The sequence below is a fragment of the Micromonospora qiuiae genome (assembly GCF_016863555.1).
In the GTDB taxonomy this organism is placed as follows: Bacteria; Actinomycetota; Actinomycetes; order Mycobacteriales; family Micromonosporaceae; genus Micromonospora; species Micromonospora qiuiae.
This window is the reverse complement of the sequence record NZ_BOPC01000068.1, coordinates 1-47,694: the sequence shown is the minus strand read 5'-3', so window position 1 is coordinate 47,694 and position 47,694 is coordinate 1. Positions and strand designations below refer to the sequence as shown.

The 47,694-nt window shown below is 71.2% G+C and carries 41 protein-coding genes and 1 riboswitch; of the genes, 23 read left to right on the top strand and 18 right to left on the bottom strand.

Translation table 11 applies throughout. The annotated features are described in order from the left end of the window. From Vqi01_RS22815 to Vqi01_RS22800, 4 genes are all read right to left on the bottom strand, one after another. A partial coding sequence (locus tag Vqi01_RS22815; protein WP_204036879.1) for an AI-2E family transporter occupies window positions 1-1,168 on the bottom strand: 1,168 nt, incomplete at its 3' end. A gap of 163 nt (window positions 1,169-1,331) precedes the next feature. After that, window positions 1,332-2,117, bottom strand: a complete 786-nt coding sequence (locus tag Vqi01_RS22810) for a hypothetical protein (RefSeq protein ID WP_204036878.1) — start codon at window positions 2,115-2,117, stop codon at window positions 1,332-1,334. A gap of 191 nt (window positions 2,118-2,308) precedes the next feature. Beyond that, a complete protein-coding gene (locus Vqi01_RS22805; RefSeq protein ID WP_204036877.1) occupies window positions 2,309-2,698 on the bottom strand; it encodes a hypothetical protein in 390 nt (129 codons plus the stop codon). A 132-nt stretch (window positions 2,699-2,830) separates the two neighbouring features. Continuing rightward, window positions 2,831-3,160 carry a helix-turn-helix transcriptional regulator gene (locus Vqi01_RS22800; protein ID WP_204036876.1) on the bottom strand — a complete coding sequence of 110 codons (330 nt, stop codon included), beginning with the start codon at window positions 3,158-3,160 and terminating at the stop codon, window positions 2,831-2,833. A 195-nt stretch (window positions 3,161-3,355) separates the two neighbouring features. Between Vqi01_RS22800 and Vqi01_RS22795 the strand changes: the two genes are divergently transcribed. Further along, window positions 3,356-4,054: a carbonic anhydrase gene (locus Vqi01_RS22795; protein WP_204036875.1), complete on the top strand. Its 699-nt coding sequence runs from the start codon at window positions 3,356-3,358 to the stop codon at window positions 4,052-4,054. Between the two features lie 85 nt (window positions 4,055-4,139). Here the strand turns inward: Vqi01_RS22795 and Vqi01_RS22790 are convergent, their stop codons facing one another. From Vqi01_RS22790 to Vqi01_RS22775, 4 genes are all read right to left on the bottom strand, one after another. Next, window positions 4,140-5,153, bottom strand: coding sequence for a coiled-coil domain-containing protein (locus Vqi01_RS22790; RefSeq protein ID WP_204036874.1), 1,014 nt, complete (start codon window positions 5,151-5,153; stop codon window positions 4,140-4,142). A 4-nt stretch (window positions 5,154-5,157) separates the two neighbouring features. Next, window positions 5,158-5,288: riboswitch (cyclic di-AMP (ydaO/yuaA leader) on the bottom strand. A gap of 166 nt (window positions 5,289-5,454) precedes the next feature. Then, on the bottom strand, window positions 5,455-6,813 hold the full coding sequence (locus Vqi01_RS22785) for a YibE/F family protein (RefSeq protein ID WP_204036873.1): 1,359 nt from the start codon (window positions 6,811-6,813) through the stop codon (window positions 5,455-5,457). A 53-nt stretch (window positions 6,814-6,866) separates the two neighbouring features. Further along, window positions 6,867-7,031 (bottom strand): hypothetical protein, encoded by a 165-nt coding sequence (locus Vqi01_RS22780; protein WP_204036872.1) that lies wholly within the window; start codon window positions 7,029-7,031, stop codon window positions 6,867-6,869. Between the two features lie 90 nt (window positions 7,032-7,121). Beyond that, window positions 7,122-7,418: a metal-sensitive transcriptional regulator gene (locus Vqi01_RS22775; protein WP_204036871.1), complete on the bottom strand. Its 297-nt coding sequence runs from the start codon at window positions 7,416-7,418 to the stop codon at window positions 7,122-7,124. A gap of 120 nt (window positions 7,419-7,538) precedes the next feature. Here Vqi01_RS22775 and Vqi01_RS22770 point away from each other — a divergent pair, with 120 nt between their 5' ends. The 3 genes from Vqi01_RS22770 to Vqi01_RS22760 all read left to right on the top strand — a co-directional run bounded on the left by Vqi01_RS22770 (window position 7,539) and on the right by Vqi01_RS22760 (window position 10,680). Then, on the top strand, window positions 7,539-7,766 hold the full coding sequence (locus tag Vqi01_RS22770; protein ID WP_204036870.1) for a heavy-metal-associated domain-containing protein: 228 nt from the start codon (window positions 7,539-7,541) through the stop codon (window positions 7,764-7,766). 14 nt (window positions 7,767-7,780) lie between these two features. Continuing rightward, window positions 7,781-10,018: a heavy metal translocating P-type ATPase gene (locus Vqi01_RS22765; RefSeq protein ID WP_204036869.1), complete on the top strand. Its 2,238-nt coding sequence runs from the start codon at window positions 7,781-7,783 to the stop codon at window positions 10,016-10,018. 80 nt (window positions 10,019-10,098) lie between these two features. Further along, complete coding sequence (locus Vqi01_RS22760; RefSeq protein ID WP_372444408.1) at window positions 10,099-10,680, top strand: sigma-70 family RNA polymerase sigma factor; 582 nt, start codon at window positions 10,099-10,101, stop codon at window positions 10,678-10,680. A gap of 13 nt (window positions 10,681-10,693) precedes the next feature. Here the strand turns inward: Vqi01_RS22760 and Vqi01_RS22755 are convergent, their stop codons facing one another. From Vqi01_RS22755 to crcB (Vqi01_RS22735), 5 genes are all read right to left on the bottom strand, one after another. Beyond that, window positions 10,694-11,476: a zf-HC2 domain-containing protein gene (locus Vqi01_RS22755; RefSeq protein ID WP_204036868.1), complete on the bottom strand. Its 783-nt coding sequence runs from the start codon at window positions 11,474-11,476 to the stop codon at window positions 10,694-10,696. Window positions 11,477-11,545: 69 nt separating this feature from the next. Beyond that, window positions 11,546-13,345, bottom strand: coding sequence for a glycoside hydrolase family 15 protein (locus Vqi01_RS22750; RefSeq protein ID WP_204036867.1), 1,800 nt, complete (start codon window positions 13,343-13,345; stop codon window positions 11,546-11,548). A gap of 47 nt (window positions 13,346-13,392) precedes the next feature. Beyond that, the gene (locus Vqi01_RS22745) at window positions 13,393-15,849 is read right to left on the bottom strand and encodes a glycoside hydrolase family 65 protein (protein WP_204036866.1); all 2,457 of its coding nucleotides are present in this window, start codon (window positions 15,847-15,849) and stop codon (window positions 13,393-13,395) included. A gap of 116 nt (window positions 15,850-15,965) precedes the next feature. Then, window positions 15,966-16,340 (bottom strand): fluoride efflux transporter CrcB, encoded by a 375-nt coding sequence (gene crcB / locus Vqi01_RS22740; protein WP_204036865.1) that lies wholly within the window; start codon window positions 16,338-16,340, stop codon window positions 15,966-15,968. Continuing rightward, complete coding sequence (gene crcB, locus Vqi01_RS22735) at window positions 16,337-16,852, bottom strand: fluoride efflux transporter CrcB (protein ID WP_239098588.1); 516 nt, start codon at window positions 16,850-16,852, stop codon at window positions 16,337-16,339. Before crcB (Vqi01_RS22735) ends, crcB (Vqi01_RS22740) begins: the two co-directional genes overlap by 4 nt. A gap of 259 nt (window positions 16,853-17,111) precedes the next feature. Between crcB (Vqi01_RS22735) and Vqi01_RS22730 the strand changes: the two genes are divergently transcribed. Next, on the top strand, window positions 17,112-18,983 hold the full coding sequence (locus Vqi01_RS22730) for an ABC transporter ATP-binding protein (RefSeq protein WP_204036884.1): 1,872 nt from the start codon (window positions 17,112-17,114) through the stop codon (window positions 18,981-18,983). Here Vqi01_RS22730 and Vqi01_RS22725 read toward each other — a convergent pair whose 3' ends face one another. Beyond that, entirely contained in the window at window positions 18,984-19,610 is a 627-nt protein-coding gene (locus Vqi01_RS22725; RefSeq protein WP_372444406.1) for a copper resistance CopC family protein, read from the bottom strand. A 324-nt stretch (window positions 19,611-19,934) separates the two neighbouring features. On the opposite strand from Vqi01_RS22725, the gene modA reads away from it, so the two are divergent. From modA to Vqi01_RS22705, 4 genes are all read left to right on the top strand, one after another. Then, window positions 19,935-20,708 (top strand): molybdate ABC transporter substrate-binding protein, encoded by a 774-nt coding sequence (modA, locus tag Vqi01_RS22720; protein ID WP_372444410.1) that lies wholly within the window; start codon window positions 19,935-19,937, stop codon window positions 20,706-20,708. A gap of 132 nt (window positions 20,709-20,840) precedes the next feature. Further along, window positions 20,841-21,602 (top strand): ABC transporter permease, encoded by a 762-nt coding sequence (locus tag Vqi01_RS22715; RefSeq protein WP_204036883.1) that lies wholly within the window; start codon window positions 20,841-20,843, stop codon window positions 21,600-21,602. After that, window positions 21,599-22,669 (top strand): ABC transporter ATP-binding protein, encoded by a 1,071-nt coding sequence (locus tag Vqi01_RS22710; RefSeq protein ID WP_204036862.1) that lies wholly within the window; start codon window positions 21,599-21,601, stop codon window positions 22,667-22,669. Before Vqi01_RS22715 ends, Vqi01_RS22710 begins: the two co-directional genes overlap by 4 nt. 10 nt (window positions 22,670-22,679) lie before the next feature. Continuing rightward, complete coding sequence (locus tag Vqi01_RS22705; protein WP_204036861.1) at window positions 22,680-23,543, top strand: helix-turn-helix domain-containing protein; 864 nt, start codon at window positions 22,680-22,682, stop codon at window positions 23,541-23,543. Here the strand turns inward: Vqi01_RS22705 and Vqi01_RS22700 are convergent. Together Vqi01_RS22700 and Vqi01_RS22695 are read right to left on the bottom strand one after the other, a co-directional pair. Beyond that, complete coding sequence (locus Vqi01_RS22700) at window positions 23,518-23,943, bottom strand: DUF2000 domain-containing protein (protein ID WP_204036860.1); 426 nt, start codon at window positions 23,941-23,943, stop codon at window positions 23,518-23,520. The two genes, Vqi01_RS22705 and Vqi01_RS22700, sit on opposite strands and share 26 nt — an antisense overlap. A gap of 62 nt (window positions 23,944-24,005) precedes the next feature. Beyond that, window positions 24,006-26,042, bottom strand: a complete 2,037-nt coding sequence (locus Vqi01_RS22695; RefSeq protein ID WP_204036859.1) for a heavy metal translocating P-type ATPase — start codon at window positions 26,040-26,042, stop codon at window positions 24,006-24,008. Between the two features lie 417 nt (window positions 26,043-26,459). On the opposite strand from Vqi01_RS22695, the gene Vqi01_RS22690 reads away from it, so the two are divergent. The 4 genes from Vqi01_RS22690 (at window position 26,460) to aceB (ending at window position 32,494) form a co-directional block, all read left to right on the top strand. Beyond that, window positions 26,460-28,997, top strand: coding sequence for a sensor histidine kinase (locus Vqi01_RS22690; RefSeq protein ID WP_204036858.1), 2,538 nt, complete (start codon window positions 26,460-26,462; stop codon window positions 28,995-28,997). A gap of 40 nt (window positions 28,998-29,037) precedes the next feature. After that, on the top strand, window positions 29,038-29,442 hold the full coding sequence (locus Vqi01_RS22685) for a roadblock/LC7 domain-containing protein (RefSeq protein WP_189042424.1): 405 nt from the start codon (window positions 29,038-29,040) through the stop codon (window positions 29,440-29,442). Next, entirely contained in the window at window positions 29,439-30,650 is a 1,212-nt protein-coding gene (locus Vqi01_RS22680) for an ABC transporter substrate-binding protein (RefSeq protein ID WP_204036856.1), read from the top strand. Before Vqi01_RS22685 ends, Vqi01_RS22680 begins: the two co-directional genes overlap by 4 nt. Before the next feature lie 257 nt (window positions 30,651-30,907). Further along, window positions 30,908-32,494, top strand: coding sequence for a malate synthase A (aceB, locus tag Vqi01_RS22675; protein ID WP_239098587.1), 1,587 nt, complete (start codon window positions 30,908-30,910; stop codon window positions 32,492-32,494). 108 nt (window positions 32,495-32,602) lie between these two features. Here the strand turns inward: aceB and Vqi01_RS22670 are convergent, their stop codons facing one another. After that, window positions 32,603-33,391 (bottom strand): IclR family transcriptional regulator, encoded by a 789-nt coding sequence (locus Vqi01_RS22670; protein WP_239098586.1) that lies wholly within the window; start codon window positions 33,389-33,391, stop codon window positions 32,603-32,605. Between the two features lie 361 nt (window positions 33,392-33,752). Between Vqi01_RS22670 and Vqi01_RS22665 the strand changes: the two genes are divergently transcribed. The 9 genes from Vqi01_RS22665 (at window position 33,753) to Vqi01_RS22620 (ending at window position 46,113) form a co-directional block, all read left to right on the top strand. Continuing rightward, window positions 33,753-35,465 carry an ABC transporter family substrate-binding protein gene (locus Vqi01_RS22665; RefSeq protein ID WP_204036853.1) on the top strand — a complete coding sequence of 571 codons (1,713 nt, stop codon included), beginning with the start codon at window positions 33,753-33,755 and terminating at the stop codon, window positions 35,463-35,465. After that, a complete protein-coding gene (locus tag Vqi01_RS22660; RefSeq protein WP_204036852.1) occupies window positions 35,455-36,951 on the top strand; it encodes an ABC transporter substrate-binding protein in 1,497 nt (498 codons plus the stop codon). The genes Vqi01_RS22665 and Vqi01_RS22660 overlap by 11 nt, the downstream gene beginning before the upstream one ends. Window positions 36,952-37,039: 88 nt before the next feature. Then, window positions 37,040-38,530, top strand: coding sequence for an ABC transporter substrate-binding protein (locus Vqi01_RS22655; RefSeq protein ID WP_204036851.1), 1,491 nt, complete (start codon window positions 37,040-37,042; stop codon window positions 38,528-38,530). Between the two features lie 27 nt (window positions 38,531-38,557). Next, the gene (locus Vqi01_RS22650) at window positions 38,558-39,547 is read left to right on the top strand and encodes an ABC transporter permease (protein ID WP_239098585.1); all 990 of its coding nucleotides are present in this window, start codon (window positions 38,558-38,560) and stop codon (window positions 39,545-39,547) included. Beyond that, window positions 39,537-41,486, top strand: coding sequence for a dipeptide/oligopeptide/nickel ABC transporter permease/ATP-binding protein (locus Vqi01_RS30950; RefSeq protein ID WP_239098584.1), 1,950 nt, complete (start codon window positions 39,537-39,539; stop codon window positions 41,484-41,486). The genes Vqi01_RS22650 and Vqi01_RS30950 overlap by 11 nt, the downstream gene beginning before the upstream one ends. A 4-nt stretch (window positions 41,487-41,490) precedes the next feature. After that, window positions 41,491-42,486: a succinylglutamate desuccinylase/aspartoacylase family protein gene (locus tag Vqi01_RS22635; RefSeq protein WP_204036850.1), complete on the top strand. Its 996-nt coding sequence runs from the start codon at window positions 41,491-41,493 to the stop codon at window positions 42,484-42,486. After that, complete coding sequence (locus Vqi01_RS22630) at window positions 42,483-43,469, top strand: ABC transporter ATP-binding protein (protein WP_204036849.1); 987 nt, start codon at window positions 42,483-42,485, stop codon at window positions 43,467-43,469. The genes Vqi01_RS22635 and Vqi01_RS22630 overlap by 4 nt, the downstream gene beginning before the upstream one ends. 56 nt (window positions 43,470-43,525) lie before the next feature. Continuing rightward, window positions 43,526-43,804, top strand: coding sequence for a hypothetical protein (locus Vqi01_RS22625; RefSeq protein WP_204036848.1), 279 nt, complete (start codon window positions 43,526-43,528; stop codon window positions 43,802-43,804). Between the two features lie 482 nt (window positions 43,805-44,286). Beyond that, window positions 44,287-46,113, top strand: a complete 1,827-nt coding sequence (locus Vqi01_RS22620; protein WP_204036847.1) for an alpha/beta hydrolase-fold protein — start codon at window positions 44,287-44,289, stop codon at window positions 46,111-46,113. 87 nt (window positions 46,114-46,200) lie between these two features. Here Vqi01_RS22620 and Vqi01_RS22615 read toward each other — a convergent pair whose 3' ends face one another. After that, entirely contained in the window at window positions 46,201-46,749 is a 549-nt protein-coding gene (locus Vqi01_RS22615) for a DUF5872 domain-containing protein (protein ID WP_204036880.1), read from the bottom strand. Window positions 46,750-47,168: 419 nt separating this feature from the next. On the opposite strand from Vqi01_RS22615, the gene Vqi01_RS22610 reads away from it, so the two are divergent. Next, window positions 47,169-47,694: endo-1,4-beta-xylanase (locus Vqi01_RS22610; protein WP_204036846.1), on the top strand; the 526-nt coding region annotated here is incomplete at its 3' end.

Sequence of the window (47,694 nt, the reverse complement as noted above, 5' to 3'; positions counted from 1 at the left end):
GTTTCTGTCCCCGCAAAGGCCGCGAAAGGGACGTATAGGCGACCAAAAGTGCAAGATCGCGTCCTGTCCGGGCCGAGGAGCGTTGGCGCTGGACGCTGTCGATGACTCGCCAGGCGACGGCGGCGATCGGGACGGCGACGAAGGCGCCCGCGATGCCGGCGATCAGGGTGCCGGCGGTCACCGCGACCAGGATCACCACCGGGTGCAGCCGTACCTGACGCTTCATGACCAGCGGCTCCAGCAGGTTGCCCTCGATCTGCTGGACGGCAATCACCGCCGCCAGGGTGAGCAGGGCGGTGGCCGGGCCGTCGGCGGCCAGTGCCACCAGCACCGCGATCGCGCCGGCCACGGTCGCGCCGATGATGGGCACGAACCCACCGATGAAGGTGATCAACACCAGTGGGAACGCCAGCGGCACACCGAGCAGCACCAGCGCCAGCCCGATCCCGATCGCGTCGATCGCCGCGATCAGCATGGTGCCCCGGCTGTACGAGCCGAGCGTCCGCCAACCGACCCGACCGGCCTCGGCGGCGATCTCCCGGTTCGGCCCGGTCATCCGGTGCAGCGTCCAGTGCCACATCGCCCGACCGTCCTTGAGCAGGAAGAACAGCAGCACCAGGGCGAGCAGGGCGGAGCCGAGCACCTCGGCGACGGTGCGCGCGCTGGCGACCGGGTCGACGTCCGGCGAGGTAGCCGCCTGGCGCAGTTGGGCGAGCAGACGGTCGAGCTGATCGTCGGTGACCGGCAGCGTCGAGGTGATCAGGTCGCGGGTGTGGCTCAGGCCCTGGCGCAGCTCGTCGCCGAGCTCGCTGAACTGGTTCGCGGTCAGGTTCCAGACCAGCACCCCGACGCCGCCGAGGATGCCGAGCAGCAGCAACACGGTGAACAGGGCGGCCAGCGCGGCGGGCAGCCGCAGCCGGCGCAACGCGAGCTGTACCGGGTCGAGCAGCGCGGTGAGGAACAGGGTGGCCGCCACCGCGATGGCCAGCGGGGTGACCAGCATGGTGATCCGCGCCAGCAGGTAGAACCCGGCCGCGATCACCACCAGGCAGGCGCTCCACACCACCGCGGAACGGACCAGCCAGGGCAGGGTCGCCCAGGTCTGTCGCGGTCCGGCACCCCGGTCCGGCCTATCCTCGGGCGTACGCCCGGCACCCGCTGCGACCACGTCGGCCCTCCTCGTGTACGACGAGGTCGGTACCCGATCGGCGGGCCACCGACACCGGTCGCAGCGGGTTCGCGGGCAGCGGCGCTGACTGGGCCGGCAGCGGTGCTCCTTCACTGGGCCGGCAGCGGCGCTCCTTGACTGGGCCGGCAGCGGCGCGAGTTGACTAGGCGGGCACCGGTGCCCGACCGACGGCGACGGTAGGGATGTCGCGGGTCTGGTCGGCGTCGCCGAGCCCGACCAGCGGCAGCAGCGACTCGCGCTCCTCGGCCGGCGGCAGCAGCGCGGCGATCATCTCCTCCCGCAGGCTGCGTGCCGCTGCGCCGGCAAGTTCCGCGGCCCGCCAGGCCGCCTGCTCCCGTTCCCGGGCCGCCCGCTGCTGTGCGAAGAGGTGGTCGCGTACCGCCCGGCGCAGCATCAGCTCCTGCTCGACCGGGTGCAGCCGGGGATCCCAACCGCGGTGCGCGAAGACGTCGCTGAGCTGCTCCACCGACAGTTCCCGCCGCCAGTACGCGTTCAGTGCCGCCCGGTGCAGCCAGCGCTCACGGTCGGCGTACTCGGCGGGGGTGCGCGGGGTCTGCGGCAGGGGCATGGCGGCGGCGTCCGACAGCCGACGGACATTGGCCTCCGCCGCCTCGTACGCCTGCCAGGCCTGCTCGGCCTCGTCCTGCGCGGCGATCCACTCGTCGCGGCGGCGGCGGGCCGTCGCATCGGCCCGGTCGGCGGCCACGGCGACCTCCTCGGCCCAGCGGTCCTGGTCCCGCTGCCGGTCGGCGTGCTCGTCGGGGGCCGGCAGCGCGGCGTCCCGGATCCGGGCACCCGCGTCGAAGCGGAGGTGACGGGGACGCAGCAGCAGGCCGGCGACGGCGAGCAGCATCACACCCAACAGGCTCAGCCAGATCGCGGCGGCCCGGGGCACGTCGAGCAGTACGGCGGAGAGGGCGGTTCGCATCATCAACACCTCACGGTCGAAGGAGGGTCGTCGACTGGGCTGGACAGGTGTCTGACGGCTGGTCCGCTGCCGAGGAATCGCGGATGCGCGCTCGTCGTCGCCGGGTCCGACTGGCGTCGGCCGATCGGGTGCCGGGAAGAACGGGCGACGGGTGGAACCGCGGCGGACGGCGGGCGGTCCGGGGCCGTCGGTCAGGCGGCGGGTGGACCGCGTCGAGTCGGCTCGCCCGCACCGGCGGCGACACGCGGGATGGCGAGGTCGGCCGGGACGGCGGAGACCGGCGCGGTCCGGGCGTCGGCGACGTCGGGTCGGGCCGGGCCGGTCACCCGCTCCTGCGCCGTGATCCGCTCCTGCCGGGTCGCTCTCGCGTCAGCCGACTGGGCGGGCTCGACAGCCGGTCGAAGCGCGACCGTTGCGGCGGCCGGCCCGGCCGGGAGATCGATGCCGGGTATCGCCTCGGTGGCGGCGGTCGCGCCGAGGGCGACCGCGAGCACGAGTGTCGCCAGTGCCAGCCGGGTCAGCTCCCGGAACGCGCGCAGCGTCGCCGGCCACATGGGACGGGCGAACGCGAGGGACGACACGAGTCCAACCTATCGCCCCCGTGCCGAGATCGCATGGCCACGACGGCGGCCCGGTCGTGAGGCGTGCCACGTCGTCGACTGTGGAGGGCAAGGACTCAGGCCGGCGGTGCAACGGTGGCCGGCGGCGGGGAGTCAGTCGAGCTCGGTCGTCGGCTCCTCGGTGAACAGGGCCAGCAGGTGACCGACCTGGCGGTCGGCCTCGGCCGGGTGACGGAACCGGCCTGCCGGATTGAGGGTGTACTCGTTGCGGCGGCCGACCCGGGTGCGTCGTAGGTAGCCCCCCGCCTCCAGGTCCGCGACGATGGCCTGCGCGGCCCGCTCGGTGACCCCCACCTCGACCGCCACGTCGCGCAGTCGGGCGGTCGGGTTGCGGGCGATGGCCAGCAGGACGTGCCCGTGATTCGTGAGAAACGTCCAGTTCCGGGTGCTTTCCCGCTCGCCTGCCGTCGCCATGTTGACCATCGTATGACCGAGCGGCCCGGGTCATCAGGGTGTGCATGATGTTCCCACCCGCCGTTGGCAAGCGTTGTGGGATACCTGAAATGCATATCACGCATATCTTGACGTAGCTTTCGCTGCGTGTGACTGTGGTGGCGGCCCGTGACCAGCGTCGGCCGGGATGACCAGGCATTACACCGGGAGAAGAGGTGAAGCCGGATGGGCCGACCCAGATTCATCGGCGGGCAGCCAGGACCGGAGCGGGAGCTCCTCACCGCCGACGTGCCGGGTGCTCCGGCGCGCGCGCTGGCCGAACTGATCGCCGGTAATCGCCGGTTCGTCACCGACGCCCTTCGGCATCCCAATCAGAACGCCAGCCACCGCTCCGCCGTCGCGGCGGAACAGCACCCCTTCGCGGTGATCGTGGGCTGCTCCGACTCCCGCCTCGCCGCCGAGATCATTTTCGACCGCGGGCTCGGTGACCTCTTCGTGGTGCGTACCGCCGGGCACACCGTCGGGCCCGAGGTGCTGGGCAGCGTCGAGTACGCGGTGACCGTGCTGCGTACGCCGCTGGTGGTGGTGCTCGGGCACGACTCGTGCGGTGCCGTGCAGGCGGCCCGCGCGTCGGTGGCGACCGGCACGCCTCCGTCGGGTCACCTGCGTGCGGTGGTGGACGCGGTGGTGCCGAGCCTGCGCTGGGCGCGCGTGGCAGGGGTGGACGATCTGGACGGGATCGTCGACATCCACATCGCGCAGACCGTGGAGGCGATGCTGAAGTCGTCCGAGGCGCTCGCCGCCGAGGTGGCCGCGGGCGGGTGCGCGGTGGTGGGGATGTCGTACCGACTGGCCGCCGGTGAGGTGCGGGCGGTGACCGCGAGACCGGCCGAGCTGGCGGGTGCGCTGGTGTCGGCGGCCTGACCGGGCCCGCCGGATCGATGTGATCGACGGCGAGGGCCGTTCCGCCGGGTGGCGGAACGGCCCTCGAATGTCGCGCCCGAGGCGCTCAGAGCAGGGACACGTGGACATGGTCGGTATGGTTCGACGGGCCGCTGTAGGACTTCCAGCCGGTCGCCGGGAACCAGATCTGCCGGTTCCAGATCACGTAGTAGATGCCCAGCCGGTCGGCGTTGCGGACCAGGAAGGCCGCCAGGTTGTTGCCGTAGATCCGGGTGTCGTTGTTGTGCCACGGGCTGAAGCCGCTGTTCTGTAGTGACCAGTCGCATGCCCGGCCCTTGGGGTGCTCGAACTTGTCACCTGGGCGCCAGCAGCCGACGAACCGGTTGAAGCCGGCCCGCTTGACCTCCTTGTACATGTGCAGCGTCCGCGGCGTGATGCAGCCCGACGTGGTCGGGTCCTTCTGGCTGCACGACTCGGGCTTCCAGCCGCCGTCCGACGCGCGGTTCGGCGCGATCCGGGCGACCGGGGAGGTGGCGGCCACCAGGCCGCCGGTGAGGCCGACGCCGCCGACCAGCCGGAGAGATTTCTCCGCCTCGCTCTTCTTGCGGGCCATGTCGTTGGCCAGCTTCTGCTGCTCGCGTACCTCGGCGTCGAGCGCGAGCTTGGCCGTCTCGGCGCGCAGCTTCACCGCGTTGACCTCGGCCAGCTTTTTGTCGTTGACCAGGTTCAACTCGTCGAGCGCGGAGGCCCGATGGATGAACGAGTCCGGGGCGTCGCTCTGCAACAGCATGGCGATCGCGCCGACTCGGCCGGTCCGGTACGACTGCGTCGCGATCTCCGCCACCTGCGGGGCGAGTTTGTCCAGGGCCGCCTGGGAGCGGCTGACCTCCACCGCGAGTTCGAGCTGCTTCTTCTTGGACTTCTCCAGCTTCGACTTGGCCTTGGAGAAGTCCCGGTTCGTCGCCTCGATCAACTCGTTGAGCATCGGCGGGTCGTCGTCGTGCTCCGCAGGCTTCGGTGGCTTGGGCGCGGCCATCGCGGGCATCGGCCCGGCGAGCACGGCGAACGCGGCGAACACGGCCACCACGGGTGTCAGCCAGCGGCGTAGGGGTGCCGTCACTGTTTTCCCTTCCATCGACCGCCGACCGGGTTAGCTGACGGGTTCGGGACGGAAGTGGCCCCTACCGCTGTCGCGGATTCACCCCACGTACCTGGTTCCCCGGTTCGCCTGGTGGCGATTGGGCGGCGGCACCGCAGGCGCTGGGGCACGCCTTCGGCGGTGACCGGCAGTGAGGTTACCCGAGAGTCGATCCGGGTCTCTACGCCCCGAACCCGGTCAGATGCGTCATTTCGTAATCGCGGTGGGTGACCAGCGACACTCGTGCAGGCCGCGTTGGCCGAGGCGATCACGTTGAGGAGTGTCACCATCTGGTGTCCGTGCTCCTGTCCGGTTCGGGCCACCCAGACGGGGCGGCGGTGGACGTGTTGCGGGTACGCGGTGTGCTGAGGGCGTGCAGCGCCTCGGCCCGATCCGTTTCCGGCCGGGAGGCCCGGGGGGTGTCGTCGTCGCGTGGGCCGTGGTCGCCACCGCCCGGCGCCCGGCGCCCGGCCGTGGTCACCAGCGCTGCCAGGGCGGTGGTGAGCGGTACGGCGGCGATCAGCCCGAGCGTGGCCACCACGCTGCGGACGATCTCCTGGGCGAGGAACTCGCTGGTCACGATCTGACCGAGGGCGCGGGAGTCGGCGGTGAGCAGAACCAGCAGTGGCAGCGACGCACCGGCGTACGCCAGGACGATGGTGTTGACCACCGAGGCGATGTGCGCCCGCCCCACCCGGGTGGCCGAGCGGTACAGCTCGCGGCGGGAGAAGTTCGGGTTGGCGTGACGCAACTCGGTGACCGCGGCGGCCTGGGTGACCGTGACGTCGTCGAGTACTCCCAGCGACCCGATGATGATGCCGGCCAGCAGCAGGCCGTGCAGGTCGACGTCGGCCCGGAACATGGACAGGGTGGTGGCGTCCTCGCTGCCGAAGCCGGTCAGGTGGGTGGCGGTGGTCGCGGCCAGGCCGAGCAGCCCGGTGAGTACCAGGCTGCCGAGGGTGCCCAGCACGGCCACCGAGGTCTGCGCGGACACGCCGTGGGTCAGGTAGAGCACCACGAACATGATCAGCGCCGCGCCGACGATGGCGACCATCAGCGGCGGGTGGCCGGCGCTGATGCCGGGGAGCACGAAGGTCAGCAGAATCGCGAAGCTGGCGGCCAGGCCGCCCAGGGCGGCCAGGCCGCGCAGCCGCCCGAAGGCGACGATGGCGGCGGCGAACAGCACCGCGAGCCACACCAGCGGCTTGCCCCGCTGGTGTTCGGCGATGTTGTACGTGCTGATCGACGGATCCCCCGGGTCGATCAACGAGACCAGGATGATCTCGTCACCGGCGCTGACCCGAGGTGCCCCGGGCCCGGCCGGGATGGGCGTCTGCACCTCCCGGCCCGCGTCGGGGCCGTCCTGTACCCGCACGGTGACCGTGCCGCACGGACCGGCCGCCGTCGTCGGGGTGCCCTCCGGGACCGCCGGGTTGGGCGGGCAGGTCTCGGTCACCACCCGGGTGACCGTGCCGTGGTAGCGGGGGGTGTCGTCGGCCGTCTCCGGCCGGGGCGCGTCCGTGGGCCAGAGCACCAGGGCGGCGATCAGGGTGGCGAGGAACAGCGGGACCACCGTCACGACGAGGATCCGCCGCACCCCGGGTGGGGTGGGCGGAGAGGAACGGGTGTGGTCGGCGCCCATCCAATGTCTCCCAACGATTCCAGGGCGGAGTACGTGCCGGCGGCCGTGTCGGTTCAGTGGGGTCGTACCACCGCCGCGACGGGTGGCGCGGATGGCCCGACAGTGGCGAGACGGCCGCGTACCGTGACATCCGGGTCGACGCTCGACGGACGCCGCAGCGCGGCGGCGGGCACCCGGCGGCGGGCGCGGGCCGTGGGGCGCGGATGTCGGCTGGCCATCGTGAGCGAATGGTAGTCAGCCCGGCATCGGAACGCAGGTCGCGAGGGTTTGTCGGCGGTTCGTGGCGGGGCCGGTGCGAGGGTGGGCCGTCAGCCGCGCTTCATCAGGCGGCCGACGGCGGCCATCATCTCGGTGGCCATTTCGTCGGCCCGCCCCTCGGCGGCGCCTTCGTGCATGCAGTGCCGGGCGTGCCCGTCGAGCAGGCCGAGGGCGACCTTGTCCAGCGCGGCCTGAACGGCGGAGATCTGGGTCAGCACGTCGATGCAGTAGCGATCGCTGTCGACCATCTTCTCGATGCCGCGCACCTGGCCCTCGACACGGCGCAGCCGGGCAAGCAGTTGCTCCTTGCTGGCGGTGTAGCCGCGGATCGGCGCAGGTGTGGTCATGCAGCCAGCATAGCGTACCCCCTCGGGGTATGTTACGGTCGTCGTGGCGGATACCCCCACCGGGTATCTGGAGCCGGTGTCGTCCGGTCCGCCCTGGCCGGGCGTGGAGAGGAGAATTCCATGGTCACCACGACGTACCAGGTGCAGGGCATGACCTGCGGGCACTGCGTCAACGCGGTCAGCGCCGAGGTGGGTGCGCTTCCCGGGGTCGACGAGGTGCAGGTCGATCTGGCCGCCGGCCGGGTCACCGTCACCAGCGAGCAGCCGCTGGACGACGACGCGGTCCGCGCGGCCGTTGACGAAGCTGGATACGAGATGGTCGGCGGCGGAGCCGACCAACGGCGGTAGGCCGAGGTGCCACGATGAACACGGCGACCAACCTGATCGAATTGTCGATCGGCGGCATGACCTGTGCCTCCTGCGCCGCCCGGATCGAGAAGAAGCTGAACCGGATGGACGGCGTGCAGGCGACCGTCAACTACGCCACCGAGAAGGCGTCCGTCTCCTACGACGCCCCGGTCACCCCCGACGACCTGGTCGCCACGGTGGAGAAGACCGGTTACCGGGCCACGCTGCCGCCGCCGCCCACCCCGGCCGCACCGGCCGCACCGGCGGTCGCCGCCGAGCCGGTGGACGAGCTGCGCTCCCTGCGTACCCGGCTCTGGGTCTCGGTGGTGCTGACCGTGCCGGTGATCGCGCTGGCGATGGTGCCGGCGTGGCAGTTCACCTACTGGCAGTGGCTGTCGCTGACCCTGGCCGCCCCGGTCGTCGTCTACGGCGGGCTGCCGTTCCACCGGGCGGCGCTGGTCAACCTGCGACACGGCGCCGCGACCATGGACACCCTGGTCTCGGTCGGCACGCTGGCCGCCTTCGGCTGGTCGCTCTGGGCGCTGTTCTTCGGCACCGCCGGCATGCCCGGAATGACCCACCCGTTCAGCCTCGACATCGGCCGTACCGACGGCGCCGGCAACATCTACCTTGAGGTGGCGGCCGGGGTGACCACCTTCATCCTCGTCGGCCGCTACTTCGAGGCGCGATCGAAGCGGACCGCCGGGGCGGCACTGCGGGCGCTGCTGGAGCTCGGTGCCAAGGACGTCTCGGTGCTGCGCGACGGGGTGGAAACCCGGATCCCGGTCGATCAGCTCGTGGCGGGGGCCCGGTTCGTGGTACGCCCCGGCGAGAAGATCGCCACCGACGGGACGGTGACGGAGGGCAGCTCGGCGGTCGACGCGAGCATGGTGACCGGCGAGTCGATGCCGGTCGAGGTCGGGGTGGGCGACTCGGTGGTCGGCGGCTGTGTCAACGCCGGTGGACGACTGGTGGTCACCGCCACCCGGGTCGGCGCCGACACCCAGCTGGCGCAGATGGCCCGGCTGGTCGAGCAGGCACAGACCGGCAAGGCCGCCGCCCAGCGGCTCGCCGACCGCATCTCGGGGATCTTCGTGCCGATCGTGATCGCGTTGGCCATCGGCACGCTGGCCTGGTGGCTGTTCAGCGGGGCCGGGCCCACCGCCGCGTTCACCGCCGCGGTGGCGGTGCTGATCATCGCGTGCCCATGCGCTCTCGGCCTGGCCACGCCGACCGCGCTGCTGGTCGGCACCGGCCGCGGAGCCCAACTCGGCGTGCTGATCAAGGGGCCGGAGGTGCTGGAATCCACCAAGCGAGTGGACACCGTCGTGCTGGACAAGACCGGCACCGTCACCACTGGCCGGATGACCCTGCTCGACGTGACGCCGGGCGAGGGCGAGCAGCGGGCGGAGGTGCGGCGGCTGGCCGCCGCGCTGGAGTCCGGCTCGGAGCACCCGGTGGCGCGGGCCATCGTGGCCGCCGAGCCCGACGGGCTGCCGCCGGTCGGCGACTTCGCCAACGTGGAAGGGCTCGGCGTGACCGGCACGGTGGAGGGCCGCCAGGTGCTGGCGGGCCGGCCCCGGTTGCTGCGCGACCGGGGGTTGGACGTACCGGACGACCTCGCGCGGGCGGCGACCGAAGCGGAGGCGGCGGGACGTACGGCGGTGCTGATCGGTTGGGACGGTCGGGCCCGTGGCGTGCTCGCCGTGGCCGACCAGGTCAAGCCGACCAGCCGGGAGGCGGTGCGGCGGCTGCGGGCGCTCGGCCTGGCCCCGGTGCTGCTCACCGGCGACAACTCGACCGTCGCCCGGACGGTGGCCGCCGAGGTGGGCATCGACGAGGTGATCGCGGAGGTGCTGCCGGCGGAGAAGGTCGAGGTGGTCGCTCGCCTCCAGGCCGAGGGCCGGACGGTGGCAATGGTCGGCGACGGGGTCAACGACGCCGCCGCGCTGGCCCGGGCCGATCTCGGTTTGGCCATGGGCACCGGCACGGACGTGGCGATCGAGGCGTCCGATCTGACCCTGGTGCGGGACGACCTGCTGGCCGCGGTGGACGCCATCCGGCTCGCCCGCCGCACCCTGGGCACCATCAAGGGCAACCTGTTCTGGGCCTTCGCCTACAACGTGGCGGCCCTGCCACTGGCCGCCGCGGGCCTGCTCAATCCGATGATCGCCGGTGCGGCGATGGCCTTCTCCTCGGTCTTCGTGGTGGCCAACAGCCTCCGGCTACGTCGGTTCCGGCCGGTCACCTGACTCACCGTGCCTGCCCACCCGGCCGGTGAGCGACCAACCGGCCGGGAACCAATCCGACCCGCCAACCGACCAATACGGCGATGACAGCCGTGACCGACGACGCCACCGGGTACGCCCTCGCCGCGGGCGGGGGCGACCACGCCGCGGCGGCGGCGTTCGTCCGCGCGACCCAGCACGACGTGCGGCGGTTTCTGGCCCACCTGCCCGGGGTGCGGGAAGTCGACGACCTGGTCCAGGAGACGTACCTGCGGGCCTGGCGGGCACTGCCGTCGTTCGCCGGCAAATCCACGGCGCGGACCTGGCTGCTCGCCATCGCCCGGCGGGTCGCAGTGGACCAGGTGCGGGCCGCCACCTGCCGCCCCCGCACGGCGAACCTGGCCGACTGGCAGGCCGCCGCGGAAGCGACGCCGGCCGGGGTGTGCGCCGCGGTGGACGAGCGGGTGGCGCTGCACGGGCTGCTCGACGGCCTCGCCCCCGAGCGCCGGGAAGCGTTCGTGAGCACCCAGTTGCTCGGCCTGTCGTACGCCGAGGCCGCGCAGGTCTGCGACGTGCCGGTCGGCACCATCCGGTCGCGGGTCGCCCGGGCCCGCGATGACCTGGTCGCGGCGATGCGGCTCGCCACCACCGACCATCGAGGCGACCGGCCCGACGCGGCCGGCTGATCCGGCGGCGACGTCAGGCGGCGCGCCGACGCTGGTTGCCGTGGCGGGGGCGGGCGTTGCCCTCGCGGGCCTCGGCTGAGTACGGCGGCACCAGACGCAGGGGAGCGGGCTCGTCGGGCTCGTCGAGTTGTAGCTGCCAGCGGGATCCCTCCGGCCGGTGCCGGTCGCTCGGGTCACCGGGCTGCCGCGAGCTGCGGGCCAGCAGAACGACGATCAGAAAACCGATCACGAGGAAGCCGTGGCTGACCAGTCGTTCCACCGCGACCTGCGAGGCGACGAGATCGTTGACCGACAGCAGCACGAGGGTCACCACGAAGGCGCTGAGCATCGGCAGCAGCCCCGACGGCGAGGTACGACGCAACGCGACGAAGAGGAACCCGGCGCCGACCGCGACGTTCCAGGCGGCGGACTCGTGCCACAGGTGCTGGCCGCTGACGTGCAGGTGCCCGGCCACATCGACGCGCCCGATCTGGGTCAGCCCGAGGACCAGCTGGACCGCGCCGAGCAAACCGAGCGCGGCGCGCAGGCCGGTGAACGTGGTGAGCCGGTCGACGAGCGGCATGCGCCACCGACGTCGGCGCGGGGGCGGCGCGGCGGCGAGGATCTTCTCGCGCAGGTCCGGCAGGTCGGTAACCACCTGGGTACGCGCCCGCCGGGTCACCGCCGCCGCCGCGTCCAGCCAGCCCCGGCAGCTGGCGCAGGTCTCCAGGTGCCCCGCGACCGTGTGCTGCTCGTCCGGCGTCGCCTCACCGTCCAACTGCGCCGACAGAATCTCCCGCCACTGCTCACAGCCCATGTACCGGTAGTCGCTCCCCGGGCCGGGGTGGTTCCCGCCAGATGTCCTGCCCGGTCGCACAAACCCTGGTCAGGAGCCGACCCGAGCCGCCCAGGCGTGCAGCGCCTCCCGGTTGCCCGCCCCGTCGAGGTTGAGTGCCGCCTCGATCAGCGCGAGGTGGGTGAACGCCTGTGGATAGTTGCCCAGGGCCGTCCCATCCGGGGCGAGCTCCTCGGCGTACAGGCCGAGCGGACCGGCGTACCGGCTGAGCTGGTCGAAGACCTCGGCGGCCTCGTCCCGCCGGCCCGCCAGCACCAGCGCCGAGACCAGTTCGAACGAGCAGATCAGGAACGCACCCTCCGTGCCGGGCAGGCCGTCGTCCGCCCGGTAACGCAGCAGCAGGCCGGGCCCGATCTCCAGTTCCTCGCGCAGCCGGTCGATGGTGGCCAGCATCCGGGGGTCGTCGCCGGGCAGGAAACCGACCAGCGGGATACGCAGCAACGAGGCGTCCAGCCTGGTCGAGTCGTACGTCATCACGAAGCTGTTCAGCTGCGGATTGAAGCCGCGCTCCAGCACCTCGGCGCGTATCGCGTCGCGGGCCGCGCGCCACCGCTCGACGTCCGCCGTACGGTCGTCGAGCAGCTTCGCCAGGCGGATGCCCCGGTCCAGGCAGACCCAGGTCATCACCTTCGCGTTGACGTAGTGCCGGCGCGGTCCCCGGACCTCCCAGGTGCCGTGGTCCGGCTCGCGCCAACGGTCGGCCATCACGTCGACATGTCTGCGCAGCAGCGTCCACTCCTCGTCGGTCAGGTCGCCGGTGAGTTCCTGGTACACCAGCGCGCCGTCCAGGATGTGCCCGTACGTGTCGAACTGCACCTGTTCGGCGGCCTCGTTGCCGATCCGCGCCGGCCGGGAGCCGGCGTACCCCTCCAGGTGGGACAGCTCCTGTTCCTCGGACGCGCGGCCGTGGATGTCGGCCAGCGGGGTGAGCAGTTCCTCGGTGCAGAGCGAGAGCAGGAAGCGCCCGTACCGCCGGCCCTCCTTCGCGTGGCCGAGACGAAAGAGCGCGAGCAACAGCAGTGCCGCGTCCCGGTGCCAGGTGTACCGGTAGTCCCAGTTGCGGACCCCGCCGATCTCCTCGGGCAGGCTGGTGGTGGCCGCGGCGATCAGCGCTCCGGTCTCGTCGAAGGAGAGCCCGCGCAGCACCAGCGCACTGTGTCGGACGGCCTCCGCGCCGAACCCGGCGTAGTCGCTGCGCGCCGACCACGCCTGCCAGGTCCGGCAGGTGCGCGCCAACAGTTCGTCCGGGTCGACCTCGACGGTGGCGTCCTCGCTGTAGCCGGCAAGCACCACCGCCGTCGCACCGGCGGCCAGTTCCCCCTCGATTCGCAGGACTCCCTCGGTCACCTCGCAGGGCAGGTCGGAGCCGATCCAGAGTGGGGCGCCGGCGGCCCGCCAGCGTCCGTCGACCTGCCTCCAGGTCACGTCCTGAGCGCCGTACCCCGGCCGGGGGGCCACCCGGGCGGCCAGCCGGACCCTGCCCTGCTCGACCCGCACCCGGCGCACCAGCAGCTTGTTCGGCCGCACCGGCTGGGCGACGCCGTCGGGCGCCACCGCCAGGAAGTCGTGCACGACCGCCGCCCCGTCCGGGGTCGTCCACCGGCTCTCCAGCACCAGGGTGTCCGGCAGGTACCGCCGGCTCGGCCCGGCGCAGCCGACCACGGACAGGTCGAAGACGCCGCCGCGGCGGCGGTCCAGCATGCGGGCGAAGACCGCGTCCCCGGCGAAGTGCGGCACACAGAACCACTCGATGGCCCCGTCGGCGGCGACCAACGCGGCGGTGTGGGTGTCGGAGAGAAAGGCGTACGAGTCGATGGGGGGATAGTTCATCGCAGCTCCGGTCGGTGGTGCGGCGGGTGCCCGGACAATGCCTGCGACTACCCCCCTGACTCGGGGATAACCCCGGCCCGCATCGGTCGGAGTTCGACGGCGACGGTGGTGCCGGCCGCCAGCACCACCGGTCGCTCGTGGACCAGCACGGTGACCGGCGGGTCCGCCCCGGGAGGTGTGGTGAAGCGGACGGTGTGGTGGTCGATCCGCAGCTCGATCAGCCGGTTCCGGTACCGGATCACGCAGTCGAGGTGGTCGAGGCAGTCGGGCAGCAACGGGTTGAGCCGCAGCACGTCGCCGCGTACCTCCAGCCCGGTGTAGCAGCGCTGAAGGATGTCCAGGGTGCCTGCGGTCGCGCCGAGGTGGATGCCTTCCCGGGTGCTGCTGTGCGCCGGGTCGGTCAGGTCGGTGCCGAGCGCGGCGAGCAACATCTCCCAGGACCGGCGGCGGTCCGTCCGGGCCAGTACCCAGGCGTGGGCCACCCGACTGAGTGTGGAGCCGTGAGTGGTGCGGGACAGGTAGTAGTCGACGATGGCCGGAATGCGTGCCGGGTCGAAGGTGTAGCCGAGCTGGCGTACCAGTGCGGTCAGCTCCTCGGCGCTGAACAGGTACAGCAGCATGAGCACGTCGGCCTGCTTGGATATCTTGTACCGGTTCGGGTCGTCGCCCTCGACCTGCAACAGCGGGCCGAGCAGACGCAGGTCGCCGTAGCGCTGCCGGTACCGGTCCCAGTCCAGCTCGGCGAGGTCCCGGTATCCCTCGAACTGCGCGGGTATCCCGTCCGGGAGGAAGGCCAGCCGCAGTCGCCGGGCGACGCGTGCCCACCGCGCGCGCTCCGCGCCGTCGACGGCGATCGCCCGCCACGGCACGGCGCCGGGATGCCGGCCGACGATCGCGTACGCCTCCTCGGCTCGGCCGAGCACCCAGGCGACCATGACGTTGACGTACGCGCAGTTGTCCAGCCCTTGGCCGGGCCGCCCCGGGTAGCCGTCGTGGTACTCGTCGGGCCCGGTCACGCCACGGATGTCGTACCGGTCGTCGGTCGGATCGTAGCTGGCCGCCGCCGCCCAGTAGCGGGCTGTGGCGACCAGCAGCTCAAGCCCGGACTCGGCGAGGAAGGACAGGTCGGCGGTGGTCTCCCAGTACCGCCACACGGAGTACGCGATGGCGAGGTTGGCGTGCGGCTGCCGACCGGTGTGATCGGGCATCCACTCGCCGTTGACCGGGTTCACCGAGCATCGCGGGCTCTCGTCCCGCCCGCTGGTGCCGCTCTGCCACGGGTAGAGGGCGCCTTCCCCACCGGTGTCGGCCGCCTGCCGTCGCGCGGCGGTCAGCCGCCGGTGCCGGTACTCGAGCAGAGCCCGGGTCAACTCGGGAAACCGCAGATTGAGGTACGGGTAGACGAACAGCTCGTCCCAGAAGATGTGCCCGTGGTAGCCCTCTCCGTGCAATCCGCGCGCCGGCACCCCGGCGTCGAGTTCGGCCGCGTACGGCGAAAGGGTCTGCAGCAGGTGGAAGGTGTGTACGCGGATCGGCAGCTGCCACGCGTGCGACTCACCCACGTCCAGCCGGAACCGCGCCCAGAGGTCCTGCCACGCGGCGGTGTGCTCGGCGAGCAGCCGGGCGAACGAACCGGCCCGGCGGACCTCGTCCCGGGCCGCGGCGAGCGGTTGGTCGACCGCGGCGTCCCGGGACGAGAAGACCGCGGCCGTCTTCTCCACCACCAGCGGCTCTCCGGCGCCCACGTCGAGTGTGACGACCTGGGCGACATCCTCCGCGCCGCCCACCTGGCGGCGGTCGGCCGCCCCGCCGCCGGTGAGCGTCGTCCGGGCGACCACCGCCACCTGGTGTGCCGCTCCGGTCGTCGTCGCCGTCAACCAGATGACGTCGGCACCGTCGGCACCGGGGGCGACGCCGGTCAGGTGCCGGCCGGAGGTCTCGGCCTCGGCGGGGCTGTTCGTGTTTCGCACGCCGCCGTCGATGCCGGAACGGATCTCCAACCGGCCCGACCAGTTCTCCGCGACGAGGGTGGTCTCCAGCGCGGCGAGGTGCGGTGCGGCCATCGATACCAGGCGCCGTTGCCGGATCCGGGTACGCCGGCCGGCCGGGTCGAGTACCAGGAGTTCGCGTAGGTACAGCCCACACCGCAGGTCCAGTGCCCGGTGTTCGTGCAGGCGCCGGCCGTGCCCCGGGGCGTACCACTGGCCGGCGGCGGGACGAAAGGTCAACGGCAGCCAGTTCGGCAGGTTGACGATGCTCTCCTCGCCGCGGGCCGGCCCGGGTTGGCGGTTGTGGAATCCGGCGAGGTAGGTGCCGGGGTAGTGGACGCCGTCGGCCACCGCCTCAGGGGCGGCCCCGCGGGACGCGAGGTATCCGTTGCCCAGGGTCAGCATCGTTTCCCGGGTGCCCTCGCCCGCCGGGTCGCCGTCGGTGTACGACAGCACCCAGGATGCCGGCAACCCGCCGGTGCACAGTACGCAGCCGGGGTCCAACTCACCCCGCACCGGGCCTCCTTACCAGGTCAGCACAGCTCCAGCGGAGGACGCCCAGCCGCTTCTCCCCGCGGCCGGGCGACGCGGGCCGCGCGTCTACCCGCCTCCAGAGCTGGCAAACCTGGTGCTCAGCCCCAGACGGCGTGGGCCAGTGCGACACCGGCGAACGCGGTGCCAAGCCCGGCACCGACGCTGGCGCCAGCGTTGATCAACGCGTAGCGACGGGCGCCGTCCTCGAAGAGCCGGACGGTTTCGTAACCGAAGGTCGAGTAGGTGGTCAGTGCCCCGCACAGGCCGGTGCCGAGCAGAGCGACCAGGGAACCGGGCACCGCGTGGCCGGCCGCGCCACCGATGAGGACGCCGAAAACGAGCGAGCCCGCGACGTTGACGGCAAAGGTGCCCCAGGGAAACGTGGAGTCGTGCCGCGCCTGTACGGCCCGGTCGACCAGATAGCGGAGCGGGGCGCCGATCGCCGCACCGAGCGCCACGAGGATCACCGTCATTCGACGTCCCCGCGCGAACCGGCGTTGCTCGGCGGCGATCCCCCGGCGATCACGCGACCGGTGGCCATGCGGGTCAGCGTCATCCCGGACCAGACCGCGGTGAGCGCGGCGACGAGGGTGCCGGCGAGGTACAGCAGTGCGGCCCGCGCCGCGCCGGCGGCCACCGCCTGCTGCACCTCGACAGCGTAGGTGGAGAAGGTGGTGTATCCGCCGAGGACGCCGACGCCGAGGAAGGGCCGAACCAGTCGTGGTGCGTGCCAGACCTCGGTGATCAGGACCATCAGCACGCCGATGAGCAGGCAGCCCGAGACGTTGACGGCGAAGGTGGCCCAGGGAAATTCGCCGGGCGCATGCGGGAAGGCCACGGCAAGCCCGTGCCGGCCCACCGCGCCGACCATGCCGCCGACGGCGATCGCGGTGAGCAGGCCGGCGCGGCCCTCCCGGAGCTCGGCGCGCTGGCGCGGAACGCCGAGGTCGACATCCGGGTCGATCGGCGGTCGCTCAGGCCGCACAGGTCCACCTCCTACCAGTGCACGGTATAGCGCCGTCGAACTCACCTGAGGTCCGTGCCCGGCGCGCCGCTTCACGTCGATCCGGCCAGGCGATTCGGCGCGCCGACAGGGGTGGACCGACGCCCGGGTCGGCAGTGACCATAGGTAGCTGTTCGACTGCGCGGAGGTGACCATGGCGGCTGTTTCCACCCGGCGTCGTATCCGACCGCGGCAAGCCGGGCCGACGGCTGCCGAATCGGTGCTGCCCGAGCTGCGGGCGATGTGGTGGGAAACGGGCGTGCGGGCCCGGGCGGAGGCGGGACTCTTCGCCGTCTTCGCTGAGCTGCCCCGGCTGGTCTGGGCGGCCCTGGGAATCAGTTGGCGGGCGGACCGGCTGCGTACCTCGGTGGTGGCCGTGGCCACGGTCGGTGCCGGTGTGATGGCCGCGTTCGGCCTGCTGGCCACCCAGCGGGTGCTGGTGGAACTGTTCGCGGGTGGGCCGACCGGGGACAAGGTGATCGCGGCCCTGCCGGCGCTCGTGGTGCTGGCCGGCGCGACCGCGATCCGCGCCGGTATGGGCATCGCCACCGGGTACGCGCTCAACGGGCTGACGCCGAGGGTGAGCCGCGAGGTCGAGCGGGGCCTGTTCGAGGTGACCACGGCGGTGCGGTTGGAGGCGTTCGACGCGGATGCCTTCGCCGACGACATGGAACGCGCATCGCGGGGCACAGACTCCGCCATCGACCTGGTGCAGGCGTCGATGAACCTGCTCGCCGGGCTGGTCGGGGTGATCGGGGTGGCCGTCGCCGTGGTGCTGATCCACCCGATGTTGCTGCTGGCGCTGCTGGTGGCGACAGTGCCGAACGCGTGGGCGTCGCTGCGGGCGGGACACCTGCGGTACCAGACCTACATCGCCGGTTCAGTACGGCGGCGCCGGCAGTGGTTGCTGCATCGGCTGATGGCTGAACGGGCCTCCGCCCCGGAGTTGCGTTCGTACGGGCTGCGCCGATTCCTGCTCGACCAGTACGACCGGGTGATGGGGGTGGAAACCGACATCCAGCTCCTGCTGGCCCGCCGGGTCACCACGACCACCACGCTGGGCGCGATGATCGGGGGAGTGGCGACCGGCGTGGTGTACGTCCTGCTCGGCCTGCTGCTGGTCGACGGGCAGATCCCGCTCGCCGCTGCCGCGACCTGTGTGATCGCGGTGCAGGCGGCGCAGCGCTCGCTCTCCACCGTCACCTTCCAGGTCGACCGCGTCTACACCGAGGGTCAGCACTTCCGCGACTACACCGGGTTCATGACCCGCGCCGCCGCCTACCTACCCGGCCAGTCGGGCGTGGGCACGCCGGACCGGCTGCGCGTACTGACCGTCGACGCGGTGAGCCTGTGCTACCCCGAGCGGGACAGCCCGGCGGTGGATCGCGTGACGCTGACCATCGAGGCGGGGCAGACGGTGGCCTTCGTCGGGGAGAACGGGTCGGGCAAGAGCAGCCTTGCCGCGATGATCGCCACCTTGCGTACGCCCAGCGAGGGGGTCATCCGGTGGAACGGCGTGCCGCTGTCGGAGTGGGACCGCGACGGGCTGGGGGCCCGCATCGCGGTGGTCACCCAGGAGTACCACAAGTGGCCGTTCACGGCGGCCACGAACATCGCCATCGGCGACATCGACGCCGAGGCCCGGCAGGACCGGATCGAGGCCGCCGCCACCCGCGCGGTCGCCCACGACATGATCCGCGAGCTGCCGTACGGCTACGAGACGCTGCTGGACCGCACCTTCGCCAACGGTCAGGATCTCTCCGGCGGCCAGTGGCAACGGATCACCGCCGCCCGCGGGTTCCTCCGCGACGCCGAACTGCTGGTGATGGACGAGCCGTCCTCCGCGCTCGACCCGCGCGCGGAGAACGCGCTGTTCCAGGCCATCCGCGACCGGCAGGGCCGGGTGACCACCATCCTCATCACCCACCGGCTGGCCAATGTCCGGCACGCGGACCGGATCTTCGTCCTGCACCACGGGCGGCTGGTCGAGGCGGGCACCCACGACGAGCTGATGACCGCTGGCGGCCGCTACGCCGAGCTGTTCACCCTCCAGGCCGCCGGTTACGCGGAGGCCGACCGGGTGCCCACCCCGCACGCCGCCCCGCCCGGTTGATCACCGAGCGCCTGGACTCGCGCTGCCGCGCCGGCGCAGGAACAGCACCGCACCGACCACCAGGGCGACCAGCGCCAGGCCACCGGCGACCAGCCCGACCAGCAGGCCGGAGCCGCCGGACGACTCATCGGCGACGGGGCTGGCGGCAGCGGCTGAGGTCGGCGCGGTGGTCGGGGCCGCGGGTGTCGTCTCCGCCGGCTCGCTCGGCTCGGCGCTAGGGGAGGGCTCGGCGATGGCGGTGGGATCGGCGACGGTGAACTTGTACGACCCCTGCACCGGGTGCCCGTCGAGGGAGACCACCCGGTACGCGACCGTGTAGACGCCGTTGGCCAGCGGTGCGTCGATGGTGATCGTGCCCTTGGTGCCGGACACGTCAGGTTCGCTGGTGGCCACCGGCTGCTTGTCGGCGTCGCTGAGCGTGATGGTGGTGAACTGAGGGTTCAGCCTTTCCATGAACTCCAGCGTGACCTTGGTCGGTGCGGTGTCGAGTTCGGCGTCCTGGGCGGGGGTCGCCTTGCGCAGGACGTTGTGCGCGTACGCGGGGGAGGCGGGCGCGATCAGCAGGGCCGCAGCGGCCAGCGCGGCGACGAGGCCGGCGGCGAACGGGCGGCGGAGGTGGCGAAGCATGGGGTCCATTCTCCTCGTCAGTCGAGCAGCTGCTGGCCGGACGATTCGGCCGGGCGATGTGATGGGCATCTACTTCCCCTCGAAGAGTGTCACGTAGATGGTCGCCCCACCCCACCCAAAAGTTCCCCACCCCCCGTAACCCCGCTCACCCCCCGCCTCCCGCTCCACGCGATCTTGCACTTTCTGTCCCCGCAAAACCTGACACAAGGCGTATAAAGGCGACCGAAAGTGCAAGATCGACGGGGCTGGGGGGTGCGGGTGCGGGTCGTAGGGTGGGGGCGAGCACCGGCATCGGGGAAGGACCAACTGATGAGAGGGGTACGGCTGCGCGCCGCCCTGGCTGCGGTCACCGCGCTCGTGGTGCTGGGCCTGAGCGGGTGCGGCGACGACTCGACCGACCGGCCCGCCGCTGACGACGGCATCGGCGGACAGCTCACTGTCTTCGCCGCCGCGTCGCTGGCCGAATCGTTCACCCGGATCGGCCAGGACTTCGAGGCGGCGCACCATGGGGTGAAGGTGATCTTCAACTTCGCCGGCAGCTCCGCCCTGGCCAACCAGATCAACGAGGGCGCCCCGGCGGACGTCTTCGCCTCCGCCGCTCCGGCCAACATGGCCGCCGTCATCGAGGCCGGCGACGGTGACGGCGAACCGGTCACCTTCGCCCGCAATCAGCTGGTCATCGCCGTACCAGGGGGCAACCCGGACGCGGTGACCGGTCTGGGCGATCTGACCAGGCCCGGCGCGAAGGTCGCGCTCTGCGCCGAGCGGGTGCCGTGCGGGGCGGCGGCACGCCGGGCGTTGGACCTCGCCGACGTGACGCTCACCCCGGTCACCCTCGAGCAGGACGTCAAGGCGGCCCTGGCAAAGGTGCGGCTGGGCGAGGTCGACGCCGCGCTGGTCTACCGCACCGACGTCCGGGCCGCCGCCGACGATGTCGACGGGATCGAGTTCCCCGAATCCGTCGGGGCGGTCAACGAGTACCCGATCGTCGTGCTGGAGGACTCGGGCAACCTGCCCACCGCGCGGGCGTTCGTCGAGTACGTCCGCTCCGACGCCGGCCGCAGCGTGCTCACCGCCGCCGGGTTCCAGGCGCCGTAGCCGGTGTCCCGCCTCGACAACGAGGTGGCGCGGCCAGCCACGCTCGCGCTACCGGCTCCCACCCGACGCGCCGACCGACGCACCGCCCGACGCACCGCCCGACGCACCGCCCGACGCGCCGGCCGGACACCGGTGGCCCTGCTGCTGCCCGCCGCGCTCGGGCTGCTCTTCCTCGTGCTGCCGCTGGTCGGACTGCTCGTCCGGGCCCCGTGGAGCACGCTGCCGCAGCGGCTCACCGAACCGGCCGTGCTCACTGCGCTGCGGCTGTCGATGCAGACCGCCACCTTGGCCACCCTGCTCTGCCTGGCCCTCGGTGTGCCCCTGGCCTGGCTGCTGGCCCGCGTCCGGTTCCCCGGCCGCCGGGTGGTGCGCGCCCTGGTCACCGTGCCGCTCGTACTGCCGCCGGTGGTCGGCGGCGTGGCCCTGCTGCTGGTCTTCGGTCGTCGCGGGCTGGTCGGCTCCTGGCTCGACGCGACGTTCGGTATCACCCTGCCGTTCACCACCACCGCGGTCGTGCTCGCCGAGGCGTTCGTCGCCATGCCGTTCCTGATCATCGCGGTGGAGGGGGCGCTCCGAGGCGCCGACACCCGATACGAGGAGGCCGCGGCCACCCTCGGTGCCGGCCGGTGGACCACCTTCACCCACGTCACGCTGCCGCTCGTGGCACCCGGAGTGGCCGCCGGAGCGGTGCTCTGCTGGGCCCGCGCGCTCGGCGAGTTCGGCGCCACCATCACCTTCGCCGGCAACTACCCCGGCCGTACGCAGACCATGCCGGTGGCCGTCTACCTCGCTCTGGAGACCGACCTGGAGGCCGCGATCGTGCTCAGCCTCATCCTGCTCACCGTCTCCGTGGTGATCCTCGCCAGCCTCCGTGACCGCTGGACCGGCGGATGAGCGCCGCCGGGCCACTCCTCGACGCCCACCTGGTGGTGGACCGGGGCAGCTTCCGCCTCGACCTGCCGCTGACCATCGATCCGGGTGAGGTCGTCGCGCTGCTCGGGCCCAACGGAGCCGGCAAGACCACCGCCCTGCGTGCGCTGGCCGGCCTGCTTCCGCTCTCGGCCGGGCACCTCACCCTCGCCGGGCGCGAGCTGGACCATCCCGACCGCCGGGCGTGGATCCCCACCGAGCATCGCCCGATCGGCGTGGTCTTCCAGGAGTACCTGCTCTTTCCGCACCTGAACGCGCTGGACAATGTGGCCTTCGGCCCGCGTCGTCGCGGCCTCGACCGGCAGCAGGCCCGGCAGCGGGCGGCCGACTGGCTGGCCCGGATGGGGCTGACCGAGCACGCCCGCCGCAAGCCCCGACAGCTCTCCGGCGGGCAGGCCCAGCGGGTCGCCCTCGCCCGCGCTCTGGCCGTCGAGCCGGCGCTGCTGCTGCTCGACGAACCGCTGGCAGCTCTCGACGCCCGCACTCGCCTGGACACTCGCGCCCAACTGCACCAGCACCTCACCGCCCATCCCGGAGCCACCCTGCTGGTCACCCACGACCCCCTCGACGCCCTGGTGCTCGCCGACCGACTTGTCATCATCGAGGACGGCCACGCGGTCCAGGCGGGCCCTGCCGCCACCATCACCGCCCAACCTCGCACCGACTACGTGGCCCGGCTGGTCGGGCTCAACCTCTACCGGGGCCGGGCCACTGGGCAGCGGGTCCGGCTCACCGACGGCTTCGGGCTCACCACCGGCGACCGGCACGACGGCGAGGTCTTCGTGGCCTTCCCTCCCTCGGCCGTGGCCCTGCATCCGCGTCAGCCCGACGGGAGTCCCCGCAACACCTGGCCGGCCACCATCGCCGGGGTGCAACGGCACGGCGACAACCTGCGGATCCAGCTCAGCGGCCCGATCGAGGTGGCCGCCGACGTCACCCCGGCCGCCGCCGCCCAGCTGCGGCTGGCTCCGGGGCAGCCGGTCTGGGCCGCGGTCAAGGCCGCCGAGACCCGCGCCTATCCCGCCGCGTAACGTCCGTCGGGTGTCCACCCGCCAGGACGTACGGGTGTGGTCGCCCCCGATCAGCGGGATAACCGAGGTGCTGCACGCCCGGTTCACCGACCACACCTACCCCATGCACACCCACGGCAGTTGGACCTTGCTCGTGGTCGACGACGGGGTCGTCCGGTACGACCTCGACCGCCACGAACACGGGGCGTTCCGGCAGGTCGTCACGCTGCTGCCGCCGGGCGTGGCGCACAACGGCTGCCCGGCCACACCGCACGGCTTCCGCAAGCGCGTCCTGTACCTCGACCCGGGGCAGCTTGGCGAACGCCTGATCGGCCGCGCCGTGGACCGGCCGGCGATGGCCGACGCGGCCCTGCGGCGGCGGATCGACCTGTTGCACGCGCGGCTGGCCGGGCCCGGTGACGAGTTCGCCGCCGAGGTGCATCTCGCCTTCGTCGCCGAGCGACTCCGCGCCCACCTCACGCCGAGCGCTGTCGACCTGCGGCCGGCGCGGGATCCCCGCATCGCCCGTCGTCTCCGCGACCTGCTGGACGAGCGTTTCGTGGCGGGGGTGAGCCTGCGGGAGGCAGCCGCTGCCCTGCACGCGCACCCGACCTACCTGGTGCGGGCCTTCTCCGTCGCCTTCGGCCTCGGGCCGCACCAGTATGTGATCTCCCGCCGCGTGGATCTGGCCCGACGGCTGCTGGCGGAGGGAATGCCGGCCCGGGAGGTGGCGGTCGCGGCCGGCTTCTACGACCAGGCACACCTGGGCCGGCACTTCAAGCGGGTCCTCGGCTTCAGCCCGGGCCGGTACCGCGCCGCCGCCCGCTCCCGATCCCGGGGTACCGCCGCAGCGGGCGCTGCTGATCCGGTCACGGGTGCATCCGGGCGCCCTTGAGTACCTTGTCCACCGCGTTTTTCGGGCCGTACACGGCCAACCCGGTCAGGTCGAGCTGGTCGCGGCCGACGGCGCGGACGGCCGCCCGGTTGTCCCGGTCGTTGCCGGTCCCGAACAGGTCGGAGGTGAAGACCGACAGGGACAGTCCACGGCTGACGGCGCGCTGGTGGGCGGCGATCAGCGTCTCCTTCGCGCCGGTGAAGACGAGCACCGGCTGCCGGAACATCGGCAGGTAGGGCGTGTCGTCGGCGTCGGCGTACGGCTCGCCGATCACCTCGGGCGCCGCCTGGCCGATGCCGCTGACCAGGAACGCCGTCATGTTGAGGCGTTGCCAGGTGGGCAGATCGTCGCGGAGCAACACCGCGATCTTGGTGTCGAAGCGTACGGGCTCGGTCTCCATGCCGTCGAGTCTGGGTGGCGTACCGCGCGGTGGTCTTGTACGAAGTTTCCCGGGCCGGACCGTCAGCCCGTCGCGCGCAGTTGGACCCGGCGCAGCAACTGGGCGTTGAGCGCCACCACGATGGTGGAGGCCGACATCAGCACTGCGGCGACCGCCGGGCTCAGCGTCACCCCGGCCCAGGCCAGCACACCGGCGGCGAGCGGCAGCGCGACCACGTTGTAGCCGGCGGCCCAGGCGAGGTTCTGGATCATCTTTCGGTACGCGGCCCGGGACAGCCGGATCACCCCGGTCACGCCGCGCGGGTCGGAGGAGGCGAGCACCACCCCGGCGGACTCGATGGCCACGTCGGTGCCCGCGCCGATCGCGATGCCGACGTTCGCGCGGGCCAGGGCGGGAGCATCGTTGACCCCGTCACCCACCATCGCCACCCGCAGCCCCCGGCGTTGCAGGTCCGCCACCGCGTCGTCCTTGTCCGCCGGCAGCACCTCGGCGAAGACCTCGTCCTCGCCGGGGCGGAACCCCAGGCCGGCGGCGACCGCCTCGGCGACCGGCCGCGCGTCTCCGGTGATCATTACGATCTTGCGTATCCCCTGCTCCCGTAGGTCGGCGATGGCCTGGCGAGCCTCCGGCCGCACCTCGTCCTCCAATGTGAGCGCACCGAGCACGTGGGCCGGACCGTCGTCCAGGCGCAGCAGGTAGAGCACCGCGGCTCCCCGTCGGGACCATTCGTCCCGCCGGCCGGCGAGGTCGTCGGGGACGGTGACATCGAACTCCCGCAGCAGCGCCGGGCCGCCGACCGCGTAGCCGGTCCCGTCGACCTCGGCGCGTACCCCACGGCCGGGCAGCGCCTGGAAGCCCCGCGCGGTTCGCCGGAGACCCTGCTCCGCGGCGGCGGCGACGATGGCCCGGGCCAGCGGGTGCTCGCTGTCGGCCTCCACTGCCGCAGCGACGGCGAGCACCTCGGCCTCGCTGCCGCTGCCGGTGGCGGCGAGGCCGGTGACGACGTGCTCGCCCCGGGTCAGGGTGCCGGTCTTGTCGAACAGGACGGTGTCCACGGTGCGCATCCGCTCCAGCGCAAGCCGATCCTTGACCAGGATGCCGCCCTTCGCGGCCACCGCCGTGGAGAGGGCGATCACCAGCGGGATGGCCAGGCCGAGCGCGTGTGGGCAGGCGATGACCAACACGGTCACGGTGCGGACGACCGCCGCGCCCAGGTTGCCGAGCACCGCCCACACCGTGAGCGTGACCACGGCGGTGACGGTGGCGATGTAGAACAACCAGGCCGCGAAGCGGTCGGCCAACAGTTGCGCGCGGCCGCTGGACTGCTGCGCCTGCGTCACCAGCCGCTGGATGCCGGCCAGTGCGGTGTCGTCGCCCACCGCATCGATCCGGACCCGCAGCGCCGCATCGGTGGCGACCGTACCGGCCACCACCCGGTCGCCGGTCGACCGGGACACCGGCCTCGACTCGCCCGTGATCATCGACTCGTCCAGCTCGGCTCGGCCGTCGACGATCCGCCCGTCCGCCGGCACCCGTCCACCCGGCCGCACCAGGACCAGGTCACCGACGTGCAGTTCGGCCACCGGCACACGCTCCGGCCGGCCCTCCGGGTCCAACCGTTCCGCGTCGTCGGGCAGGAGCGCGGCCAGCGCCGACAGGGCGCCCTGGGCCTGCCCGATCGCCTTCATCTCCTGCCAGTGCCCGAGGAGCATGATCGTGACCAGGGCGGCCAGTTCCCACCAGAAGTCCAAATCGAACGCACCGAGCGCGGTGGCCAGCGACGCCAGGTAGGCCACGCTGATCGCCATCGCGATCAGTAGCATCATGCCCGGGGCGCGATCCCGGACCTCGCGTGTCGCCCCCTGGAGAAACGGCCACCCGCCGTATCCGAACACCACCGTGCCCAGCAGCGGACCGACGAGGCCGATCCCAGGAAACTCCAGCCGGTAGCCGAACCAGTCCATCACCATGTGGCTGGTGACCACGATCGGCACGGTCAGCGCCAGGCTCAGCCAGAACTTGCGGCGGAACGCCTCCGGGTCGTGCCCCGCATGCTTGTCGTGCCCCGCATGTCCATGGTCTCCGTGCCCCCCATGCATCTCATCGCCCCCTCGGCTACATGCAGGATGTTGGTACGAGGATGCTCTCCATGGCGCGCTTTCGTGCCAATGATCTCGATGTGGTCCCGACCAGACGGCAAGGGGGAAGCAAGCATCCATATGGAACTGGATCAGGGCAGGTCGGCCATCGCCTGTCCGGATATTAATGTGTGACAATCGGCGCCGCGCGCGTCGCGATCGTGCACTCAAGTATCGTCCGACCCGTCAATCACCTTCCGGAAGGCCGATCATGATCCTTCGGGGCCTCCCCGTCATGGTAGGAATGCGCTTCGACGTGGGCATGTCGCCCACCCTCCACCATGTACCCGGCGCACGTGTCGGGTCCTGCCGCGATCAAAATCGATGACGCAAAGGGGGCGGAGTAAGCCAGTGATACGTGCGGTAGCGGCAGGTGAGGTGCGCACACACGCCGAAGCGCGCCGGGGATGGCTGGCCCGTGGAAGCATCGTCCGCCTGCTGCGACTACTGGTCGCGGTGCCGTTGGTCGCCGTTATCGCCTTCGCCGGCCTGGCCCTGCAGGGGACGGTCCGCCAGGTGATGAACGCGGGCACCGTGCACGACCTGGTCGAGCTCTCGACCCAGGCGGGTGCGCTGGCCCGTGCCCTTCAGGGCGAGCGGGTGATCGCCGCGGTCGAGCTGACCACCCGGAGTCAGGCCGCCAGCGTCAAATTCGATGAGCAGGTGGGGCGGACGGACGCCGAGATCGCCGAGTTCCAGCGGGGACGTGCGAAGGTGACGGCGGGCGTTCCCGCCCTGCAACGGATCGACGCCGGGCTGAACGCGCTGAGCACCGTACGCGAGCAGGTGCGCTCCAGCCCGCGCGCAACGCTCTCCGCGGTCGCCTTCAGCTACCGCATCCTCATCGCCGACCTGCTCGCCTTTCGCGCCTCCGTGGCCACCGACACCTCGACCGGCATCGCCGACGACGTCCGGGCCGCGGTCGCGGTGTCGGAGGCGGGCGAGGCGATCGGCCAGCTCCAGGTCATCGTGCTGCGTAGCCTCGCCGGCGGTGTGCTGACCCCGGCCGGGCAGCAGGAGACCGTCGGCGCGCAGGCCCGCTTCGCCGAGGCCAGCAACGCCTTCCTGGCCCTCGCCGAGCCCAAGTGGGTGGCGAACTGGGAGCAGATCGGCACCGACCAGCAGGTGGTCGCCGCGCAGCGGCTGCAGGACCAGGTGGGCCGGACACTGCCCGGCGATCGACTCGAGGTCGACGCGAACGAATGGGTCGAAGCCACCGACGGCTGGATCAGCCGGATGTTCCAGATCCAGGGCGAGGTGGACACCGCGGTGGCCGACCGGGTGGCGGCCGAGCGTCAAGCTCTGCTCCGCAACGCGCTCTTGCAGAGCGTGGGCATTCTCGTCGTACTGGTGCTCACCGCCGTACTCACCGGTGTGGTGGCTCGGCGGATCACCCGCCGGCTGCGCTCCCTGCGCAACACGGTGACCAAGGTGGCGTACGACCGGCTGCCTGCCGTGGTCCGTGAGCTCAACGCGGCCCCGCCCGGCAGCGTGCGGCCGGACGAGGTGGCCGACCACTCGGTGTCGGAGTTCCGGATCACCGGTAGCGACGAGATCGCCGAGGTGGCGACCGCGACCCGGGCCCTGCACCGGGAGGCGGTCCGGATCGCCGGTGAGCAGGCGGTGATGCGGGCCAACATCTCGGAGATCTTCGTTCACCTGTCCCGACGCGAGCAGCGACTGGTGGACGCGATGCTCGCCCAGGTCGACCAGGTGGAGCGCGACGAGGCCGACCCGGAGCGGCTCCAGCAGCTGTACCAACTGGACCACCTCGCCACCCGGATGGCGCGGATCAACCAGAGCCTGCTGGTGCTCGGCGGTTCCGGCATTTCCCGGGTACGCCAGGAACCGGTCCCGCTGGACCACGTGATCCAGGCCGCGCTGTCTCAGATCGAGCACTACACCCGGGTTCGGATCGGCACCGTCGACCGGGAGCTGTGCATCGCCGGCCCTGCGGTGGACGAGACCGTGCACCTGCTTGCCGAGCTGTTGGACAACGCGACCGGGTACTCCCCGCCGGAGAGCGAGGTGCTGGTCACCGGGCACGCGCTCTCCGACCGGGCCATCGTGCAGGTGGTCGACCAGGGCGTCGGGCTCTCCCCCCAGCGGTGCGACCAACTCAACGCCGCGCTCGCCAACCCGGCGTCGGTCGACGTGTCGGGAGTGCGCGCGATGGGCCTCACCGTGGTCTCCCGGCTCGCCGACCGGCACGGTATCGGGGTCGAGCTGCGCCCCGGACCGACGCGCGGCACGGTGGCTGAGATCGCGATGCCCGCAGCGATCGTCGTACGCCGACCGGTCCAGCGCCCGGAGCCGGTGGATGCCCCGGCGCGATCGTCCGCTGTCGGCGTTCAACCGCTCACGCCCACCGCGCCCCGTGCCGGCGCCCCTGTGGCCGGCGTCGGTCAGGCCATGCCCAACACGGCACGGGTTCCCGCCGGCGCCGGCGCCGGTCAGGCCATGTCCGACACCGCACGGCTTCCCGTCGTGTCCCGGCCGGCCGGTGTCGGACAGGCTGTGGCACCCGCTGCGGCACCCGTCGGCTCCGGTCCGGCGCCTTCCGCGCCCGCCCCGCTGTTCCAGCCGGGGGCTGGCACCGGTACGGCGTCGTCGTCGGACCAGCGTGCGGTGAACGGCTGGTTCAAGACCGCGATGGACGGTGACTCGGTGAAGGTCACCTGGCCGGCGGATGCCGGCGAGAAGTGGGCAGCTGCCACGATGGCACTGCCGACCCAGGCCCCACCCTCGTCCACCCAGGTCGGGTTGCCGCGTCGCGTACCGCAGTCGCACCTGATCCCCGACGCCCGGAAACCGGCTGCCGACGCGCCGCGCAAGCTCGACCCGTCCGCTGTGGCGGCGGCGATGTCGGCATATGCCAAGGGTGTCGCCGGGCGCCGGGCCCCCGCTGCATCCTGACGCCGATTGTCCCAAACCCCCCCTCACCTGGAGCGACGCCGTGACGAGCCCGAACGACCTGAGCTGGCTGCTGCAGAATTTTGTCGGCCGTACCCCTGAGGTCAGCCACGCCCTCGCCATCTCGACCGATGGGCTGGTCCTGGCGCACAACCACGGCCTGCCCCGGGACCGGGCGGATCAGCTCGCCGCCACCGGCAGCGGACTGATCGCCCTGCTCGTCGGGGCCGCCCGGTTCTTCGAGGCGGGCTCGGTGATCTCCAACGTCACGCAGATGGAGGGAGGATTCATGTTCTGCATGGCGTTCAGCGACGGGGCGTCGCTGCTCGTGCTCGCCTCACCCGCCTGCGACGTCGGCCAGGTCTCGTACGAGATGACCGATCTGGCGAACCGGATGGGTGAGGCGCTCACCCCGGCGGTGCGCTCCCAGCTGCTGGGGATGCTGTGACCGCCGCCCGCCCGTCCCGACGGGCCGTTCCGGTTGTCCGGCGTCTGGTCGCCGGCCTTCTGACCGGCGTACTGGCGTTCGGTGTCGCCGGCTGCGACGGCGGGTCAAAGCCGGAGGCGCAGACCATCCGGATCGGAATGCTCACCGTCCTGGAGGGCTCCCTCCAGGCGCCCGGCTCGGAGCTGCGCGACGGATTCCAGCTCTACCTGGACATGCGCGGTGGCCGGCTCGGCGGCCATCCGGCCGAGCTGATCGTCGGCGACGAGGGTTACGACCCCAAGGTGGCCGTCGAGTCCGCCACGAAACTGTTGGAGCAGGACAAGGTCTCGGCGATCACCGGGATGATCAACGGCGGCAGTGTCGCCGCCATCCATCCGCTCACCAACAAGCACAAGGTGCCGATCGTCGGCGGGCTGGGTCGGCCGGCGCTGACCGACGTCACGTACGTCTGGCACACCAACCTGATTTCCGTCGAGCCGGGTGTGGCCATGGCGCCCTTCGTCAAGCAGCAGGTCAAGCGGGGCTCGGTCTACGCGATCGGGCCGGACTTCCAGAGCGGCCGGGACGAGCTGCGCGGTTTTGCGGAGACCTTCACCGAGCTCGGTGGCCGGCTGGCCAACCCGACCGGCAAGCCCGTCTTCAGTCCGTTCCCGGTCACCGAGGACTTCGGGCCGTATCTGGACGAGATCGCCGAGTCCGGCGCGTCCGCGATCTACTGCTTCTTCGACGCTCAGAACGCCATCACCTTCGTCAAGCAGTACGCCAAGTCGAAGGTGTCGCACCTGCCGCTCTACGCGGCGGGCTTCGTGACCGAACCGGCGAGCCTGCCCGAGCAGGGCGACGCGGCGGAGGGCATCTACAACGGCCTGAACTACTCGCCCGACCTCGACAACGCGGCCAACCGGGAGTTCGTCGCCGCCTGGAACGCGGCGTACCCGGGCCGGGTGCCCACCTCGGTCGTGATGGCGTCGTACGACGCGGCGGCCGTGCTGGACCGGGCGATCGCCGCGGCCGGCACCAACCCGAGCCCGGAGGCGATCAACACCGCGATCGGCGGACTCGGGCAACTCACCAGCCCTCGCGGGCCGTGGCAGTTCGCGAAGACCACGCACGCGCCGATCCAGAAGTGGTATCTGCGCCAGGTCCGCCGGGACGGTCGGGCCCTGACCAACGTGGTCGTCTCGGAGTTGGCCACGCTCGGCGGCTGACCGTTCGAGGCGGATTTCCGGCCGGGCCTGGCTCTTCGTCAGGCCCGGCTCCTCGTCATGTCCAGCCGGGCCCGGACCGGCCGGCGGCAGCGTCTCATCAGGTACGACTGAGGCCGGGGAGAGCCGCCTTCTCGTGCCTTCGCACGTGGTTCCGGTAGGCCATCGCTGGTGATATGGTACCCCCCGTCTTCCGCCATGCGGAATTCGCTATTCACCATACGAAAGACAGGGGGTCGAGCGTGGCCACAGACGCCTCGGTGACGATCGTTGGACCGGCGGTAGCGGGGGGCGAAAGCGTGCTCACTCCCGACGCGCTCGCGTTCGTCGCCGACCTGCACCGCCGTTTCCATGGTGACCGGGATCGGCTGCTCACCGAGCGGGTGCGTCGGCGTACCGAGATCGCCCGGACCGGGCGTCTGGACTTCCTGCCGGAGACGGCCGATGTCCGGGCGGCTGCCTGGCAGGTGGCACCCGCCCCGGCCGACCTGCGTGACCGGCGAGTGGAGATCACCGGTCCGACCGACCGGAAGATGACGATCAACGCGCTGAACTCCGGGGCCAAGGTGTGGCTCGCCGACTTCGAGGACGCCACTGCCCCGACCTGGACGAACGTCGTCGCCGGCCAGGTCAACCTCACCGACGCCATCGAGCGGCGGATCGACTTCACCAGCCCGGAGGGCAAGCACTACCAACTCGGCGACGGGCCGTTGCCGGCGATCGTGGTCCGGCCGCGCGGCTGGCACCTCGACGAACGGCACCTGCTGGTGGACGGGGCACCGGCCGTCGCCGGGCTGGTCGACTTCGGCCTCTACTTCTTCCACAACGCCCGACGGCTGCTCGCCGCCGGCAGCGGACCGTACTTCTACCTGCCCAAGCTGGAGGGGCACCGGGAGGCGCGGCTCTGGAACGACGTGTTCCGCCACGCGCAGGAGGCGCTCGGCATCCCCACCGGCACGATCCGTGCGACCGTGCTCATCGAGACCATCACCGCCGCGTTCGAGATGGACGAGATCCTCTACGAGCTGCGCGAACACGCCTCGGGACTGAACGCCGGTCGCTGGGACTACCTGTTCAGCATCATCAAGACCTTCCGTGACGCCGGATCCGGGTTCGTGCTGCCCGACCGCAACGCGGTGACGATGACCGCCCCGATGATGCGGTCGTACACCGACCTGCTGGTCGCGACCTGCCACCGCCGGGGCGCGGTGGCGATGGGCGGGATGGCGGCCTTCATCCCGAACCGGCGGGAGCCGGACGTCACCGCGGCGGCCCTGGCCAAGGTGCGGGCGGACAAGGAGCGCGAGGCCGGCGACGGCTTCGACGGCTCCTGGGTGGCGCACCCGGACCTGGTGCCGGTCTGCCGGGAGGTGTTCGACGCGGTCCTCGGGGACCGGCCGAACCAGGTCGAGCGCCAGCGGGACGACGTGAAGGTCACCGCCGACGACCTGCTCGACATCGCAGCCACGCCGGGCGCGGTGACCGCGGCGGGGCTGCGCAACAACATCGCGGTCGGGCTGCGCTACATCGAGGCGTGGCTGCGCGGCACCGGCGCGGTGGCGATCTTCAACCTGATGGAGGACGCCGCCACGGCGGAGATCTCCCGATCCCAGATCTGGCAGTGGGTGCAGACCGGCACGGCGCTGGACAGCGGTGAGGTGGTCACGGCGGAGCGGGTCCGGGGCCTGATCGCCGAGGAGATCGACGCGCTCCGGGCCGAGCTGGGCGCGGAGCGGTTCGCCGCCAGCCGGTTCGAGGCGGCTCGCGAGGTGTTCGAGGAGGTTGCGCTGGGTGCGACCTACGTGGACTTCCTGACCCTGCCGGCGTACCGGTTGCTCGCCAGCTGATCCGATCGCCGCAACGCCGGTCGCACGGGTCGTCGGCCCGGCGGCCGGCGTTGCGATCGGTGTGGATGCCGCGGCCAGCCGGGTGTGCCGGGGCGCGTCCCGGCGTGGCTAGCGGGCCGCCCGGGGTGCCGGCAGCCCGGGGTAGGTGGCCCGGTTGGCCGCCGCGATCGCCGAGGACGACTGCTGCAGCAGCGGTACGGCCTTGGCGACCAGGTTGTCGTTGATCCGGGCGGCCGGCCCGGAGACCGACAGCGCCAGCGTGCCGGGCGGCCCGGGCACCGCCACCGCCACGCAGCGCACCCCGACCTCCTGCTCCCCGTCGTCTATCGCGTAACCGTCCCGGCGTACCGATTGCAGCTCCTGCAGCAGATCGTCCAACCCGGTGATGGTCGTCGGCGTGGTGGCGACGAACTCGGTGTTGGCGTAGACCTCGGCGATCACCTGGTCGTCGAGCTGGGCGAGCATCGCCTTGCCGACCGCCGTCCGGTACGCCTCCACCCGGCGGCCGACCTCGGTGAACATGCGCATCTGGTGTCGGGAAGGAACCTGGGCCAGATAGACGATCTGCGTCCCTTCGAGTCGGGCCGCGTTGGCGGTCTCGCCGAGGGCGTCCACCAGCGCCGTCAGGTGCGGCCGGACCATCGGGGCGATCATCGCCAGTGCCTGGTCGCCGAGGTGGATCAGCGCGCTGCCGAGCGCGTACCGCCGGTCCGGCTCCTGGCGCAGCATGCCGGCGCCGATCAGGGTCCGGAGCAGCCGGTGGATGGTGGCGATCGGCAGTCCGGTGGCAGCCGCCAGCTCGGACAGCCCACACGGCGCTCCGGTCTCGGCGATGACGTTCATGATCTGCAACGCCCGCTTGACCGACTGGACGCCGCCGCCCTCGCCATCGCTCACGCGCGCCATATCCCCTCGTTCCTGTGCGTTCTGGTCTCGCGCACGCCAATGCCGCGCGGCGCACATCGTATGCCGTACGAGGGGTCCGGCGCTGCCGCCACCCGAGCGGATTCGGCTGCCGTCGCCACAGTGCCCGGCCGGCCGACGAGAGTTCCACCGAACGAGCACTTGACGAGCGCGATGCGGATACTAATATCCGCAGTGTGGAAAGCCTCCCTTGTTGTCGGAGGCCGATCGGTCGTGCCGTGCACCACGGGGTGATCTCGGCTGGCCGACGCGCAGCACGCGCCACCAGCGCATCATCCGTCTGATGCCAGCCCCCGCGCAGCACCATGCACGTCCACGTACCGAGAGGCCCCCCGTGTCATACCGAAACCCCCACCGCCGTCTCCGGGCGGCGACAGCCGCGCTCGCCCTGCTGTCCGTTCTCGCCGCCTGCACCAGCGGGGCAGGGGGCGAGGACGTCGGTTCCGGCGTCAAGGCCGGGCAGGTCGACGCCAACCAGGCCAAGGTCGGCGACGGCGGAACGCTCGCCTACTCGATCGAGGTCGACGTCAAGAACTGGAACATCCTGCACGCCACCGGCGATGTCTTCGGCTACCGGCAGATCCTCAACCCCGTGCTCCCGCACGCGATGATCTCCCTGCCGGACTTCACCATGGCCAAGAACGACGCGCTGCTCACCGAGGCGAAGGTCATCAAGGACTCGCCGCAGACCGTTGAGTACCGGATCCGTCCGGAGGCCACCTGGTCGGACGGCACCCCGATCACCGCCGACGACTTCAAGTACACCTGGCAGGTCCAGGACCCGCAGCAGTGCCCGACCTGCGAGCCGGCCACCCAGGCCGGGTACGACCAGGTCGCCTCGGTCACCGGCAGCGACAACGGCAAGACCGTCACCGTCGAGTTCAAGAACACCTACCAGCCGTGGCGGCTGATGTTCCCGCACCTGCTCCCGGCGCACATCGCCGCTCAGCAGGGCGACCTGGCCACCTCGTTCAACGACTACTTCAGCACCACGGTGCCGACCTGGTCCGGCGGGCCGTACCTGATCGACCAGTACGTGCCGAACCAGTCGGTCGTCATGAAGAAGAACCCCAAGTGGTACGGCGACGGCCCGCACCTCGACCAGATCGTCTTCCGGATCCTCACCGACGAGCGGCAGGCCGTCACCGCGATGGCCAACAACGAGATCCAGGTCGTGGTGCCCCGCCCCACCCTCGACCTCGTCGAGCAGCTCAAGGGCATCAGCAACGTCACCACCTCGCTGGCCTCGGGGCTGGTCTACGAGCACCTGGACATCAACACCGCGCACCCGGCCCTGGCCGACGTCGCCCTGCGCCGGGCCATCTTCACCGCGGTCGACCGGCAGGCGATCATCGACAAGACCATCGGCCAGTTCGCGGCCGGCACCAAGGCGCTCGGCAACCGCAACTTCATGCCCGGCCAGAAGCTGGAGGGCGTCGACGCGTACGTCGACAACGTGACCTCGATGGGGCTCGGCGACGGCAACATCGAGGCGGCCAAGAAGATCCTCACCGACGCCGGTTACGTGATCGGTGACGGCAAGCTCACCGACCCCAAGGGCAAGGCGGTGCCGCCGCTGCGGATGCGCTACAGCAAGGGCAACCAGGTCCGGCTGGACACCTCGGTGCTGATCCAGAACCAGCTCAAGCAGCTCGGCATCACGCTCCAGCTCCAGGAGACCGACAGCCTCGGCACCACGGTCAACACCGGCGACTTCGACCTGATCGTGTTCGGCACCAACCTGGACGTGATCCCGACCGCCACCGCCCAGTCGGTGTTCGGCTCGAAGGGCACCCACACCGGCTACCAGGACCAGGAGATCGACAGCTGGGTCAGCGAGGCCGCTCGCACCCTGGACCCGCAGGAGGTGATCGATCTGCTGAACAAGGTCGACACCCGGATCAGCGAGCAGTCCGTGACGCTGCCGATCTACCAGATGCCGACCCTGATCGCGTACCGCAGCGATCTCGGCAACGTGCGCGCCAACCCGACCCGCTTCGGCACCAGCTACAACACCGAGCAGTGGGGCATCAAGAGTGACGGCTGACCACCGGCCCGGCCGGGACTTCATCGTGGAGGTCCCGGCCCCGGCCGTGGAATTCAACGAGGTGTACCGCAACTTCGTCGGCTCGGCCGGTTACTTCGTGGCGAACAACATCTACAGCCGGCTGGTCGTCTTCGACACCGGCTCCCCGGCGGCCTACCCGGATCTCGCCGAGCACTGGGAAATGGCGCCTGACGCCCGGACCCTGCGGTTCCAGCTCAACCGGCACGCCCGCTGGCACGACGGGGAACCGGTCACCGCCGAGGACGTCGCGTACACCCACCTGACCGCGCTGGCCAACGGCTACCACGCCGCGTCGTTCCTGCATGACGTGCGGGACATCGAGGTCCTCGGCCCGCACGAGCTGCGGTACGTGCTGCGGCGACCCAACGCCGGGTTCCTCGCCCAGTTGGGCAACCTGGTGTTCGCCCACGTCCTGCCCAAGCACCTGTACGAGGGCACCGACTGGGCCACCAACCCGTACAACCAGCAGCCGGTCGGATCGGGGCCGTTCCGGTTCGTCGAGCACGTGCCCGGCGAGCGGGTGGTCCTGGAGGCGTGGGACGGGTACTGGGGTCCCCGCCCCCAGATCGACCGGGTCATCCTCGACATCGAACCCGACCTGGACGAGGCGGTCCGCAAGGTCGCCGACGGGCGGGCCCACTACCTGGTCCAGGACGTGCTCACCTTCCCCCGGCTGCACCTGGCCGAGGGGAGCACGACCGCCTCGGTGTGGCGCAAGCGCGGGCCCGGCATCGCCGTGCTCAGCTTCAACCACACCCAGGACCGGTGGCGCGACCGGCGGGCCCGAGCCGCGGTCGCGCACGCCGTGGACCGCCGGCGGCTGGTCCCGCTCGCCGATCCCGGCTGGTCCGAGCCGTACGCCCACTACCTGCCGCGCAGCGTGGACTGGGCGTTCGCCGAGGACGCCACCGCGCCGGCCCACGATCCGGCGGAAGCGGTCCGGCTGCTGGACGCGGCGGGCATCACCTCGTCCGGCCGCCAGCCGGCACTGCGGCTGGCGTACATGAAGACCTTCACCGGGCACGCCGGCATCGCCGCCGCGGTCGCCGAGGACCTGCGGGCCGTCGGGCTGGAGGTCGACGTCGTCGGCCTGGACTCGCCGACCTGGGCGCGGCAGATCGGCCGGGACGCCGACTTCGACCTGACCATCAGCGGCGGCAACATGATCCCCGACCCGGAGATCACCGCCAGTCGGTTCGAGACCGGCGGCGGGCGCAACCACGCCCGGCTCTCCGACCCGGAGGCCGACGCCTGCTACGCGGCCGCCCGGGCCACCACGGACCGGAGCCGGCGCGGCGAGCACTACCGGGAGCTGCAACGGGTCTGGGCCCGCAACGTCGACTGGGTGCCGCTGTTCTGGTACGCGGCCTACTACCTGCGCAGCGACAGCTTCTTCGGCTGGCCGGACCAGGTCGGCTTCCGGGTGCCGTTCTGGCACTGGGGCCGGATCCGGCCCGTGCCCTGACCTACCGCCAGTCGCCCGGACAACCCGGGCGCTGATTTTCCCACCGGCCCGGGCATCCCCGGGCACCCCACCACACCGAGGAGAGGACTTGGACGAGTACATCGTCGTCGTACCCGAGGGCACGACCGAGATCAACGAGTCGTACCGCAACGTCGTCGGGGGCGCCGGCTACTTCGTCGCCAACAACATCTTCAGCCGCCTCATCGTCACCGAGGTCGGCGGGGCCGCGTCCTACCCGGATCTCGCGGAGCACTGGGAGTGCCTGGACGGTGCCCGGCGCTGGCGGTTCACCCTCAACCGCCACGCCCGCTGGCACGACGGCCAGCCGGTGACCGCTCACGACGTGGCCTACACCCACCTCACCGCGCTGGCCAACGGCTACCACGCCGCGTCGTTCCTGCACGGCATCGCCGACATCAAGGTGCTCGACGACCACCTGGTCGAGTACCACCTGACGGAGCCCAACGCGGCCTTCCTCACCCAGCTCGGAAACTTCGCCGCCACCCACGTCCTGCCCAAGCACCTGTACGAGGGCACCGACTGGGCCACCAACCCGTACAACCAGAAGCCGGTCGGCTCGGGGCCGTTCCGGTTCGTCGAGATGGAGCCCGGCGGGCGGATCGTGCTGGAAGCCTGGGACGGGTACTGGGGGCCGCCGGCCGGCGTGGACCGCGTCACCATCGTCGTGGAACCCGACCTCGACGAGTGCGTACGGATGATCGCCGACGGCCGGGCGCACTTCGCCCCGCAGGACGTGCTGACCATGAAGCGGCTGCCGCTGGCCGAGGGCTCCGCCCACGCCACGGTGTATCGCGAGCGCGGCCCCGGCGTGGCGTTGCTGAGCTTCAACTACCGGCAGGAGCGGTGGGCCGACCGCCGGCTGCGGCTGGCGATCGCCCACGCGGTGGACCGCAGCCGCCTGGAGCGCTTCGCGGAGCCCGGCTGGTCGGAGCCGTGGGCGAACTTCTTCCCCGGCAGCAGCTTCGCCGTGGCCCGCGACGTCACCGCTCCCGGCCACGACGCGGCCGCGGCCGAGAAGCTGCTCGACGAGGCCGGCTACCCGCGTGGGGCGGACGGGCGCCGGCTGTCGCTGCGCATGTTCTACATGGCCACCTTCGACGGTCACGGTGGGCTGGCCCGCAGCGTCGCCGAGGACCTCGCCGCGATCGGCGTGCACGTCGAGTACCGCGGCCTGGACTCGGAGACCTGGGCGCGGCAGATCGGTCGGGAGGGCGACTTCGACCTGACCATCAGTGGCGGCAACATGATGCCCGACCCGGACATCACCGCCAGCCGGCTGCAGGGCGGCGGGCAGCGTAACCACCTCGCGCTGGCCAACCCCGACGCCGACGCCTGCTACATCGCCGCCCGGTCGACCACGGACCACGCTGAGCGGATCGCGCACTACCGGCGGTTGCAGGAGGTGTGGGCCCGGGACGTCAATGTGATCCCGCTCTTCTGGTACTGCATCTACCTGCTGCGCAGCAACGAGTTCTTCGGCTGGGCCGACCAGGTCGACTTCCGGATCCCCTTCTGGCACTGGGGTCGGCTCCGGAAGATCACCGGCGGCGAAAGCTAACCGGCAGCGGGCGCGGGAAGGTTCCTCATGGAGATCGTGGGCTTCGCCCTGCGGCGGCTGCTCGTCGCCATCCCGGTGCTGTTGGTGTCGACGTTCCTGATATTCCTGGCCGTCGCCAAGTCCGGTGATCCGCTGACCGAACTGCGGGAGCGACAACCACCGGTACCGCCGCACACGATCACCGCCGAGGAGGCACGGCTCGGGCTGGACCAGCCTGTGCTACAGCGGTACTGGAACTGGCTGACCGGGGTCATCCAGGGCGACCTCGGTCCGTCGGTGGACCGCAACGCCGACATCGGCATGGAGATCGGCTCGCGCCTGGGCATCACGATGCGGTTCGTCCTCATCGCGATGCTGATCGCGGCCGTGCTGGCGATCCTGGTCGGGGTCGTCAGCGCGGTCCGCCAGTACTCCTGGCTCGACTACCTGTTCACCTCGACCGGCTTCCTGTTCCTGGCGATGCCGTCGTTCTGGCTCGCGGTGCTGCTCAAACAGGGCGGCATCGAGCTGAACGCGCTCGCCGGCCGGACACTGATCTACACCGTCGGCGACAGTTCGGTGATCCCGCCGCCCACCCTGGGCGGTCGGATCGCCGACCTCGCCGGCCATATGATCCTGCCGACCATCACCCTGGTGCTGATCAACTTCGCGGCGTGGAGCCGGTTCCAGCGCTCGTCGATGCTCGACGTGCTCGGCAGCGACTACGTCAAGCTGGCCACCGCCAAAGGGCTGCGGCGGCGCACGGTGCTGCGCAAGTACGCCCTGCGTACCGCGCTCACCCCGCTGGTGACGGTCATCGCGCTGGACTTCACCGCCGTGTTCGCCGGAGCGGTGGTCACCGAGACCGTCTTCCAATGGCGGGGGATGGGCGACTACCTGCTGGAGTCCATCAACGGGCGGGATGTGAACGCCGTGATGGCGTGGCTGCTTGTCGCGGCCGTCGCGGTGATCGTGTTCAACCTGTTCGCCGACATCCTGTACGCCGCTCTCGATCCGAGGATCCGCCGTGTCCGCTGACCCGCCACCGGTGCCCGCCACCGCCGCCACGCCCGGACAGTGGCGCGCCGTCCTCGCCCGGTTCCGCCGGCACCGGCTCGCCGCCGCCGCGCTGGTCGTGCTCGTCCTCGTCGCGCTGTTCGCTTTCGTCGGGCCGTTGCTGTGGCGTTACGGCCACGACGAGATCACCCCCGACAACTCGCAGCCGCCGTCGGCGATCCACCCGCTCGGCACCGACTCGCTCGGCCACGACCTGCTCGCCCAGGTGATGCGGGGCACCCAGCAGTCGCTGCTCATCGCGCTCACCGTGGCGCTCGGTGCGGCGGTGGTCGGCACCGTTATCGGCATCGTCGCCGGCTACTACCGGGGCACCACGGACGCGCTGCTGATGCGGCTGGTGGACCTGTTCCTCACCGTGCCGACGATCGCGGTCGCCGCCGTGCTCGGGCACAACTTCGCCGGCAGCGGTGGCGGCTGGGTACTCATCGCGGTCGTGCTTGCCGCGCTGATGTGGACCAGCGTCGCCCGGGTGGTCCGCGGCGTCGTGCTCGGGCTGCGGGAACGGGAGTTCGTTTCGGCCGCCCGTGCCCTGGGCTCCTCCGACCTGCGGATCATGGCGCGGCACATCCTGCCCAACGTGGCCGGCCCGATCATCGTCTCGGTGACCATTCTGGTCGCCACCGCGATCCTCGCCGAGACGGCGCTCTCGTTCATCGGGTTCGGGGTGCAGCCGCCGGACACCTCGCTCGGCCTGCTGGTGGCCAACGCTCAGTCGGCGGTCGCCACCCGGCCCTGGCTGTTCTACTTCCCGGGCCTGGTCATCCTGCTCATCGCGCTGTCCATCAACTTCATCGGCGACGGGCTGCGCGACGCGCTCGACCCGACCCAGACCAAGGGGCCTCGCCGCCGCCGCTACCTGGCCCAGCCGGCCGCCCGCACCGACGCGGTACCCGACGACGTGTTGCTGTCGGTCCGCGACCTGCGGGTGGTGTTCGCCGCCGACGGCGGTGACGTGCCGGCGGTCCGCCACCTCGACCTGGACCTGCGCCGGGGCGAGGTGGTCGGCCTGGTCGGCGAATCGGGCTCCGGCAAATCGGTCAGCGCCGCGGCGATGATGGGGCTGCTTCCACCCACCGCCACCGTCAGTGGCTCGATCCGCTTCGCCGGGCAGGAACTCGTCGGGCTCGCCGAGCCCCGGTTCCGGCGGCTGCGCGGCAGCCGCATCGCCATGGTCTTCCAGGACCCGATGTCCTCGCTGAGCCCGGTGCACACCATCGGCGATCAGGTCGCCGAGGCGGTCCGCATCCACCAGGGCTGTTCCCGGGCCGAAGCCCGGGAGCGGGCCGTGGAACTGCTGGACACGGTGGGCATCCCGGACGCCCGCAACCGGCTCGGCGACTACCCGCACCAGTTCTCCGGCGGGATGCGTCAGCGGGTGGTGATCGCGATGGCGATCGCCAACGATCCCGACCTCATCATCGCCGACGAGCCCACCACCGCCCTGGACGTGACCGTGCAGGCCCAGGTGCTCGCCGCGCTGCGTGCAGTGCGGGAGCGGACCGGCGCGGCGATCCTGATGATCACGCACGACCTGGGCATCGTGGCCGAGATCGCCGACCGGATCGCGGTGATGTACGCCGGCCGGCTGGTCGAGGTCGGGACCGCTGCCGAGGTGTTCGACCACCCCGCGATGCCCTACACCCGAGGGCTGCTGGAATCGGTGCCCCGCCTCGACCGGCCCGCCGACGAGGAACTGTGGGCGATTCCCGGCTCACCACCGACGATGACCGCCCTGCCGGCGGGCTGTGCATTCGCTCCGCGCTGCACGGTCCGTGTCCCGGACTGCTCGACCGTGGTGCCGGAACTCGTCCCGCTGACCGCCGGGCACCGGGCCGCGTGTTTGCGCCTCACCCCGGAGCCTCTGCCGGAGCCCACCACCACGATTCCCGAAAGGCCGTGACGACATGACTGACCGCACGCCGCTGCGCGCCCCGGCCGGAGAGCGTCGGCTGCTCCGCTTCCCCGTCCTGACCGACCTGGACGGCTCGGAACTGGCCATCCACGCGCACGCGGTCACCGGCACCGCGGACGGGCCGACCCTCACCCTGGTGTCCGGGGTGCACGGCAACGAGTGGTTCTCGCACGCCGTGCTGCGCGCGGTGCTGGCCGACACCGACCCGGCCGCGCTGCGCGGCACCCTGGTGGTGGTGCCGGCCGCCAACCCGTACGCGCTGCGCACCGTCACCCGCTACTCGAACGACATCCAGCAGGTCGGCTTCGTCAACATGAACAAGGCGATCCTGCGCGACACCGAGTCGATCACCGGGCGGACCGGCCAGGTCCTCGTCGAGCAGATCGTCGAGCGCTCCACCCACCTGCTGGACTTCCACCCCGGCCCCTGGGGCACCGCCTGGGGAGTCGTGCTCTACGACGCGACCGGCCCGCTGTCGGCAGCCAGCCGGGAGATGGCCGTGGCCTTCGGCATGCCCTACATCCAGGGCGAGGACGCCGCGGCGGTCTTCCCGAACTCGGTCTTCGACGCGGCCACCGCCGCCGGGGTGCCGTTCATCGGAGTGGAGGTCGGCGGCCTCGGCTTCGGTGCCGGCAGCGAAGACGACTGGCTCGCCCGCAACGTCGAGGGTGTCCGGCGGGTGATGGCCCACCTCGGCATGCTCGACGAGCCGGTGTCGCCCCGGCCGGTCACCGACGTCGAGGTCGCCTGGGACCTGCGGCCCCGGCACGGCGGCATGCTGGTCCCCGAGATCGGCGTGGACCGGCTGCTCACCCCGACCAGCGAGGGCGAACTGCTCGGCCGGCTGCTCTCCCCGGTCGAGCTGACCGTCATCGAGGAGTACCGCGCGCCCGGGGACGGGATCCTCCTCTCCGTCCCACGCAACCATCCGGTGCACCCGTACAACTTCGGCTTCGTCATCGGCCGCGCCCGCCCGAGCACATCATGACCGGCGAGGTGCTGCTGGAGGTCGAAGGGCTGACCAAACACTTCCCGGTCCGGCGAGGCAACGTGATCCGCCGGCCGGCGGGGGTGGTCAAGGCGGTCGACGGCGTCTCGTTCCAGCTCCGCGCCGGTGAGACGCTCGGCGTCGTCGGCGAGTCCGGCTGCGGCAAGTCCACCCTTGCCAAGCTGCTCACCCGGCTGGAACAACCCTCCGGCGGGCAGATCCGCTACCGGGGCACCGACATCGCCGGGCTGCGCGGCCGGAAGCTACGCGACCTGCGCCGGCGCATCCAGATCGTCTTCCAGGACCCGTACTCCTCGCTCGACCCGAGGATGACGGTCGGGCAGATCATCGCCGAGCCCTTCACCGTGCACGGTGAGCTGGGCACCATTGACCGGCGCCGCCGCCGGGTGCAGGAACTGCTGGAGACCGTCGGTCTCAACCCCGAGCACGTCGATCGGTACCCGCACCAGTTCTCCGGCGGCCAGCGGCAGCGGATCGGCATCGCCCGCGCGCTGGCGCTGCAGCCGGAGATCGTGGTCTGCGACGAACCGGTGTCGGCGCTCGACGTGTCGGTGCAGGCGCAGGTGATCAACCTGCTCCGCCGGTTGCAGCGGGACCTCGGCCTCGCGTACGTGTTCATCGCCCACGACCTGTCCGTGGTGCGGCACATCTCGCACCGGGTCGCCGTGATGTATCTGGGCAACGTGGTGGAGACCGGGACGGTGGCGGAGATCTTCGAGCGACCGGCGCACCCGTACACCCAGGCGTTGCTCTCGGCGGCACCGGTGCCCGACCCGCACCACCGGCGCGAGCAGATCCTGCTCCGCGGCGACCCGCCCAGCCCGGTGAACCCACCGAGCGGCTGCCGGTTCCGGACCCGCTGCTGGCAGGCGCTCGACGCCTGCGCGGAGGGACGCCCGGCCCTGGTCGAACGCACCGCCGGGCACCCGGTGGCGTGCATCAACGAGCTGCCTACCGGCTGATCTCCATTCGGTGCCGTCCGGTTGGTCTGGGCGGGAACTATGGTCCAGGCCATGACATGGGACAACGGCAGCCCCGACGACTGGACCACACCCGGCGTGTTCGAGTCGGGGACGAGGTCGTGCACGGCGATCGCACCCTGCACGTCGTCGAGACACCGGGCCACACCCGCGGCCACGTGCGCTGGACCAGGCGGGGACACAAGTTGGTTGATCTCGACCTGCTCAACCGGATGCTCGCCGTCACCGAGACCGCAGCCCACCTCGAGTTGCTGCTCGCCCAGGGGCGTCTGACCCGAGCCGACGTCGATGGGCTGCGCTGCTACGCGATCGCCTGACGTCAGTCGCAAATAGACGCCAACGGCCGGCTCAGCGGGTCGGCACAGTTCACGGGGGCCGTCAATCAGCTCGTTTTCGGGCGCTGGGCATCGCCCGAGCCGCCCGGTGCGCCGACCGCCGGCCGCGCGACCTCGTCGACGCCGTGACCAGGAGTAACCCGACGGGAAACAGCCCTGGGCACACCCTTGACACTGCAAGGCGCACCCAGCCACACTGCCCCTTGCTAATACGATTTAGCGCAGCACTTGGAGTGCCGGAGCGGGTCCACGAGGGCCAACCACCCCGCGTGGCCCAGGAGGGGGCCCTTCATGTCCAACCACCACACCGCGTCCCGTCCCGCAAATGCCTCCGTCATCCGGTGGTCCCTCCGGCAGTGAGCCGTCCGAACAAGACCACGAGAAAAGACTGCAGGGGAGTTGTCCAGATGAGGAGAGCGATCGGAAGGCGCAGGCTCAGGCGTGCGCTCTCGTTGTTCGCGTTCATGTCACTTGGTGCCGGCGCCATCGTCTCCGCGCCAGCCGCCGCCGCAGCCGAACCCGCGCTCGTGGAAGGCGCGACCGTCACGGCGGATCCCAACTCACCGACCGGATACACCGGTAAGTTCGTCTACCGCAATCCCAATGCCACCCAGGTCCGCCTGGCCGGGGACCTGACTCTGCTCGACGTCAATACCGGCAACACTCGGTATCAGCCGGAAGCGTGGCAGACGGGGCGGTACCACGCTGGAGGTACCGAATTCCTCCGGGACATGACCAAGGATTCGAACGGATACTGGTCGGTCTCGGTCCCGCTGCACGCCGGAAGCCTCAGCTACTGGTACCGGGTCTGGGACCCGACTCAGGGCTGGGAGAACAAGCGCATCTGGGATCCCGCCTCGACGCACCCCCGCCCCCCGGGCGAGTCCTCGTTCCGGGTCAGGAACAACGACGTTCTCGATGCCGTGTACGTGCCGTACGCGGAGAAGCAGAACGACCCGGTGCTGAAGGAGCGCGCGGAATACGAGCTGCCGATCGCCGACCCCGCACAGCGGGGCACCGTGCAATACGTCCCCTACACGACCATCCTGGGCGACGACGGCCACTACCTCGGCGTCTACCTGCCGGCCAACTACGATCCCAACCGCGCCGAGCCGTACAAGGTTGCGTACCTCGCCCACGGAATTTTCGGTGACGAGACCGACTTCATGGTCCCGGCGAATGTCCCCAACATCCTGGACAACATGACGGCGAAGGGCGAGATCGAGCCGACGGTGGTTGTCACGATGGGGAACCACTTCACGGGCACCAGCCTCGGCTTCGCCTCCTACAACCAGACCAACGCCGCCAACAACCTGGTCCAGACGATTCTTCCGTTCATCGAAGAGAACTACAACGTCTCGACCGAGCGTGAAGGGCGTGCCTACGCCGGGTTCTCGTACGGCGGAATGACGGGCGCCCACGTCATCCGGGGCTACCCGACCACGTTCGCGTTCTACGGGCACTTCTCCGGTAACCCGTCCCTGACCACTCAGGACTACGACAACGTCGCGGCTGCGGTCGGGGACGACGACCTTTTCGTGTTCCTCGGCAACGGCGTCTTCGAGGGCAACCTCAACACCCCGAACGCCATCGCGAACAACTTCAGGGCGCGTGGGTACGCCGCCGCGACGACCCAGGTTCCCGGCGCGCACGACGGGATGACGGCGAGCCAGCTGTTCACGATTTTCGCCCGGGACTACCTGTGGTCGGGGGTCGACTCCGTGTCGGTGACGCCCGCGACTGAGAACCTGACGCGGGGTTGGAACTGGGTGAAGCAGTTCAACGCTCAGGTGACGACCAACGAAGGTGTGAGCCCGGCGGTGACGTGGTCGGTCGAGGGGGCGGCCTCGGAGGAAACGACCATCTCCGCGGATGGGCTGCTCTCGGTGGCCGCCGACGAGACCGCGTCGTCGCTCACCGTCGTGGCGACGTCGGTGGTCGACCCGACCAAGTCCGGCTCGGCCGAGGTCACCCTGACGGCTCCGGGGACGACCGGCGTCGTGGTCAAGGCGAAGGCCGCACCTGCGTCGATCGTCCGGGGCGGCACGTTCACGCTGAACGTCGATGTGCGGGCACAGACCCAGCACCAGAACGCTGCGACGGTGACCGGTGAGATCGCCGTCACCTTCGGCGGCACCACGCAGGTGGTTCCGCTGACCGACGGCGCGGCCGTCATCAAGCTGCCGACCGACGGACTGTCGGCAGGGAACTACCCGGTCCACGTCGCCTACTCCGGTGACCCGACCTACGCGCCCACCGCGGCAGTTCATCAGCAACTGCGGGTTCGGTAGCCAGCGGGCACGGTGGGCCGACGACCTCCCGTCGCCGGCCCACCGGTCGCCGTTCATCCGACCGCAGGCAGTGCGTGATCGCCGTGGTCAGCGGCGGTCGAGTGCCGACTGCAGTCGTTGGATGAGTGTCTTGCGGCCCTTGCCGGCGTGTTCTGCGCGTAGCGCCGCTTCGAGCTGAGCAGTGTCGAGGTCGCGGATGTGTCGGGCCGCCTCGGCGACCGGCAGCTCCGTGAGCGGCGCAGCCGCCGCGTTCCGGCGCGCGCGTCTGGCCGGGCCGGTGTTGGCCACGTACTGCCTGCCGGCTCTCGACTCCTTGCGCTTCTTGGCGTCAGTCGCGCGTTGCTGTGCGGCGGAGAGCTGGTTCCATGCCTGCTCGGGGAGGTACCGGTCGGTCTCGCCGTCGTGCCGGGCCCGGGTGGTGCCCTGCCTGTTCCGCCAATGCTGGTCGCCCCAGCGCTGCAGGGACTTCTGGCGCTCGTCCTTCGGGCCCAGGTAGCCGCCGCCGCGCTTCTGGTACTCCTTCGTGAGCAGCTGTGACTTGCGTGCCGACCACTGTCCGGGCCTGCCGCCCCGGTCGGACGCCTTGATCTCTTCCTTGAGCTGTTCACGGAGCTCAGGCTTCGTGTACCGCGCCATCTGCGCTGGGTACCCGAGGCTGCGCGTTCTACTCACCGGCAGCTCCTGGTCGATGCCCGCCAGATGCGCCGACTCCTCCCGCGCCGAGCATCGGCCGAAAACTATCGGTCGCCCCCCGAAAAGTACCGGTTGAAAACCCTGGAACTTTCTGCCAGCCTGAAAGCCATCGATCGATGTGATCGTTCACATGATCTTCCATCCCCTGGAGGCGCCTCACGCGAGCATCAGGCCCAGCCACCTACCAGGTGAACACCCCCACCACCTGAGGCCCAACACGTCCGCAACCACGTCCCGGCGGACGCCTGACATGAGCCCCGGCCCGGTCGGCGGGCTCAACATCGTGGGTCGCCGCCATCCGAGCGGGGCCTCCCAACCGAACAGCGACAGAGGTTTTCCTATCCCCCCAGTGGAGGACCAGCATGATCACCCGGACCCGTCCCTCCGGGCGTCGACTTCGAGCGCTCTCTGTCTCCGGAACTGCCGCGATAGTTGCAGCCCTCGTCGTGTCGATGCTGCCGAGTCTCGCCCAGGCCGCCGAGACCACCCTCGGTGCGGCTGCGGCCCAGTCTGGCCGGTACTTCGGTGCCGCGGTGGCGGCGAACAAGCTCAGCGACAGCGCCTACACGACAATCTTGAACCGGGAGTTCAACAGCATCACTCCCGAGAACGAGATGAAGATCGACGCGACCGAACCGCAGCAGAACAACTTCACCTTCGGCAATGCGGATCGGATCGTCAACCACGCCCTCAGCCGGGGTTGGAAGGTGCGCGGCCACACGCTGGCCTGGCACTCGCAGCAGCCCGGCTGGATGCAGAACATGTCCGGCACCACGCTGCGCAACGCGATGCTCAACCACGTCACCCGGGTGGCGACCTACTACCGCGGCAAAATCCACTCCTGGGACGTGGTGAACGAGGCGTACGCCGACGGCAACAGCGGCGCCC

Bases quoted from the DNA above. Each gene is read 5' to 3' on its own strand.
- Vqi01_RS22810 (WP_204036878.1), bottom strand. From the start codon at position 2,117: ATGCGAACCGCCCTCTCCGCCGTACTGCTCGACGTGCCCCGGGCCGCC.
- Vqi01_RS22800 (WP_204036876.1), bottom strand. From the start codon at position 3,160: ATGGTCAACATGGCGACGGCAGGCGAGCGGGAAAGCACCCGGAACTGG.
- Vqi01_RS22795 (WP_204036875.1), top strand. From the start codon at position 3,356: ATGGGCCGACCCAGATTCATCGGCGGGCAGCCAGGACCGGAGCGGGAG.
- Vqi01_RS22785 (WP_204036873.1), bottom strand. From the start codon at position 6,813: ATGGGCGCCGACCACACCCGTTCCTCTCCGCCCACCCCACCCGGGGTG.
- Vqi01_RS22780 (WP_204036872.1), bottom strand. From the start codon at position 7,031: ATGGCCAGCCGACATCCGCGCCCCACGGCCCGCGCCCGCCGCCGGGTG.
- Vqi01_RS22775 (WP_204036871.1), bottom strand. From the start codon at position 7,418: ATGACCACACCTGCGCCGATCCGCGGCTACACCGCCAGCAAGGAGCAA.
- Vqi01_RS22770 (WP_204036870.1), top strand. From the start codon at position 7,539: ATGGTCACCACGACGTACCAGGTGCAGGGCATGACCTGCGGGCACTGC.
- Vqi01_RS22765 (WP_204036869.1), top strand. From the start codon at position 7,781: ATGAACACGGCGACCAACCTGATCGAATTGTCGATCGGCGGCATGACC.
- Vqi01_RS22760 (WP_372444408.1), top strand. From the start codon at position 10,099: ATGACAGCCGTGACCGACGACGCCACCGGGTACGCCCTCGCCGCGGGC.
- Vqi01_RS22755 (WP_204036868.1), bottom strand. From the start codon at position 11,476: ATGGGCTGTGAGCAGTGGCGGGAGATTCTGTCGGCGCAGTTGGACGGT.
- Vqi01_RS22750 (WP_204036867.1), bottom strand. From the start codon at position 13,345: ATGAACTATCCCCCCATCGACTCGTACGCCTTTCTCTCCGACACCCAC.
- crcB (WP_204036865.1), bottom strand. From the start codon at position 16,340: ATGACGGTGATCCTCGTGGCGCTCGGTGCGGCGATCGGCGCCCCGCTC.
- Vqi01_RS22730 (WP_204036884.1), top strand. From the start codon at position 17,112: ATGTGGTGGGAAACGGGCGTGCGGGCCCGGGCGGAGGCGGGACTCTTC.
- Vqi01_RS22725 (WP_372444406.1), bottom strand. From the start codon at position 19,610: ATGCTTCGCCACCTCCGCCGCCCGTTCGCCGCCGGCCTCGTCGCCGCG.
- Vqi01_RS22710 (WP_204036862.1), top strand. From the start codon at position 21,599: ATGAGCGCCGCCGGGCCACTCCTCGACGCCCACCTGGTGGTGGACCGG.
- Vqi01_RS22700 (WP_204036860.1), bottom strand. From the start codon at position 23,943: ATGGAGACCGAGCCCGTACGCTTCGACACCAAGATCGCGGTGTTGCTC.
- Vqi01_RS22695 (WP_204036859.1), bottom strand. From the start codon at position 26,042: ATGCATGGGGGGCACGGAGACCATGGACATGCGGGGCACGACAAGCAT.
- Vqi01_RS22650 (WP_239098585.1), top strand. From the start codon at position 38,558: ATGGAGATCGTGGGCTTCGCCCTGCGGCGGCTGCTCGTCGCCATCCCG.
- Vqi01_RS22635 (WP_204036850.1), top strand. From the start codon at position 41,491: ATGACTGACCGCACGCCGCTGCGCGCCCCGGCCGGAGAGCGTCGGCTG.
- Vqi01_RS22630 (WP_204036849.1), top strand. From the start codon at position 42,483: ATGACCGGCGAGGTGCTGCTGGAGGTCGAAGGGCTGACCAAACACTTC.
- Vqi01_RS22625 (WP_204036848.1), top strand. From the start codon at position 43,526: ATGGGACAACGGCAGCCCCGACGACTGGACCACACCCGGCGTGTTCGA.
- Vqi01_RS22620 (WP_204036847.1), top strand. From the start codon at position 44,287: ATGTCACTTGGTGCCGGCGCCATCGTCTCCGCGCCAGCCGCCGCCGCA.
- Vqi01_RS22615 (WP_204036880.1), bottom strand. From the start codon at position 46,749: ATGGCGCGGTACACGAAGCCTGAGCTCCGTGAACAGCTCAAGGAAGAG.